Origin of the sequence: Microcoleus sp. B3-A4 (assembly GCF_036705385.1) — a bacterium.
Classification (GTDB): Bacteria; Cyanobacteriota; Cyanobacteriia; order Cyanobacteriales; family Microcoleaceae; genus Microcoleus.
Genome location: NZ_JAUBUI010000033.1, coordinates 1 through 57,529, shown reverse-complemented (window position 1 = coordinate 57,529; position 57,529 = coordinate 1). Strand labels below are relative to the sequence as shown.

General features: G+C 46.4%; 56 protein-coding genes, 1 tRNA gene and 1 pseudogene (1 of these 58 cut by a window edge). 32 read left to right on the top strand and 26 right to left on the bottom strand.

Going from position 1 to position 57,529, the window contains the following annotated elements; genetic code table 11:
- From QUB33_RS15265 to QUB33_RS15250, 4 genes are all read left to right on the top strand, one after another.
- Positions 1-137 carry the 3' portion of an AbrB/MazE/SpoVT family DNA-binding domain-containing protein gene (locus QUB33_RS15265; protein ID WP_333267447.1) on the top strand. Its footprint begins 106 nt before the window's first position, so the window shows 137 of its 243 coding nt (coding positions 107-243); its start codon lies beyond the left edge, outside the window; the stop codon is at positions 135-137.
- Positions 134-478 (top strand): endoribonuclease MazF, encoded by a 345-nt coding sequence (mazF, locus tag QUB33_RS15260; RefSeq protein WP_333351446.1) that lies wholly within the window; start codon positions 134-136, stop codon positions 476-478. Before QUB33_RS15265 ends, mazF begins: the two co-directional genes overlap by 4 nt.
- A gap of 4 nt (positions 479-482) precedes the next feature.
- Positions 483-770 (top strand): DUF433 domain-containing protein, encoded by a 288-nt coding sequence (locus tag QUB33_RS15255; RefSeq protein ID WP_333351445.1) that lies wholly within the window; start codon positions 483-485, stop codon positions 768-770.
- 77 nt (positions 771-847) lie between these two features.
- Positions 848-1,108: a DUF433 domain-containing protein gene (locus QUB33_RS15250; RefSeq protein WP_333351444.1), complete on the top strand. Its 261-nt coding sequence runs from the start codon at positions 848-850 to the stop codon at positions 1,106-1,108.
- A gap of 17 nt (positions 1,109-1,125) precedes the next feature.
- Here the strand turns inward: QUB33_RS15250 and QUB33_RS15245 are convergent, their stop codons facing one another.
- Positions 1,126-2,292, bottom strand: a complete 1,167-nt coding sequence (locus tag QUB33_RS15245) for an aminotransferase class V-fold PLP-dependent enzyme (protein ID WP_333351443.1) — start codon at positions 2,290-2,292, stop codon at positions 1,126-1,128.
- 95 nt (positions 2,293-2,387) lie between these two features.
- Between QUB33_RS15245 and QUB33_RS15240 the strand changes: the two genes are divergently transcribed.
- From QUB33_RS15240 to QUB33_RS15225, 4 genes are all read left to right on the top strand, one after another.
- Positions 2,388-4,184 carry a TM0106 family RecB-like putative nuclease gene (locus QUB33_RS15240; protein WP_333351442.1) on the top strand — a complete coding sequence of 599 codons (1,797 nt, stop codon included), beginning with the start codon at positions 2,388-2,390 and terminating at the stop codon, positions 4,182-4,184.
- Positions 4,185-4,319: 135 nt separating this feature from the next.
- A complete protein-coding gene (locus QUB33_RS15235; RefSeq protein WP_333351441.1) occupies positions 4,320-5,402 on the top strand; it encodes an esterase-like activity of phytase family protein in 1,083 nt (360 codons plus the stop codon).
- 56 nt (positions 5,403-5,458) lie between these two features.
- A tRNA-Asp gene (locus tag QUB33_RS15230) sits at positions 5,459-5,532 on the top strand.
- A 78-nt stretch (positions 5,533-5,610) separates the two neighbouring features.
- Entirely contained in the window at positions 5,611-6,273 is a 663-nt protein-coding gene (locus tag QUB33_RS15225) for a Uma2 family endonuclease (RefSeq protein ID WP_333351440.1), read from the top strand.
- Positions 6,274-6,331: 58 nt separating this feature from the next.
- Here QUB33_RS15225 and QUB33_RS15220 read toward each other — a convergent pair whose 3' ends face one another.
- On the bottom strand, positions 6,332-6,541 hold the full coding sequence (locus QUB33_RS15220; RefSeq protein WP_190735803.1) for a hypothetical protein: 210 nt from the start codon (positions 6,539-6,541) through the stop codon (positions 6,332-6,334).
- A gap of 97 nt (positions 6,542-6,638) precedes the next feature.
- Entirely contained in the window at positions 6,639-7,136 is a 498-nt protein-coding gene (locus QUB33_RS15215; RefSeq protein ID WP_333351439.1) for a DUF393 domain-containing protein, read from the bottom strand.
- Between the two features lie 385 nt (positions 7,137-7,521).
- Between QUB33_RS15215 and gltX the strand changes: the two are divergent.
- Positions 7,522-8,964: pseudogene (gene gltX, locus QUB33_RS15210) on the top strand (glutamate--tRNA ligase); the annotation flags it as partial.
- A 402-nt stretch (positions 8,965-9,366) separates the two neighbouring features.
- Positions 9,367-9,801 (top strand): CAAD domain-containing protein, encoded by a 435-nt coding sequence (locus tag QUB33_RS15205; RefSeq protein WP_333351454.1) that lies wholly within the window; start codon positions 9,367-9,369, stop codon positions 9,799-9,801.
- A gap of 149 nt (positions 9,802-9,950) precedes the next feature.
- On the opposite strand, the gene QUB33_RS15200 is transcribed toward QUB33_RS15205, so the two are convergent.
- From QUB33_RS15200 to QUB33_RS15190, 3 genes are all read right to left on the bottom strand, one after another.
- The gene (locus tag QUB33_RS15200) at positions 9,951-13,607 is read right to left on the bottom strand and encodes a CHAT domain-containing tetratricopeptide repeat protein (protein ID WP_333351438.1); all 3,657 of its coding nucleotides are present in this window, start codon (positions 13,605-13,607) and stop codon (positions 9,951-9,953) included.
- A gap of 40 nt (positions 13,608-13,647) precedes the next feature.
- Positions 13,648-14,838, bottom strand: coding sequence for a transposase (locus QUB33_RS15195; protein WP_333351437.1), 1,191 nt, complete (start codon positions 14,836-14,838; stop codon positions 13,648-13,650).
- Positions 14,839-15,411: 573 nt separating this feature from the next.
- Positions 15,412-16,683 (bottom strand): aspartate aminotransferase family protein, encoded by a 1,272-nt coding sequence (locus QUB33_RS15190; RefSeq protein WP_333351436.1) that lies wholly within the window; start codon positions 16,681-16,683, stop codon positions 15,412-15,414.
- A 128-nt stretch (positions 16,684-16,811) separates the two neighbouring features.
- Between QUB33_RS15190 and QUB33_RS15185 the strand changes: the two genes are divergently transcribed.
- Entirely contained in the window at positions 16,812-18,092 is a 1,281-nt protein-coding gene (locus tag QUB33_RS15185; protein WP_333351435.1) for a ribulose bisphosphate carboxylase small subunit, read from the top strand.
- A gap of 78 nt (positions 18,093-18,170) precedes the next feature.
- Here the strand turns inward: QUB33_RS15185 and QUB33_RS15180 are convergent, their stop codons facing one another.
- Both QUB33_RS15180 and QUB33_RS15175 read right to left on the bottom strand, forming a co-directional pair.
- Positions 18,171-20,522 carry an AAA family ATPase gene (locus QUB33_RS15180; protein ID WP_333351434.1) on the bottom strand — a complete coding sequence of 784 codons (2,352 nt, stop codon included), beginning with the start codon at positions 20,520-20,522 and terminating at the stop codon, positions 18,171-18,173.
- 123 nt (positions 20,523-20,645) lie between these two features.
- Positions 20,646-21,734: an ATP-binding protein gene (locus tag QUB33_RS15175; protein WP_333351433.1), complete on the bottom strand. Its 1,089-nt coding sequence runs from the start codon at positions 21,732-21,734 to the stop codon at positions 20,646-20,648.
- A gap of 148 nt (positions 21,735-21,882) precedes the next feature.
- Between QUB33_RS15175 and QUB33_RS15170 the strand changes: the two genes are divergently transcribed.
- Positions 21,883-22,197, top strand: a complete 315-nt coding sequence (locus tag QUB33_RS15170; RefSeq protein WP_333351432.1) for a TRADD-N-associated membrane domain-containing protein — start codon at positions 21,883-21,885, stop codon at positions 22,195-22,197.
- Between the two features lie 132 nt (positions 22,198-22,329).
- Here the strand turns inward: QUB33_RS15170 and rbsK are convergent, their stop codons facing one another.
- Positions 22,330-23,250 (bottom strand): ribokinase, encoded by a 921-nt coding sequence (rbsK, locus tag QUB33_RS15165; RefSeq protein ID WP_333351431.1) that lies wholly within the window; start codon positions 23,248-23,250, stop codon positions 22,330-22,332.
- A gap of 243 nt (positions 23,251-23,493) precedes the next feature.
- On the opposite strand from rbsK, the gene nblR reads away from it, so the two are divergent.
- From nblR to QUB33_RS15145, 4 genes are all read left to right on the top strand, one after another.
- Positions 23,494-24,189, top strand: a complete 696-nt coding sequence (gene nblR / locus QUB33_RS15160) for a response regulator transcription factor NblR (protein WP_333351430.1) — start codon at positions 23,494-23,496, stop codon at positions 24,187-24,189.
- A 117-nt stretch (positions 24,190-24,306) separates the two neighbouring features.
- Positions 24,307-24,822, top strand: a complete 516-nt coding sequence (locus tag QUB33_RS15155) for a DUF192 domain-containing protein (protein WP_333351429.1) — start codon at positions 24,307-24,309, stop codon at positions 24,820-24,822.
- 493 nt (positions 24,823-25,315) lie between these two features.
- Positions 25,316-25,528 carry a hypothetical protein gene (locus QUB33_RS15150; RefSeq protein WP_333351428.1) on the top strand — a complete coding sequence of 71 codons (213 nt, stop codon included), beginning with the start codon at positions 25,316-25,318 and terminating at the stop codon, positions 25,526-25,528.
- A 115-nt stretch (positions 25,529-25,643) separates the two neighbouring features.
- On the top strand, positions 25,644-25,859 hold the full coding sequence (locus tag QUB33_RS15145) for a DUF2949 domain-containing protein (RefSeq protein ID WP_190737853.1): 216 nt from the start codon (positions 25,644-25,646) through the stop codon (positions 25,857-25,859).
- A 59-nt stretch (positions 25,860-25,918) separates the two neighbouring features.
- Here the strand turns inward: QUB33_RS15145 and QUB33_RS15140 are convergent, their stop codons facing one another.
- From QUB33_RS15140 to trpC, 3 genes are all read right to left on the bottom strand, one after another.
- Positions 25,919-27,076, bottom strand: coding sequence for an alanine--glyoxylate aminotransferase family protein (locus QUB33_RS15140; RefSeq protein WP_333351427.1), 1,158 nt, complete (start codon positions 27,074-27,076; stop codon positions 25,919-25,921).
- A gap of 78 nt (positions 27,077-27,154) precedes the next feature.
- Positions 27,155-27,400, bottom strand: a complete 246-nt coding sequence (locus tag QUB33_RS15135) for a DUF5340 domain-containing protein (RefSeq protein ID WP_333055069.1) — start codon at positions 27,398-27,400, stop codon at positions 27,155-27,157.
- A 350-nt stretch (positions 27,401-27,750) separates the two neighbouring features.
- Positions 27,751-28,650, bottom strand: coding sequence for an indole-3-glycerol phosphate synthase TrpC (gene trpC, locus QUB33_RS15130; RefSeq protein WP_333351426.1), 900 nt, complete (start codon positions 28,648-28,650; stop codon positions 27,751-27,753).
- 106 nt (positions 28,651-28,756) lie between these two features.
- On the opposite strand from trpC, the gene QUB33_RS15125 reads away from it, so the two are divergent.
- Both QUB33_RS15125 and QUB33_RS15120 read left to right on the top strand, forming a co-directional pair.
- The gene (locus tag QUB33_RS15125; RefSeq protein ID WP_333231853.1) at positions 28,757-29,089 is read left to right on the top strand and encodes a DUF433 domain-containing protein; all 333 of its coding nucleotides are present in this window, start codon (positions 28,757-28,759) and stop codon (positions 29,087-29,089) included.
- Positions 29,086-29,445: a DUF5615 family PIN-like protein gene (locus QUB33_RS15120; RefSeq protein ID WP_333156722.1), complete on the top strand. Its 360-nt coding sequence runs from the start codon at positions 29,086-29,088 to the stop codon at positions 29,443-29,445. The genes QUB33_RS15125 and QUB33_RS15120 overlap by 4 nt, the downstream gene beginning before the upstream one ends.
- 33 nt (positions 29,446-29,478) lie before the next feature.
- Here QUB33_RS15120 and QUB33_RS15115 read toward each other — a convergent pair whose 3' ends face one another.
- Genes QUB33_RS15115 through QUB33_RS15105 form a run of 3 tightly spaced genes read right to left on the bottom strand, consistent with a single transcriptional unit; the run spans position 29,479 to position 31,413 of the window.
- Positions 29,479-29,670: a hypothetical protein gene (locus QUB33_RS15115; protein WP_333351425.1), complete on the bottom strand. Its 192-nt coding sequence runs from the start codon at positions 29,668-29,670 to the stop codon at positions 29,479-29,481.
- Positions 29,667-29,936 carry a type II toxin-antitoxin system Phd/YefM family antitoxin gene (locus QUB33_RS15110; RefSeq protein ID WP_333351424.1) on the bottom strand — a complete coding sequence of 90 codons (270 nt, stop codon included), beginning with the start codon at positions 29,934-29,936 and terminating at the stop codon, positions 29,667-29,669. The genes QUB33_RS15115 and QUB33_RS15110 overlap by 4 nt, the downstream gene beginning before the upstream one ends.
- A gap of 28 nt (positions 29,937-29,964) precedes the next feature.
- Positions 29,965-31,413, bottom strand: coding sequence for an NB-ARC domain-containing protein (locus tag QUB33_RS15105; RefSeq protein WP_333351423.1), 1,449 nt, complete (start codon positions 31,411-31,413; stop codon positions 29,965-29,967).
- Positions 31,414-31,628: 215 nt separating this feature from the next.
- Between QUB33_RS15105 and QUB33_RS15100 the strand changes: the two genes are divergently transcribed.
- The 3 genes from QUB33_RS15100 to QUB33_RS15090 all read left to right on the top strand — a co-directional run bounded on the left by QUB33_RS15100 (position 31,629) and on the right by QUB33_RS15090 (position 33,431).
- The gene (locus QUB33_RS15100) at positions 31,629-32,132 is read left to right on the top strand and encodes a hypothetical protein (RefSeq protein ID WP_333351422.1); all 504 of its coding nucleotides are present in this window, start codon (positions 31,629-31,631) and stop codon (positions 32,130-32,132) included.
- Positions 32,133-32,219: 87 nt separating this feature from the next.
- A complete protein-coding gene (locus tag QUB33_RS15095; RefSeq protein WP_333351421.1) occupies positions 32,220-32,699 on the top strand; it encodes a hypothetical protein in 480 nt (159 codons plus the stop codon).
- Between the two features lie 279 nt (positions 32,700-32,978).
- Positions 32,979-33,431, top strand: a complete 453-nt coding sequence (locus tag QUB33_RS15090; RefSeq protein ID WP_333351420.1) for a nucleotidyltransferase domain-containing protein — start codon at positions 32,979-32,981, stop codon at positions 33,429-33,431.
- A gap of 91 nt (positions 33,432-33,522) precedes the next feature.
- Here QUB33_RS15090 and lpdA read toward each other — a convergent pair whose 3' ends face one another.
- Positions 33,523-34,959, bottom strand: a complete 1,437-nt coding sequence (gene lpdA, locus QUB33_RS15085; protein WP_333288829.1) for a dihydrolipoyl dehydrogenase — start codon at positions 34,957-34,959, stop codon at positions 33,523-33,525.
- A gap of 445 nt (positions 34,960-35,404) precedes the next feature.
- Here lpdA and QUB33_RS15080 point away from each other — a divergent pair, with 445 nt between their 5' ends.
- Entirely contained in the window at positions 35,405-35,683 is a 279-nt protein-coding gene (locus QUB33_RS15080) for a hypothetical protein (protein ID WP_333351419.1), read from the top strand.
- A 250-nt stretch (positions 35,684-35,933) separates the two neighbouring features.
- On the opposite strand, the gene QUB33_RS15075 is transcribed toward QUB33_RS15080, so the two are convergent.
- From QUB33_RS15075 to QUB33_RS15055, 5 genes are all read right to left on the bottom strand, one after another.
- Positions 35,934-38,210: an AAA family ATPase gene (locus QUB33_RS15075; RefSeq protein WP_333351418.1), complete on the bottom strand. Its 2,277-nt coding sequence runs from the start codon at positions 38,208-38,210 to the stop codon at positions 35,934-35,936.
- A 191-nt stretch (positions 38,211-38,401) separates the two neighbouring features.
- Positions 38,402-39,979: a polysaccharide biosynthesis/export family protein gene (locus QUB33_RS15070; protein ID WP_333351417.1), complete on the bottom strand. Its 1,578-nt coding sequence runs from the start codon at positions 39,977-39,979 to the stop codon at positions 38,402-38,404.
- 131 nt (positions 39,980-40,110) lie between these two features.
- A complete protein-coding gene (locus QUB33_RS15065) occupies positions 40,111-40,830 on the bottom strand; it encodes a cyanoexosortase B system-associated protein (RefSeq protein ID WP_190662734.1) in 720 nt (239 codons plus the stop codon).
- Positions 40,830-41,705, bottom strand: coding sequence for a cyanoexosortase B (gene crtB, locus QUB33_RS15060; protein ID WP_333351416.1), 876 nt, complete (start codon positions 41,703-41,705; stop codon positions 40,830-40,832). Before crtB ends, QUB33_RS15065 begins: the two co-directional genes overlap by 1 nt.
- Before the next feature lie 149 nt (positions 41,706-41,854).
- Positions 41,855-42,994 (bottom strand): DegT/DnrJ/EryC1/StrS family aminotransferase, encoded by a 1,140-nt coding sequence (locus QUB33_RS15055; protein WP_333351415.1) that lies wholly within the window; start codon positions 42,992-42,994, stop codon positions 41,855-41,857.
- A 205-nt stretch (positions 42,995-43,199) separates the two neighbouring features.
- Here QUB33_RS15055 and QUB33_RS15050 point away from each other — a divergent pair, with 205 nt between their 5' ends.
- The 4 genes from QUB33_RS15050 (at position 43,200) to QUB33_RS15035 (ending at position 46,242) form a co-directional block, all read left to right on the top strand.
- A complete protein-coding gene (locus QUB33_RS15050) occupies positions 43,200-44,237 on the top strand; it encodes an NADP(H)-dependent aldo-keto reductase (protein WP_333351414.1) in 1,038 nt (345 codons plus the stop codon).
- A gap of 105 nt (positions 44,238-44,342) precedes the next feature.
- A complete protein-coding gene (locus tag QUB33_RS15045) occupies positions 44,343-44,759 on the top strand; it encodes a hypothetical protein (RefSeq protein WP_333351413.1) in 417 nt (138 codons plus the stop codon).
- Between the two features lie 19 nt (positions 44,760-44,778).
- Entirely contained in the window at positions 44,779-45,306 is a 528-nt protein-coding gene (locus QUB33_RS15040; protein ID WP_333351412.1) for a hypothetical protein, read from the top strand.
- A gap of 588 nt (positions 45,307-45,894) precedes the next feature.
- Complete coding sequence (locus QUB33_RS15035) at positions 45,895-46,242, top strand: hypothetical protein (RefSeq protein WP_333351411.1); 348 nt, start codon at positions 45,895-45,897, stop codon at positions 46,240-46,242.
- A 74-nt stretch (positions 46,243-46,316) separates the two neighbouring features.
- Here QUB33_RS15035 and QUB33_RS15030 read toward each other — a convergent pair whose 3' ends face one another.
- From QUB33_RS15030 to uvrB, 4 genes are read right to left on the bottom strand one after another with little or no spacing between them, the layout of a single operon-like run.
- Positions 46,317-46,715, bottom strand: coding sequence for a DUF2281 domain-containing protein (locus QUB33_RS15030; RefSeq protein ID WP_333351410.1), 399 nt, complete (start codon positions 46,713-46,715; stop codon positions 46,317-46,319).
- Positions 46,712-47,056, bottom strand: coding sequence for a DUF6883 domain-containing protein (locus QUB33_RS15025; protein WP_333351409.1), 345 nt, complete (start codon positions 47,054-47,056; stop codon positions 46,712-46,714). The genes QUB33_RS15030 and QUB33_RS15025 overlap by 4 nt, the downstream gene beginning before the upstream one ends.
- Complete coding sequence (locus tag QUB33_RS15020; protein WP_333351408.1) at positions 47,053-47,256, bottom strand: DUF433 domain-containing protein; 204 nt, start codon at positions 47,254-47,256, stop codon at positions 47,053-47,055. The genes QUB33_RS15025 and QUB33_RS15020 overlap by 4 nt, the downstream gene beginning before the upstream one ends.
- A gap of 16 nt (positions 47,257-47,272) precedes the next feature.
- On the bottom strand, positions 47,273-49,285 hold the full coding sequence (gene uvrB, locus QUB33_RS15015) for an excinuclease ABC subunit UvrB (RefSeq protein WP_333351407.1): 2,013 nt from the start codon (positions 49,283-49,285) through the stop codon (positions 47,273-47,275).
- 184 nt (positions 49,286-49,469) lie between these two features.
- Between uvrB and QUB33_RS15010 the strand changes: the two genes are divergently transcribed.
- Together QUB33_RS15010 and QUB33_RS15005 are read left to right on the top strand one after the other, a co-directional pair.
- Positions 49,470-49,952, top strand: coding sequence for a hypothetical protein (locus QUB33_RS15010; protein WP_333351406.1), 483 nt, complete (start codon positions 49,470-49,472; stop codon positions 49,950-49,952).
- A gap of 430 nt (positions 49,953-50,382) precedes the next feature.
- On the top strand, positions 50,383-51,075 hold the full coding sequence (locus QUB33_RS15005; protein WP_333351405.1) for a histidine phosphatase family protein: 693 nt from the start codon (positions 50,383-50,385) through the stop codon (positions 51,073-51,075).
- Between the two features lie 816 nt (positions 51,076-51,891).
- Here the strand turns inward: QUB33_RS15005 and urtA are convergent.
- Entirely contained in the window at positions 51,892-54,819 is a 2,928-nt protein-coding gene (gene urtA / locus QUB33_RS15000) for an urea ABC transporter substrate-binding protein (protein ID WP_333351404.1), read from the bottom strand.
- A 553-nt stretch (positions 54,820-55,372) separates the two neighbouring features.
- On the opposite strand from urtA, the gene QUB33_RS14995 reads away from it, so the two are divergent.
- The 4 genes from QUB33_RS14995 (at position 55,373) to QUB33_RS14980 (ending at position 57,293) form a co-directional block, all read left to right on the top strand.
- Positions 55,373-55,579 (top strand): hypothetical protein, encoded by a 207-nt coding sequence (locus QUB33_RS14995; protein WP_333351403.1) that lies wholly within the window; start codon positions 55,373-55,375, stop codon positions 55,577-55,579.
- A 381-nt stretch (positions 55,580-55,960) separates the two neighbouring features.
- On the top strand, positions 55,961-56,143 hold the full coding sequence (locus tag QUB33_RS14990) for a CsbD family protein (RefSeq protein ID WP_006632074.1): 183 nt from the start codon (positions 55,961-55,963) through the stop codon (positions 56,141-56,143).
- 77 nt (positions 56,144-56,220) lie between these two features.
- Positions 56,221-56,664 (top strand): hypothetical protein, encoded by a 444-nt coding sequence (locus QUB33_RS14985; RefSeq protein ID WP_333351402.1) that lies wholly within the window; start codon positions 56,221-56,223, stop codon positions 56,662-56,664.
- A 116-nt stretch (positions 56,665-56,780) separates the two neighbouring features.
- Positions 56,781-57,293 carry a hypothetical protein gene (locus QUB33_RS14980; protein ID WP_333351401.1) on the top strand — a complete coding sequence of 171 codons (513 nt, stop codon included), beginning with the start codon at positions 56,781-56,783 and terminating at the stop codon, positions 57,291-57,293.
- Positions 57,294-57,529 lie beyond the last annotated feature (236 nt).

Here is a 57,529-nt window from a genome sequence, read left to right as displayed (position 1 = left end):
TGATAGATGGCAAGCTGACAATCGAGCCTATCGTTCGTCGGCGGTATTCGCTTGAGGAGCTGATCGAGGCAATGACGCCAGAGAATGTTCATACTGAGATTGATACTGGAATTGCTGTGGGGAACGAAGTTTGGTGACACAATCAAATCCCTACATTCCGAGTCGAGGCGATATCGTTTATTTAGACTTTGACCCAACTAAGGGACACGAGCAAAAGGGACTTAGACCTGCTTTTGTGCTGTCGCCTCGTTCCTACAACGATAAAAGCTCCTTAGCTCTATTTATGCCGATTACAAAACAACAAAAAGGGTATCCTTTTGAAGTTATCCTACCCACTAGATTAAAAGTTCAGGGAGTAATTCTTGCAGATCAAATTAAGTGTTTAGACTGGAAAGCTCGCGGTATTCGATTGGTTGAGTCAGTATCTCAAGATGTAATTGAAGAGGTACAAGCTAAAATAGAGCCGTTGTTATTGTAAAAGCATGAAGTTCACGGGGCTGGATAAATCAGACGATCGCGCTTTTCCTGAAATCACCTATGCCCGCGGCGCTAGCGGTCAACTCATACCCGTTTTGCGCGGCACTCGGTTGCGGGTGCAAACAGTAGTAGTTGCAGCCCAGAAATGGGGTTTTTCGCCACACCAAATTGCCACTGAGTATGATTTAAGTGAAGCTCAAGTGAACGATGTTTTCGCTTTTTATGCGGCCCATTCTCAGGAAATAGATGCCTCTATTGCCGCTGAGCGAATTATCGAAGCTGCCAATGGGTAAACCGCTATTGCATCTGGATATCGATTATGACCATCAAAGAATAACTTCTCCAAACCATTGAAACACTGCCTGATGACTTGCTAGCACAAACGCTGCAATTCGTCCAAACCCTTCAACATCCCATTCACAAAACTCCAGGAATTTGTGGCGGTGCAGCGCGAATTCGCGATACCCGCATTCCCCTCTGGACGATAATCGCCTACCAACAACAGGGCGCAACTGAAGCCGAACTTCTTTATAATTATTCAGGACTCACCCTTCAAGATTTGGAACCGGTTGCGAACTATTACGAACACAACCGAGAAGAAATCGAGCTGTGGCTTGCTGAAAATGGATAACTGCCGATCCTAAAGTTTTACTCAAATGGAAACTTCCCTATGGCGATCGCCTCAACCAACTTATCAATCTCGGCCTCATTTGTAAAATAGTGAACACAAGCCCGCACACAATCAGGATTAAGAATAGTCCTTACCATAATTCCCTGTTTCTCCAACAAATCGACCAGCTTTTTGTGAGGCCTCCCATTAGTTAATCGAAACGAAACTAAACCTGCTTCTGGCGCAGATTTTCGCAAACATTCCACATCGGGAAGTTCCGACAAACGCTCCCAGAGATACTTACTCAAACGGCAAATTTCTGCATACCTTTCCTCGATCGTACCCCATTCATGTTGCAGGGCGATCGCACTCCGCAAACCCGCATACAAAGGATAAGCCGAAGTCGCAATTTCATAGCGCTGCGATCCAGACTTCCACCCAAGCACTTTAGCATTAGCATCCGTCACAATTCCCCGCCAACCGATAAACACCGGATGCAAATCTGCCAAAGCTTCCGCACTCACATAAAGCCCCCCCAAACCTTCCGGACCACACCACCATTTATGACCCGTAAAAGCATAAAAGTCAACCCCAGATTCAATCAAATTCAAAGGCAAAACCCCCACAGATTGAGCCGCATCCACTAACACTTTGACTCCTGTTTGATGACACACTTTCACAATCTCAGCCAGAGGCAAAACTTGGCCAGTATTCCACAAAATGTGACTGATAACCAACAAGCGAGTATTTGGCCGCAAACTATCAGCAATCACCGCCACCGGATCGCCCTCATTCAAAGTTGCCGCCAACGGACAAATCGAAACCTCAATGTTGAAACGGCGCTGAAGTTCCATTACACTAGCTACAATGCCGGGGTGTTCGCAGTCAGAAATCAGCAAATGGTCGCCTGCTTTCCAGTCAATGCCCCACAGCGCAATATTGCAGCCGACCGTGACATCTTCAGTCAGGGCGATGGTTTCAGGAGGTACCGTCAACTCAGATGCGATCGCACGTCGCGTCAGCATCGCCTCCTGAACCACCCAAGCCCCCACCTCCGCCGAAAACGGCCCCCCAAGCTGTACCCGTTTGTAAGCCTGATAAATCGCGTCTAAAGCAGGCTCAGGCAGCGGTCCTTGTCCGCCGTAGTTAAAATAAGCTTTATTAGCCAAAGCTGGGAATTGTTGCCGGTGATTGTCCTTTGTCATTTTTTTTGGGGAATTATTGATAGCGTTAATATTGAATAAGTAATGCTGTGAATTTTATACCTTTTGCCTGATACTCTATGCCTTGCGAATACTAAATGTTAATAACTGACAAACTACTACTTTCCTATCAGCGATGCCATCTCCGAGCATTTTTAGACACCTGCGGAGACTGGAAACAACTCGACCCCCCCAGCGACTTTTTGCTGAAACTGATGCGCGACAGCGCCGCATACCAGCAGCAAGCTTTGGAACACGAGACTTACCAACAACCATATTATCCTAGAGGGGATTGGGAAGCCGGCGCGGCCGCTACATTGAGTTTAATGCAGCAAGGGGTCGATCGCATTTACCGAGGAGTTCTGATCCAAGGCGAATTCGGCAAAACCAACGCCACAACAACTTCTGTGGTAGGAATTGACAGTCAATATTTCCCAGAATTTGGCGAAATCCCCGAAACTCCCGTTCATCTTTCATCCTCCAATCTGCACTCTTCAAACATTACCCTGATCAGCCGCCCCCATTTATTAATCAAACAGCCGGGACAATCAAAATTTGGCAATTGGAGTTATATTACTGCGGATATTTGGCTTAGCAAGCGACCAAAACAAGAGTATCAAATTATCGCAGCTTTTCACGCCCAAGTTTTAGCTTCCGTACAGGAAACAATGCCCGAGACTGCGTGGCTGATGCTGCGAAAAAAAGGGTGGTGGCAGGTGAATCTAGACCAGCGAACTCCTCAGATGTTCGAGATTTTAGACAACTGCATTCAAATGATAGAAGATGGGGATAAACCCGAGGTGTTCATTTCCCGGCAAAAGTGCAATCTTTGCGGTTGGTATACTATCTGTCACGCCGAAGCCGAATCTATTAAACATCTTTCCTTATTGCCGGGAGTTACTGCCAGCCGCTATGCTAGACTAAAAACTCTCGAAATTACTGATGTTAAAGCTCTCGCTAATGCTAGTTCCGAACTGCTAGCTGAGTATCCAGAATTCCCGGACAGAGTTGCTTTTGATGTGGTGCAGCAAGCTCAATCGCATTTGCTAAATCAACCGCTTTTGCGGGAAGAAGGAAGAAGGAAGAAGGAAGAAGGAAGAAGGGAAGAAGGAAGGCACGACACGGATACAGGGATTAACGATCGAGAAGAAGGTAGAAGTGAGAATTCAGAAGAACTTAACTCATCTGAAATCGTACCAGATATTGTCTACAATATCTTGAATGGCATCGCAGTTGAGGAAGTAAAAATTAGAGAAAATAAGCCTGCGACATCTTCTATACCTGCGCCAATTCTCCGCAAGAAACCAATTCCCTATTCCCAATCTGTCTTTTTGCCGACCGCCCCAATCGAACTCTACTTTGACATTGAAGCAGAACCCGAGTTAAACTTGGATTACCTCCACGGAGTCTTAGTTGTTGACAGGTACAACAATACGGAAAAATTCCACGGTTTTTTAGCAGAATCAGCAGCAGAGGAGGGTGCAATCTGGGAGCAATTTTTAGAATTAATGTGGGCTTACCCCATTGCTCCGATTTTCCACTTTTGCGACTACGAAGTCAAGACTTTTAAGCGACTGGCTAAACTTTACAATACTCCAGCTTATTTGTGGAAACCCGTGCTGAAACGGTTTGTAGATATTCACAAACAAGTGACGCAAAAGGCGATTATGCCGGTGGAAAGTTACGCACTCAAACCAATTGCCCGCTGGCTGGGTTTTGACTGGCGAGATGCTAAGGCTAATGGTGCTCAGTGCGTCTGCTGGTACGACGATTGGCTCAAAACCGGCGATCGATCGCTCTTAGAGGCGATCGTCCGGTACAATGAGGACGACTGTCGTGCTACTTATGTGGTTAAAGATTGGTTGACCAATTTTTTGCTGAATCATGAGCCGTGATTTTTAGATTTAACGAACCGCGAAGACGCGAAGGGGGCGCGAAGGAAGAAAGGGAAGAGGAAGATAGGTAGTAATGTATTTATTGGTAAAATGCGAAAGCTAGGAAAAGCAACTATATTTATTGTCTGTTTTTTGATGGCAGCAACTGTTGCTATTTGGGTAAACCAGTCAGCCAAATCTTTCGCCGTTACCAAAATAGATTTTATCGGCAGAGCAATATTTCCTACAGGTTCTCCGTTTCAGGGGACGGAAATTGGCGGACTATCGAGCATTACTTATGATGCCGAAAAACAAGTTTATTATGCCATTTCTGATGACCGCAGCAGCAAGGCTCCGGCGCGCTTCTATACTCTCAAAATTAACTTGCAATCTGGTAAACTGGAAAAACAGCAAATTACTTTTACTGGTGTCACTACTTTATTAGATGAAAACGGCAAAGGTTTTCCTGAATTAAGTTTAGATCCGGAAGGGATAGCTTTTACTGGCAATAGCGTTTTTGTTTCTTCTGAGGGAGATGTCGATCGCCAAATAAATCCTTTTATCAAAGAGTTCTCCCTTGATGGTAAACTCCTGAAAACGCTGGCAATTCCTGAACTATTTTTGCCCGACGACAAGGGCACTAAAGGCATCCGCAACAATCTCGCTTTTGAAAGTTTAACTTTAACGCCCGATCGCAAATACCTATTTACAGCTACCGAAAACGCCTTGGTTCAAGATGGCGCCGTAGCTTCCCTGGAAACCGGGAGTCCGTGCCGGATTTTGCGCTACGATGCGGTGAGCGGCAATCCTGAAGCATCGTTTCTCTACATCACCGAACCGCTACCGCCTGGCGCGAATCCTGTGGGAAAATTAACTAGCAACGGTTTAGTGGATTTGTTGGCGATCGACGATAACCGCTTGCTGAGTTTAGAGCGTGCTTTCTCCCTGGAAACCGGCATAACTATCAGAATTTTTGAGATTTCTCTGGAAAAGGGCGATCGTATTGAAGCACTCGAAAGCCTCAAAAGCCGTCTCAGCGAGGTTTCTCCCGCTCAAAAACGCCTGTTGCTGGATTTGGAAACTCTGAAAATTCCCCTAGACAACATTGAGGGGTTGACATTTGGCCCCGCCCTAGCGGATGCTAGCAGAGGTCTGATTTTGGTGAGCGACAACAACTTCAGTCCCCTGCAAGAGACTCAAATTTTGGGCTTCCAAATAAAAGTTCAAAAAACCTCTTGACAAAAGGTGAAGTGATAGGCATAATAGAAATTGTGCCTGAAAAAACGGCAAAACGAGGGACAGTAGTTCAATTGGTTAGAGCACCGCCCTGTCACGGCGGAAGTTGCGGGTTCGAGCCCCGTCTGTCCCGTTCTCTCGTAAATAGAAAGTTTAAAATACAAAGTTTAAGCTTTTGGTATTTTATTAATTGAGTAAGGAGGAGCGAAATATGACCGTTACGCTCATTAACCCCTCCCCAGAAAAAACTACACAGCGGGTGGTATTATCTAATATCAGTTGGCAGACTTACCAAACCTTATTAGCAGAAGCGGGAGACAAGAGATCCTCGCGTTTTTCGTATTCTCAAGAAGTATTAGAAATTATCATGCCATCCGATTTGCATGAAACTGTTAATTGTTTGTTGAAACAGTTTGTGACTACTTTAAGTGACGAATTAAAATTGAAACGCAAGGGATTTGGTTCGACGACTCTAAACCGTGAAGATTTAAAACAAGGTGCAGAACCAGATTCCTGTTTTTATATCCAAAATGTCGATCGCATTCGTGGCCGAAAAATTAACTTGTCAATCGACCCGCCACCTGATTTAATCATCGAAGTCGATCTCACCAGTCCATCTACTAATCGCTTTACTATCTACAAAAACTTAGGAGTTCCTGAAATTTGGAGATATGTGGGAGAGACTGTACAATTTTTTCAACTTCAGAACGGAGAATATGCAAGCTGTGAATACAGTGGCGCTTTTCCGATTGTTTCTTCAGGAATAATCAATCAATTTTTGCAGATGGCCGAGACGGAGGATGATACTACTATAATTGAGGCTTTGCGAGTATGGGTGAGGCACCAGTTGCGATCGCCCGAAAATGAGCAATAATACTAAACTTAATTTAACTAATTCCTTTCTCCCACGGACGATCGACTCCCAGCAGCGCTCAAAGGTGCGAGGAAATAAAGGGTCGGGCTATTTGATATGTCAAAACCAGGACGATGGGCACGAGGATGGGAATCGCCACTAGCAGTCCCCATTTGCCAAACCTAAGTTTTTGACCGTCCGATTTTAACAGGAAAATCACAGCGGCAATTCCCATAAGTATCCAGAGACCACCGAAGCCCATGAAGACTGTATAGCCTGCATCTTGCATTTTTTTTGACCTTTAATAGTAGTCCATCTTTAATGTTAGTTGCAGTCTGTTTCTGCTGACATCTTCTGATAGACCGATCGCAGTTATTAAATATGACTCATTTTGAGTTGGGTTGGCAGCGGCCCTGACTTTGGCACTCGATACGCTGAGTTCGATCGCTCATAATTGTTGCTAAATCCGGCCTTCCCGTCAGCTTCAGCCGCCAGTCTGCCCAAATTCCGTACAGCCAATTGGCGATCGCCCCGATCACTGGTAACTTAGTAACTGCATAAATCCATCCCATACCTAAAATCTCGTAGGTGCGGCGAAAAACCTCTACATTTTTAATTGCCGTACCGTCTGGTAATATCGCGTGAATCCGCCCCATCGCCGTTTCGTAGTCGATTCCGCCGTGGGCCTCCGGGTTGTAGCCATCATCCGCGATATCCACAAACGACACTAAATCTCGCCCCGCGTCCCGTTTTTTCAAGAAATTAACCTCTCGCACGCACAGAGGACATTCACCGTCGTACAGTAACTCAATCTGCCAAGCAGGCGCAGCAGACTCGGGTGAGGGCGCAACAGATTCGGAAAACTCGGTTTTAGCAGCAGACATAGGGAAATATATTTTAATTTCGTCGATCGCACACAAACATTTTATAAGCATTAATAGTTATCAGGTGCGCCTTGGGTACTCCTAAAGCAGTTATTTGTGCTGTGAAAAATAGTCCCAAAGGTGAATCCAGTCTTGGCCGCCCGCAAGCTATTATCATCAAGATGCCTTCTAGTGCGTTGCCGGAGACTCTCGCCCGATCGCTCGTTAGCTCTCGCGATCCCAAGGAAAGCCCTCGAAGAGGAGCGCCTATTATCAAGCAATTCGAGGCAAAGCACCTGCCAAGCACAACTGTTAATTCGGCAACAAAATATAATAAAATTTAAAGTCTTAAACATCAGCTATTCCCCCAACCAGCAAATCGCCCAATCTAAAAGCAAAAATCTACATGAATGTCAGAGTCCGTCTAGCCCCCAGTCCCACCGGAAACCTACACATCGGTACCGCCAGAACCGCCGTATTTAACTGGCTGTTTGCCCGCAACCAAGGCGGAAAATTCATCCTGCGGGTAGAAGACACAGACGTAGAACGTTCTAAAAGCGAATACACCGATAACATCCTCGAAGGACTCACCTGGCTGGGTATGGAGTGGGACGAAGGTCCGAGTTTTCAGTCACAGCGTCTGGAAATATACCGCCGAGCAGTCCAAACCCTTCTTGACAATGGACTCGCCTACCGCTGCTACACCACGTCGGAAGAACTCGACGAAATGCGGGAAGCACAAAAAGCCAACAAACAGGCCCCCCGCTACGACAACCGGCACCGCAACTTGACAAGCAAAGAGCGCGCAGCTTTTGAAGGCGAAGGGCGACAAGCTGTGATACGGTTTATCATCGACGACGATCGCACGATCGCGTGGAACGACATGGTACGCGACACCGTAACCTGGAAAGGTAGCGACCTCGGCGGCGATATGGTAATTGCCCGTGCATCCAGCGGCGGCGTCATCGGCCAACCCCTCTACAACCTTGCCGTAGTTGTCGATGACATCGACATGGGCATCACCCACGTCATCCGCGGCGAAGATCACATCGGCAATACTCCGAAACAAATATTGCTCTACGAAGCTTTGGGCGCGACAATCCCAGAATTTGCCCACACGCCGCTGATTTTAAACTCCCAAGGACAAAAGCTTTCTAAACGCGACGGCGTAACCTCGATTTCTGACTTCAAAGATATGGGCTACCTGCCCGAAGCTTTAGTTAATTACATGACTTTGCTCGGTTGGACTCCGCCGGATTCAACCCAGGAAATATTTACACTGTCGGAAGCAGCAGAATTATTTACATTCTATCGAGTCAACAAAGCCGGTGCAAAATTTGATTGGGATAAACTCAATTGGCTGAACAGTCAATATCTGCACAAAATGCCAGTGCCGCAATTGACAGATTTGCTGATACCTTATTGGTGGCAGAAAGGCGGTTATGAGTTTGACTTGGAGGCTGATCGCCCCTGGCTCGAACAAATAGCTGCTTTAATCGGCCCGAGTCTCGTTCGCTTAACCGATGCTGTGGATATGTGTAAGGTATTCTTCTCCACCACGGTGGAATACGAAGAAGAAGCACTCGCACAGTTGCAGCAAAAAGGGGCTGCAGAGGCTTTACAAGCTGTTGTAGAAGCGATGGAAAGTCATTCGTCCCTGACATCAGCCGAAGCTCAGAAAATCACTAAAAAGCTCAGTAAAGAGAAAAATCTTAACAAAGGGCTAATTATGCGATCGCTCAGAGCTGCTCTGACAGGTGCAATGCACGGCCCCGACCTGATAGAATCTTGGGTAATCCTTCACCAGCGAGGAACCGCTAAAACCCGTTTGCTTGATGCCATTAGCAACTTGAATGGGCCTGCTGTTGGTGTCGCGGACGAAACTCCTACCCCAGAACAACCACACGCAGAAACAGTCGCCGAAAGTTCTGCTACAGAACAGTCAGCAGTGGAGGTTTCAAAAGTCGAAACACCGACTCTTGAAACAGTCGAAACCCCGGTTGTTGAACCATCAGCAGCAGAGGTTTCAGAAGTGGAAAAAGTTGCGATCGAAACAGTCGAAACGCCGACTGTGGAACAAGCAGTGGAAGTTACAGCAGTCGAAATACCGACTTCAGAAACAGGCGAAGTGTCGGCTCTTGAACCAACCGACGGGGAGGTTGCAGCAGTCGAAATACCGGCTCTTGAAACAGTCGCAGCAGCAGTTGAAATACCTGCCGCCAACCAGCAAAAAACTATTGCGAGTGGAGAAATGACTTCATCAAACGAACCAGAAACAACCGTTATTATCACCGAAATTCCTGCCGGAAATGAAGCAGACAGTTCAAGCGGTACAACACAAGTCATAATTACCGACGAACCGCCAAGTCAGACCCAGCAGATCAAAGAACAAATTATCTCAATTTTGTCCGAGTTTCCCGCTTACATCGGCAGCTTTTACGAGCAGTACAAAAGTCCCCTGACTGTTATCGGTGTAATTGTAGCCTCGATTGTCTCTTTGAAAGTGCTTTTGGGGATAATAGATGAACTCAACGACATCCCCCTGCTAGCACCCACATTCGAGCTAATTGGTATCGGATACACCGGGTGGTTTGTCTACCGCTATTTGCTGCGATCGTCCAACCGGCAACAATTAGGTCAAGAAATTCAAGCCTTGAAAGAACAGATTTTCGGCAAAAAGTCCTAAACTTTTGCTGGTAATTTGTTGAATTTGTACCCGAAACTGACAATTTTAAATAAGTTGTCAATTTCGGGTTTTTAAATGACTAATGACTGTTGACTGTTGACTGTTGACTGTTGACTGTTGACTAAGGACTAATCACTAATAACAATTAACTAAACCCCAGTCGCAGTAAAAGCCGCCCAATAATAAGGATTGGTAAAAGGATAGGGTTTGCGGTTGCGAATTTGCTGCAAAGATGCCTCAGCAATCAGGCGAGAACTTTGAGAAAGCCGATCGAACATTTGCGAAATTTGAGGTTGAAAATCCGCCAGCAACACCTCCAATTCCTCGCTAGTCAAATCCCGCAGCCACCTTTGAGCGTCCCCCAGCGCGATCGCCACATCTCCCACCTGCAACCGAGAAAACCGTCCCAGATTTTCATAAAACTTGCTCGTCAGCAGCAGCGTAGAAACATCGTTCACCTTCCAAAGACTGCTGACCACACTAGAGGTGCCAGCATACAACAAACCCGCCGACAAACCCACAAAATCTCCTCCCGCACCGCTAACTCCGCCAGCGGCAATTTCGCAACCAGATAAAGTAACTAAAAAATATTGCCGAAAATCCAGATCGAAAATTTCCTCCAAACTCAGAGAATCATTCCTCAAAAACACGGCGGATTTCAGTGGCCAAGCCAAATTAAGCAAACTCAAACAAGCAAAGTGAGCGCATTTTTTCTGCTGCAACTGCCCTATTTGCTGGGGCAAATTCCCATTATTAGCAGAGATTTCTCGGGAAAAAGCCTCTTTAATTGCCGGCTTATGGCGCACCACTTCTGCACTGGCAAAATACTGGGAAATATTGCCGATTTCAATGTTGCTGTAGAACGTATCTCTGGTGAAAGTTGGAATTGCCAAAAGGTGCTGCAAACCGGGTCTGTACCGACCAATAGCCGCTCCGTGTACACTTTGTCTCAACAGCAATAGCTGACAGCTAGGAGCATAGCGAATTCCTCCGGCAAATCGATCGCTCAAACAAGCAGCAGGCGCTGCAACGTCGCTAAAAGACGAACTTTGAGAAAAATCCGAAAGGCTGTAGGTTTCTACCTCAAAACCGCTGCGATCGCTCCACCCAGACCTAAAAATTCCCCCACCGTCCTCAAACCCGTCACTCCCCGCCAAAGGCAAAGCGTGGAGTGGCAAAGCGTGCAAAAATCGGTGCGGCACAAAAATCAGCCGATCGCAATTATCGGGAATCAGCGCCACCACTCGATCGATTTCCAGTATCGCAGCCAAGCGTTTGAGGCGAGCCGGGAGATGATTGATCCAGCGACCTTTTTGTTCAGAATAAGCGCTGAGGTACTCCTGGGCCCAAGTTTCGGCAGCCAAAGCATTTTGCGGGGAACACAGGTGAGCGGCGGGATATTGTGCACTCTTTACCACCACAAAAGCAACCAGCAACTCCCCCAAACTCGCCCACACCACAGCAGCGCAATTGTCATCAGGCAACAATTGGCGAATTTGCTCGAAAGCGATCGGTTCAACTTTGTGAGCTAGGCTGAAGAAAGGATCGTTTGCCTGCACCTCCCGCGCAATCAACCTATCAAACTGCTTCCACAATCGATTTAAGTGCATGAAGTCCGAGTTCGGCAGCAGAGAACCGCTGTTCCAACCTTGGCTATCGCCCTCAGAAATCAAGGTCGTGTTCGGCTCAGGTTCTCCCTGTTCTTGGTGCTGCTGTTCCCCCGCTATTTCCAGTCGCAGCGACTCCAACTCGCTTCGCACCGCCGCGGGAATTTCGGCTTTCGGAGTCAAGTGGCATTTAACCAGCAGTTCTACCAAATTCCGATTTTTGTGGCGTTCGGCGTATTCCAGAGCCTTAGCGTAATATTCAGGCTGGGTGGCGCCGAGATCCAGGCAAACTTGCACCAGGCATTTATAGAGTCCAGCCCAAGTGCGGGTTAATTTGACTTTTGCGGTACTCGTCTGATCGCCCAAATCGGTCACATCAACCCCAACTTCGCAACGCAAGAATTCAACAGTATCGACCGCAGCAGTCAAAACCCCGTAGGCGCGAAGCAAGTCGCCTCGAACTCGGTAAGCTTGACCCAAATAAAATAAAATTTCAGCCCAGCGGTGGGGATAGGTTTCGCGGGTGTAGACTTGACAGGCGCTGTGATAGCAGCCGATCGCGCTTTCCATGTGGGACAAATTTTCCGCCTCGGTCAGTTGCGAATAAGCCCTGCCGAGATAAATTTGCAGCATTGCCCAGCGGTTGGGATAGGCCTGTCTGGTGTAGACTTCGCCCGCATTTTGATAGCAGGCGATCGCGCTTTTTAGGTTGCGGTTTTTTTCCCCTTTCACGTGTTCGCAGAAAGCGCGGCCGAGGTAAGCACACAGCATTGCCCAGCGTTCGGGAGTTTTTTGGCGGTTGCAAAACAGCAAAGCATTTTGATAGCAGACGATCGCCATTTCCATATTTTCGGCTTTTTCCCCTTTCACCCGCCGACTGTAGATCCTACCGAGGTAAGTTTGGATCGAAGCCCAGGCTTCGGGAAATTTGATGCGGGTGTAGACTTGTAAAGCATTTTGATAGCAGGCGAGCGCCATTTCCAAATTTTCCACCGGATCGCCTTTGATGCGATCGACAAACACCCGACCCAAATTCCTTTGAGTCGTCGCCCACTGCAGCGGAAAAGCTTCCCGAGTCCGCACCTGCAAAGCTCTCTGATAGCACGTAACCGCGTATTCGAGATTTTCAGCTCGGTTGCCCCGCAGCAACTCGCAGTAAGCATTTGCCAAATTATTTTGAGTTGTGGCCCAACGCCGGGGAAACACCTTGCGGTTGTAGACTTGCAAAGCATTTTGGTAGGAAGCGACTGCCAGTTCCAGATTTTGGGCTCGGTTGCCCCGCAGCCGGCGGCTGTAAGCACGGCCGAGATTGTTTTGAGTGCTCGCCCACTCTTCCCCAAAAGTTTCGCGTGTGCGAACTCGCAGCGCGTTTTGATAGCAGGCGATCGCCTGTTCTAGATTGTCTGCCGGCTCTCCTCTGAGACGCTCGCTGTAAGCGTTGCCCAGATTGTTTTGCAGCGTCGCCCACTGTTCCGGGTACTGTTCGGGCGTGCGTACTTGTAGGGCATTTTCAAAGCAAGCGATCGCCTGTTCGATATTTTGAGCCTTATCACCTTTGGGACGATCGCTGTAAGCGTTGCCCAGATTGTTTTGCATCACCGCCCATTCTTGGGGAAAGTCTTTGCGCGTAAACACCTTGGCAACTGTTTCGTAACCGGCAATTTCGATTTCCAAGTTGTGAGCTTTGCTGCCGAGGGGAAACCGCCCAATTTTGTTGCTCAGATTGCCGATTAACGCTGCAATGCGCCTAGTCTCGGATTCTTTGGCAGCAGGGAGTACCAAAGTGGCCCAGTGGCGCAGCAGTTGTGCGAAATTCTGGTCGAGTTTGTCTAAATTGTTTCTCAGCAGCGAGTACAGGTGCTGCGAATCAGCGCCGCGCGCCACTGCCTGCAATACTTCTGCTAAAAAAGCCAGATATGCTGCCCCGGTTGCGGGCAATTTATAATTCCCTTTTGCAGATTCTAAGGGTGCGATCGCCCTTTGGAAAAATTTTGCAGCTTTCAGCAAGCTTTCTCGCGTCAGTGCCACTTCTTCCAAATAAAGCGTTTGCACGAACCCAAAGTCGATCGACTTTGGGTTCGTCCTCAAAATCAAATCTATTCCTGAGTCCCCAGGATTTTCCAGCAGCGCTTGGAGCATATTAACATCAGTTTTGCGACGCTGTTCGTCCATCGTGCATTCCGCCAAACTATTAACCATAGGAGCGCTGATTCCGTGCAACCAAGTGAACTACCCACCCCTAAATCGTAGTACCGAATATAGTAGGGGCTTCTGTACTCATAGGCGAGTGCCTTAGCTTATACTTTCCTCCCAGCTTTGGTCTTACCTCGCATCCTACTAAAGCCGAAACGGCTGAACCTTCCGCCTTTAGTATTTTGATACCTTCTGCTTTCATCTTTATCGCTGCGTTCCCCTCCCGATCGCGATCGGTAGCACAGTGAGGACAAGTCCCTTCCCTCATATCTAATGGCATCTCGGCCATTTGATGGAAACAATTAGAACAGACCTTGGAACTGGAAAACCCTCTATCAATGTCAACTAAGTTCCCGCCTTTGCGAGCCAACTTGTAGGCTAAGAAGTTGGTAAAACTTCCCACAACCTCATCCGATCTTGCTTTGACCCAATTTTGATTGCGAATCATGTCCCAGAAATAAAAGTTTTCTACTATGACCGCGAGGCGATCGCTGACCAACTTATAACTAAGTTTATGTAGAAAATGTTGCCACACATTCCTAAACCGCTCGCATACCTTTCCCACAGCTTTCCTATATTTGTATTCAGAATTACTTCTTTTCTGCTGGTCTGTTAACTTTTGCTGCTGGTGCTTCCAGTTCTTCTCGTGCTTGGCAAAATGCTTGGCATTGTCATATTTAGATACTTTTAAATCGCCAGCAATTCTACCTTCTTTTTTTTTCTGGTTCTCAGCCTTCTTGATTTCAGTCAATATAGATGCAAGATATTTCCATGAACATTTTTTACTAATAATTGAAGTCTGACTTTTCCCCTCACTTAATCTATATCTCTTTATTTGTGTCTTGGTTATTATACTATAATCTAAAATTAGACCACACACAAAATTGACGTTTTTAGGATGCTGAAATAACATTTTTTTAGCTTGACATGGGAACTTATAAAACCCAGCCATTTCATCAAAAAAGTTTTTGTATGCAGTCGTTAAGTTGAGCGTACCAGCTTGCCCAATTTGGCTGTAATACTGACCTAACCCTACACTTCCACCGGATTTTTTAAGAGCAGGCAAAAGTATGTTGAGGCCGGAGCCGCCACGTTCTTTACCAGTTTTTTTATATACTTCAATTGATTGATTTAGCTCGTAATTAGACCACCAACGCGCACCCCCAAAAGTTGAAGCTACTTGTATTTGTTGATTTTGGGTAGGATACAAACGAACTTGGATAGCCTTGTGTAGCAATCAACATCACCTCCTTAATTCTTCTATTCTCTCACAATATACAGTTGACGAGCAAAGCATTACGAAAAAATTTTGTGACGAGGATTACATATTTTCTCTCTTGAAAGCGAGTACCAAAATTACTTGAGGATGCAATCGTCGTCACCCGTCCTTCCCACTATAACGGTACTCAGTTGAGTTGGAAGGGCGCGAAATAGTTAAACCACGATTCACAAGTCCCAACAGACACTCAGATAGCAAAAGTAGCACCTACGATCGCTAATAGTATAATTTTGCGCGCTGCTCTTTAGTAAAATCGCAGTTCAAAACACCGTCAGTCTTTCAGGGCGGGTTCACAGACAGTTCTAAATTTGACAAACCCGCCCTGACAGACTTGCAGCGGGGCGGGTTTACTTTTACCCCGATCGGACTTAGGCCAAAAAACCGGGCTTCTGGGAAACTATTGGGTTTGGTAACGAGGAATCTCGAAAGAAACCCGGTTTCTGAGGAAGAGTGTGTCCTCGACTAAGTGAGTTATCTAGGATCTTGCGCGAGTTTCAGCGCTACAGCTAACAAAAATCAACTCAGTAAATTTTACTTTACCGCTTGAGAGCGCAGCGCTGATTCCACTGCCAGCAGAGCTCGATCGACTTCAGCGGAGGTGACAATCAGCGGCGGGACAAATCTCAGCACTTTCGGCCCTGCAGGAACCAACAAAACTCCTGCGGCGATGGCAGATTTGACGATATCAGCGGATGTAAGTTCGATATCAGCTTGCAATTCCATCCCGACAATCAAACCCCAGCCGCGCACTTCGGCAATTAAATGCGGATATTCGGCCGCCAACTTGTTGAGCCCTGCTTTCAACTGTTCCCCGCGCTGCTGCACGTTTTCCAGAAGGTTTTCCCGTTCTAAAGTTTGGCACACACACAAAGCTACAGCGCAAGCAAAAGGATTGCCGCCGAATGTGCTGGCGTGACTTCCCGGTTCAAATACATCGCAGGAAGATTTGCACAGCATAGCGCCGATCGGGATACCGCCACCCAATCCTTTCGCAGACGTAAAGATATCCGGTTCAATGCCGAGGTTTTCGTAGCCCCAGTATTTGCCGCTGCGTCCCATCCCGACTTGCACTTCGTCGAGAATCAGCAAAATGCCTTTTTCGTCGCAAATTTCCCGAATGCGCTGGAAGTAGGCGATATCTCCGGGGCGAACTCCGCCTTCACCTTGCAGCGCTTCCAGCATAATTGCTGCTACTTGGCGTTCGTCTTTGTCGAGTTGCTCGATCGCACTTTCGATCGCACTAATATCGTTGTAGGGCACATAGTGAAATCCGGGCACCAAGGGGCTAAAACCCTTCTGGTATTTAGGCTGTCCCGTTGCCGTAATTGTCGCCAAAGTCCGGCCGTGGAAACTCGCAACGGCGGTAATGATTGTCGGATTCGAGATATTTAATTTTTCGTGGGCGTACTTGCGGGCGAGTTTAATTGCCGCTTCATTAGCTTCCGCGCCGGAGTTGCAAAAGAAGGCTCTATCCGCGCAAGAATGGTCTACAAGCCACTTTGCCAACTCGCCCTGTACGGGGATGTAATAAAGATTAGAAACGTGGTGTAGGGTCTGAATTTGCTGAGTTACCGCTGCAATCATTGCCGGGTGCGCGTGTCCCAGAGTGCAGGTAGCAATACCCGCCACAAAATCGAGATATTCGCGACCCTCGGTATCCCAAACGCGGCAGCCCAGGCCCCGTTCTAGGGCGATCGCAAAACGCCCGTAAGTTGTCATTACATAGCTGTCGAAGCTCTCAGAACTGAAGGGACTGGCTTCGGCTTGCACACTTGGTTCTTTTAGTAAGGTTTCTGGACTCACGAATCGCTCCTTAACACATAATATTCAGACCTCGATTGTACGGTAAAAATCCAGGTTAGCGGTGCAGGCTGTTAGTTTTGTCATAAAATCATAACAGTAACAACAATTAATCCCTCACAAATCTACTGATGAGTTATTACATTTCTCCTAACTTTCTCGATAAAGTTGCGGTGCACGTCACTAAGAACTTTTTAAATTTGCCCGGGGTAAGAGTTCCCCTAATTTTGGGAATTCATGGCCGCAAAGGAGAAGGCAAAACTTTTCAAACCGAGCTGGTTTTTCGGCGGATGGGCTTTGAACCGGTGATGATATCTGGTGGGGAATTAGAAAGCCCGGATGCAGGAGATCCGGCGCGTTTAATTCGCTTGCGCTACCGGGAAGCTGCGGAGCAAATTCGGGTGCGGGGTGAGATGTGCGCTATCTTTATTAACGATTTGGATGCTGGTGCTGGCCGGTTCGATACTACTACTCAATATACTGTCAATACTCAGATGGTCAATGCGACTCTGATGAATATTGCTGATAATCCAACTAACGTGCAGTTACCGGGAAGTTATGACAGTACGCCACTGCACCGAGTGCCGATTATTGTCACCGGAAATGATTTTTCTACGCTGTACGCGCCACTGATTCGCGACGGGCGGATGGAAAAGTTTTATTGGGAACCCAGCCGGGATGATAAAATTGGCATTGTTGGGGGAATTTTTGAGTCGGACAAATTGTCAAAAACCGATATTGTGGCGTTAGTTGATAATTTTGCAGATCAGGCGATCGACTTTTTTAGCGCTTTGCGATCGCGCATTTATGACGAACAAATCCGCGAATTCATTCACAAAGTAGGAATCGAGCGAGTTTCCAAGCGTTTGGTAAACACTTTGGAAGCAGCGCCAGATTTCCATAACCCGAATTTCAGCCTCGCTCATTTATTAGAAATGGGCAGTTTGATGGTGGGCCAACAAAAGCGGATTAAGGAAATGCGCTTAGTAGATGAATACAACCAATCGCGGCTGTTTAACGTTCAAGGAACGCCAAATGCCCCTGCTGCTGCTGCGCCCACGCAAAGTGAATTAAACGACCCGTCATCCAAATATTATAAGGCTTACGTTGAGCCAAGTTCTGAAGGTGGTAACGGTCATGCGGCGCGGCTGAGTTCCGAGGTATTGGAACAAGTAAAGCAGTTGTTAGCAAGAGGCTGCAAAATTGGCATGGAATATGCAGATAATCGCCGATTTAAGACTGGTTCCTGGCAAAGTTGCGCGACGATTAAAACTGAACAAGAAAAAGATGTGGTTGCATCTTTAGAAACTTGTTTGGCGGAACACGGCGGCGAATATGTGCGACTGATTGGTATCGATCCAAAAGTCAAGCGACGGGTAGTTGAAACAATTATTCAGCGACCGCAGGGTTAAAGCTAAAGTAGTTAAAGTTAGGAAGGACACAACTGTGTTGTGTCCCTACAGGCAATATCTTCTTACTCTCGCCCTAGACTACTGGACAGACAGAGATGATGCAAACCAGCGGCGAATTAATTCTACTTGGAAACGGTAGCCTTCACTAACTTCCTCAATCAATTCGCGTTGCAGAAGTAAATTGAGAGCATCGGATTTATCGGGAAAGTGTTGCAAAATAGTTAATCGGCTGACTATTGCCCCTTCTCCTTGTGCTGCCAAAAACTGCAAAATAGCTAATCCTGCTGCATCTGCTTGATTGCTTTGAATATCGGCAAAAAAGAAACTGCCAACACTTAAAGCCTCTGGTATTGCTGCTTCTACATCGGCTAAGGTTGCCAGTCGGCGGATAGATGGATCTTGCTCGTTTTTTAGTGCGATAATTTCAGCGCAGAGGAGTTGTATTAGGAAAGGGTGACAGCGGGTGAGTTGCAAGACTCGATCGACCGCATTGAGTTCGTAACGCAGGGTAAAATCTTTGACTGGTTGCTCAATTAGTTGGCGCGCTTCGGGTTGTTTCAGGTAGCTGATATGAACGACTTGGACATTGATTAAATAGCTAGCCCAACGCTGAAATTCTTCTATTGTATGGGAACCAGCTAGCAGCACTTTGAAGCGGGGACGATGTTGAATCAGGTGACGCAACATTCCCAGAACATCCTCCTCATCAAAGCGTCCTTTTGTGATGGCATTATCTAGGGCCTCGAATTCATCCAAGGCAAGCAGGGCAATATTTTGTTGTAGCGCTTCTTCTACTTCGTCCAGCCATTCATCAAAGCGGGTGAAAGGGTCATCTTGCAGTGTTTCGCGCTTAAGAGATGGGAGAGTGAAGGCACTTTGGCGCTGGGCTGAGTTTGCCATACTGCGGGCGATATTGTAGAGAAAACCAGCATAATCACTCGCTGATGAAACTGGCCCTTGCAAGTCTACAAACATGGGAATGATAGTGCTCGGTAGCAAGCGTCCCAGGTTGTTGAGGAGGGATGTTTTGCCCATGCGCCGCTGACCGTAGAGTAACAAAGGAGGGCGGCGGCGGTCGAGAAGTAATTGCTCGATGCGCGTACCAATGTCAGCACGTCCGGTGAAGATTTCCTGTTGTTCTGTCAGGGGTACGCCGATGATATAAGGGTTGTCGATTTCTTGTCGTAGTTCAACGGCTGTCGCCTGTTCTTGCACATAGTTGGTGACAGTTTCATACCAACTATTTGCAATAGGGCGAAAACGTACTGCATATTTGTCACCACTGCGGGTCAATTCTCGAATTAAACCATTTAATCTTTCTGCTACAGCACTGAGGGTTAAACGCTGGTTGTAAGCACTATTTTGGTTGAGGGCTGCTGCTACATCCTCGCTGACGCTACTAAAGCTACTTAGGAGGGAACTAACTGGACTATTCAGTTCTCCAAGGGCTAAATTGCGGTAGGCGTTAGCGATAGCAGCTACATCTTGACAACGTTCTAATTCCCGTGCATCCAGTTCAATTTGTACAGCTTGTGCTGCCCAACGCTGACGGCTTGTGTTTAAATAGTTGAGTGCAGCTTTGCCCTCTTCTGGGTTACGCTCCATTACTAAGAGAACGTGCTTGTCTAAGCCTTGGAGGGGAAAGCCCTGCCGCTCATCCCAAAAAGCAGAATGGCAACGTAAGAAACTGGGTTTAGTAGCTGTGCGTCGTTTGTCTAGTTGGTAAAGCAGAATATTCCATCCCGTCACGAAGGGATACAGTAACACGGGCAGCCATAAATTTATCGTCATTCCCAAGCACCACGCCAAGCACCACGTCAAGCCCCACGCCATGCTCCACGCCATGCTCCACGGCACGGGCAACGCCCCGCCCAACGCCACGCCCCACCCCTCGCCCGACGCCACGCGCAACGCCACGGCCAACGCCACGGCCAACGCCATGCTCAACGCCGTGTCCCACGCCACGCCCGACGACGCCACGCCCCACCCCACGCCCCACGCCACCCCCCACCCCACGCCCAACCCCACCCCCCATCCCACGCCCCACCCCACGCCCCACACGACGCCCCACGCCACGCCCCACGCCACGCCCGACACCACGCCCCACGCCACGCCCCACGCCGCCATTGCTGGTGGAAAACCCAATCCGCACAACACCAAAGTAAGGGTTAAACCAGCCAAAACAGGCAAGATCAGATTTCCTTGGATTAGCAATCGCCACAACGCCAGGTTCCGCCAGCGCTGTTTTCTAATCAAAATAAGTAAAGAAGAATAAAAATCTAAGTCCGGGTCAATGCGCGTTAAATGGTTGCGGAAAGCCGAGGGACGAAAGAATAACCAAGGCAGTAGTTGCAGGCTACCTAAAATTAGGTTGGGATGCTGTTCTGGTGAATTGGTGTAGGCATTGCGCGGCAGATTGGGCGAGATCATCCGATTTTAAATTTTAGATTTTAGATTTTAGATTTTAGATTGAGCCCACAGATAAATGCCAGGGCTTGCGATAAAATTGCTTTACGTACTTAATTTTGAGTAGTTTCCTAAATATAACGAGCGCTAGACAAGTTTCTCAAATAAATGAGTGAAGGGCTGCATCTGTTGTAACCCTTCTTCACGCCAATCATCCCCCATTTCCCCATCTTCCAGACTAAATAATCGTTCTCGACACAGGATTTGCAGCAGCAGAGGCCAGCATTTACTTTGAGTCAAAATCCACTCGACATCCTCAGCCGGAAAAGGCATGGGCGAACAGGCTATCAACTCGCGCGCTTCAGCTTCAGTCAAAGCACCCAGAGTTGTGGTATATCCAAAGATATTGAAAAAAGGTGAACTATGTCCCGTGCTAGTCGCTAAGTCGATAGGCGATTCTGGAGTTGCCAAGACAAAGCCTAAATTCCCATTGGTTTGGTTAGTCGCCAAAGAGCGCAAACTCTCCCAAAACCCATCATCTAATTCGGGACAGCGCTGTAAACCTACACCAATTTCATCTAATAGGATGACTGTAGGCTGACGTAAATTACTGCTAACCACATCCATAAATCTTTCTAAGTCGCAAGGGCTGGGAACTGACATTTTGAGGGATTCTAAAATGTAGCGCAGCAGCCCTTCCCGATTTTGCCGTCGTGAATCTTGAAAATCTACGAAAATCCAGCGATAGTTTTCTGGATGGGGCAACCAGTCAGATTTTTGACCGGGACGCAACTGTTCTGTTGGGGTGGTAGTAATATTTTTCAAGTAGTACAGCAAAGAAGTCTTGCCACTGCGCCTCTTGCCGATAATCGCAGCATTTTGCAGGGGACGGCGTTTCAGTAAGTCGAATAGGCGTTTTAGTTCTTTCTGTCGCCCGAAAAAGTAGCGCGGATGGGTGATGGGAGTTCCAGTGATGAAAGCTGAGGTTTCCTCGAAGATAGGCTTAGGGATAGTTTCGTCTATATGTACGATATTTCTCCATTCATACCCCAATCTCTCGCTAATTTCCAGAAAATATGAGTAATCAACAGGTTGTCCCGTCAGAAATTTCTTGACTGTGGATTGCCCAATGCCCAATTCTTCAGCCAAAGCCTTCTGACTCGGAAAGCCGTTGCGTCCTAAGGCCGATTTGACTTGTGCGATACACCCTGGAGCAACTTTGAGCGATCGCCCCATGATGCCTCTCCAGTAAATTACTCATCCGAATTATAGATTTAATCTCAACTACAAGTCAACCAACAAGTCAACTCGCTCAACCTTCTCGCTCGACTCTGAACTCAACCTTGCTTGATTTTTAATAGGATTGTAGAGTTCAATTTATAAAATGTCGGACAATAAATTACATCCCAAGCAAGCACCCTCCTCCGATGATTCTGCCAAGCTCGATCGCAAGATTATTCAAGACAGTTGGCGTCAACAAGTGCGTTTGAGTTCTCACGCAACTCTTGGATTAATCATTGCCAGCACTTTTTTCAATATTTTAGGCATCGGATTGTTGTTTTTTGGCAAAGTTCCAGAAGGAACAATTACCGCCACTAGCGGCTTAACAACAAATATTGTTAGCTTGCTGGTCATGTTTGCGAAAGAAAATAACGATCGACTCGATCGCCTAGCCAAAGAATTCAAAGACGACGATTAACTAAAAATAGTTAAAGTAGGGTGCGCCTTCCGCACCTTACAAATTACCAATTCAACTAATGCGCGCTTTACAAGTCAAAGTAGGGTGCGCCTTCTGCACCTGACAAATTCAACTAACGCGCACCTGACAAATTCAAATTAAATTCTGCAAAAATTTATCAAAAGTTGCCCGATCGCACATAGCACCTTGAGCACCCACTTTAGTTGTGCACAGAGCGCCCGCTGCTGCGCCCCACCGCACCGCCTCTGACAAGGACAGACCGACATCTAATGCGGAGGCCAACCCGCCGTTAAAAGCATCGCCAGCAGCCACAGTGTCGATCGCCTCCACAGCAAAAGCCGGTACAAAAAACGTTTCATCCGCCGTAACAGCAACAGCCCCGCGATCGCCCAATTTGACAATAACATTCTTGACGCCACGCTCCTGCAAGCGTTTGGCAGCTACAATCGCTGTTTCCGTGTCATTCACCCGAAAACCGACTAACTGGCTGGCTTCCACTTCATTCGGCGTGATAATGTCAATTAGCGGATAAAGTTCGATCGGCAAATCCGCCCTAGCCGGTGCTGGATCGAGAATAACTCGCACCCCCGCTTGACAAGCAGCTTTCGCAGCTTTTTGGACAACTTCCAGGGGAATTTCTAACTGTAACAGCAAAGATGTAGCGGATGTTAACAGTTTTTTGAGACGTTCTATATCTGCTTCACCGACATTGTTATTTGCGCCCGGAATCACAATAATATTATTTTGACCTGTCTCGTCTACCGCGATAATTGCCACTCCTGAATGAGTGTTTTGGTCTATTAATACATTGTCTGTACTTAAACCATAAGATTGTAAATTTGTCAATAATTCTTCAGCAAATTTATCGTTGCCGACGCGGCCGATGATGTTGGTAGAAGTGCCGAGACGGGCGGCGGCGACGGCTTGATTTGCTCCTTTGCCGCCGCCGGCTGTGAAAAAATTGCTACCGATGATAGTTTCCCCTGGCTGTGGCAACCGGGGAGTTTTTGCTGCTAGGTCGATGTTGATACTGCCGAATACGATGATCGTCATAAATTATTCAATTTGGTAATTGGTAAGCTGTAGCGCATTTAATTTGTAAGCTACTTTTTACTTAAACTCTTGTGGGGCGGGCAGGATAGCCCGGGGCGATCAAGTTTCAATTTAAATGCCAAATAGCTTAATTGGTAATTGGTAATTCTCCCATTCTCCCACTTTCCCCCTCTCCCTCTCTCCCACTCTCCCTCTCTTCCTTAAGACGTGCTAGAACAGTTATGGTCTTCACAGGTCAATTCAATGGCAGCAATTACTCTCGATCGCAATCCCTGTGTCCTGCTAGTTGAAACAGACGAAGTTCTCGCCGGACACTTGAGTCTCGACTTAAAATCCTCCGGTTACGAACCGGTAGTGGCTTCTAATACCGCCACCGGCCAACATTTAGCCCATGAATTGCAGCCAGCTTTGATTGTCATTGACCGGATACTTGGGCCTGAGTCGGGGCTGTCACTATGTTCTCACCTCAGAAGTATTGGAAATCGGGTGCCAGTGCTGTTATTGGTCGGTCGTGATACAGTTGACGATCGCGTAGCTTGTCTGGAAGCCGGGGCGGATGATTATTTTCTCAAACCTTACCGCACTGAGGAGTTTTTGCAGTTGGTGCGCTTGTATTTGCAGCCGGATAACACCAGCAACGAACAATTGAGGTTTGGCGATTTAGTTTTGGATTTAGCCTCTAGGCGGGCCTTACGCAATGGACGGGCGATCGACCTGACGATGAAAGAATATGAGCTGCTAAAGTATTTGATGGAACATCCCCGCGAGGTTTTGACTCGGGAACAAATTCTGGAAAATGTTTGGGGTTACGACTTTTTGGGTGAGTCGAATGTAATTGAGGTTTACATCCGCTATCTCCGCCTCAAGATTGAAGATGAGGGGGAAAAGCGCTTGATTCAGACGGTGCGCGGTGTTGGCTATGTGATGCGGGAAGCTTGAAGAAGTCATCAGTCATTAGTCAGTTGTCAGTTGTCAGTTGACAGTTGTCAGTTGTCATCACTCAACGCAGTCAACAGTCAACAGTCAACAGTCAACAGTCAACAATCTAAAATCATTATGAGTTATTTAGCTAATTTCCTGAGTATTGGGGTAATTATATTTTTGCTGGGATGTTCGCCGACTTTACCTGTTGCCAATGCTGGTGCTACTGGTATTTTGGCGGCTGAGTCTCCTACGGCGACAACATCGGGTCAAGTGCTGCCTGTTTCTGCTAGAGCTCGCATAGGCGATCGCCCAATCGAACTCGAAGTGGCGAAAACAGTGGAACAGCAGGCTATGGGTTTAATGTACAGAACTTCTTTGCCGGATGACAGAGGAATGCTGTTTGAGTTTAAATCGGCGCGGCGGGTCAATTTTTGGATGCAAAATTGCAAGATTTCTCTGGATATGATTTTTCTGCGAGATGGGGTGGTTGAGGCGATCGAAGTTTCTGCACCTCCTTGTACTGCCGATCCTTGTCCTACCTACGGGCCCGATACTGCTGTCGATCGAGTTATTGAACTCCGGGGCGGGCGAGCTGCTGAACTCGGTGTCAAAAAGGGCGATCGTATTGAAATCGAGTTTTTCCAGTAAAACTTCGGACTGTTTCAGTAAAATCTGCACACAGACACAATCCCCCGCTTTCCATCGCCCAGAGAGCCCCCTACCTTCGGAATACCGGAGAAAATTTAGAAACTTTACAAAAATTGATTAAATCTATTAGAATATTAATGTAACATTCAGTACAAACACCGAAAGATTTGCTACGATGTCGATCTCAGCCAGTCAGGACTTGAGCTTGTTTCCGGAAGCTGTAGATTGTTGGTCGCAGGTATGAGACGAGTCAGCGACTCGTTACCAATCCTGAGAGACGATACTCAGCCTCAAGGTATAGCAACACGAAAAGAAATTCTCTGGAAGTTCTGGCGAGCGAGGTAAATCTACTAAACCTATCTAAAGTAATATGCTACGAGCCAAGTTAATTGGCGGTAATTGGCAAACTTAACTTCTGGTAGCAGTTTCGGGTTCGATCGAAATATCTAACTAATTTTGCCGAAGTAGATTTGCGGATTCTGCATTTCGGCAGATGAAGTTAAACTCTGAACTTGGTTTAGTAGTGTTAGGTAGCAGAATTTATTCTGATTCGCGCTGCAAAGATGCCGAGGTATTCAGTTTAGGTTCGATCGCGATCGCAAGTCGATCGGGCCGACATCAGCAAAATTGCAAAACCTTTCACTTTTTGGGAAAGGTTAGCTTGTGCGCTCGCAATCAGCATTACGTTTGGCAGTTCAACCGCTAATACTGTTTTAACAGCTATCGACGGTTACAAGACAAATTTAAAACTGGCTTATTACTCATCAAAAACATCAGGTTCACATCAGAAAATGGTGTCCTATACTTAGAGGTGAAATCACATGGCACCCGCTACATACACTCGATTAATTCGATTTTTACAAGAAGATTTGGCAATTTCTCCCGCGTCAATTGCTGTCGCCGAACGTGTCGGCGGTGACAAACAGCGGCAGCCTGATAAAGACCCGAATTCCTTGCCGATGGTTCTGTGGCAATACGGTTTAGTCACTCTCGACCAGTTGGATAAAATTTTTGATTGGTTATCCCAAGCATATTAAAAGGATTTTAGATTTTAGATATAAATAATCAAAAATCCAAAATCCTTTAATAACTGGGATTAAGATTCAGCCAAAAGTTTCGCAGCAGCGGCAACGCCGGCACCAGGAGTGTAGCCTTCATGACCCAATTCTCGCAACACGACTTCTAAAGAGGAAATTGCTGCTAGAATATCGCGATCGGAGACAAAGCCCAAATGGCCGATTCGGAAGATTTTACCTTTCAAATGGTCTTGTCCGTCGGCGAGAGCAATGTCAAATCTCTTTCTCATCAAAGTCCGCACTTTTTGAGCATCTACGGATGCTGGCGGCATAACCGAAGTAATCGCAGGGCTGGCGGCATCGTCAGCAGCAAACAACGGCAAACCTAAAGCTTTGACAGCAGCGCGAGTAGTTTTCATTAAGCGTTGGTGTCGCGCGAAAACATTTTCCAACCCTTCTGTTTTCATCATCTGCAGCGATGCTTGCAGGGCAAAAAACATATTGACAGGGGGAGTAAAAGGAGTGGTATTTTTGGCAGCGTCTTTGCTATATTTACCCAAATCCAAATAATAGCGCGGCAGTTTCGCAGTTTTGTAAGCTTCCCAAGCTTTGGGACTGACGGCCACAAAACCCAAACCTGGAGGAATCATGTAAGCTTTCTGAGAACCCGAAGCAATGACATCGATTCCCCAAGCGTCCATCGGAATATTGACAGCGCCTAAGCTAGTGACAGCATCGACCATAATTAAAGCTTCACCGTGGGCTTTAACGTGGCGGTTGATGGTTTCGAGGTCGTTGAGGACGCCGGTAGAGGTTTCCGAGTGGGTGATGATGACAGCTTTGATTTGCTTCTGTGTATCTGCTTCGAGTTTTTCGCGGAAGTGTTCGGGGTCTAAAGGTTGGCCCCATTCGGCTTTAATAATTTCGGCGTTTAAACCGTAAGCTTCGGCGACTTCGGCCCAACGTTCACCAAATTTGCCGTTAGTACCGACTAAAACTCGATCGCCCGCACTCAGGAAATTAATTATCCCAGCTTCCATTGCCCCGGTACCAGAAACCGTTAAACTCAGCACGTCATTTTTAGTTTGGTGCAGCCATTTGAGGTTTTCGGTACATTCTGCAAAAATCCCGTCAAATTCCTTGCTGCGGTGGCCCATCGGGTGTTTTGCCATCGCTAACAATGCCGCTTCAGGCACCGGTGTCGGGCCGGGAATCATCAGCATTAATTTGTTGTCCATGATATTGTCCTAACTTTTCCTGTGGGAGTTCTATAGAATAAATCAAATACGATGCGTCACGTCGGTACTCTAATTTTTTTAACTTTTAACTCCCTTGTGGTTAATTTCATTTAGAGCCCAGCGATGTTCTACCGCTAAGTTCGATCGCTCGCAGCTTTGTTCTAATTGCTTTTGAATGGCAAGGGCTTTACGCAGTGTAATAATAAGTTGGTGCACTTGTTGCTGCTGCGGCGATTGTGGACTGACAGCAAACATCGTTTTGCGTTCTAACAATTGAAGTAGCAATTCATAATGAATGTACGAAGGAAGGGGGATTGGCTCCATGAAAGCTAATATACCTCAGCGAACCGACACCCCATTGCAATTGAATGAGGCATCACAGGTGAACATTAGATGCCCGATTTTTTATTTGTTTTCTAACCGTACAAAAACCCCTGCTTTGCCGATCAAATATTCGGGGCTGGGTGCGTTGGACACGCTAAATCTTGCGATCGACCCGCTTACAGAATAGATTTAATTGCTTTCTGGCAAAATATTTCTATGCAATATAGCTTTGAGTGCTATTTCTTTTTTACAGTAGCGCTTGAGTCGATGCAGGGTAGAAATTCTCATTATTTACCTACTTAATCATTTTTTATCAGAATTAAGGGTGGTTTGTCAAGCGGTCTCGCCTTTCACAGGCTGGGAGGGCGATCGGCAAGGGTGGCTAAAGCGGCGCCTGGATCGGGCTGCTTGACCAGAGATTCGCCGATGAGAACGGCTTGGGCTCCGGCGGTGGCAACTTGAGTTAGGTCTGCGGCAGTGTGGATTCCTGACTCGCTGACGATGAGGATGCCTTTTGCTTGGATTTCGGTTGGTCGATCGGCTAATAGTTGACCGGTAGTTTCTAGGCTGACGGAAAAGTCTTCAAGGTTGCGGTTGTTGATGCCGATCAGGTTAACGCCTTCTAGGGTTAATACTCGATCGAGTTCTTCGAGAGTGTGAACTTCTATTAAAGCTGTCATGCCCAAAGTCTTGACAATTTTTACAAAGTATTGTAAGTCTTTGTCAGATAGAATAGCTGCGATTAACAATACAGCATCGGCGCCGTGAATCCGGGCGAGATAAATTTGGTAGGGATAGATAATAAACTCTTTGCAAAGTAAGGGTAAATCGACAGCGGCACGGATTTTAGCGAGGTTGTCGAAACTGCCTTGAAAGAACTTTTCATCGGTAAGTACGGAGATGCAACTGGCGCCGTTTTGTTCGTAAGCTAGGGCGATCGCCACTGGGTCGAAATCTTCGCGAATTACACCTTTGCTGGGGGAAGCTTTTTTAACTTCGGCGATGATAGCGGGTGTGGTTTTGCCGTTTTTAAGGGCGGCGAGGAAGTCGCGGATGGGCGGTGCAAACGGGAGTTTTTTGTGAAGCTCGGCTAATGGGGTGCGATCGCGCTTTTGGGCAACTTCAGCTTCTTTTTCCCAGACGATTTCTTCGAGGATGTGCTGGGGTTCGGCGTCGGGTACGGCGATTTGGTAGCTGAGGTAGAGTACGGAGACTGAGGTGCTGGGGGGACGACGGCGGATTTGAAGCATGATAGGGGGATAAAGGGCGATCGCAACAAGTTTTTATTATATAAGGTCGAGCGCCCTTTTCCATTTATGATAAAATGCGATTAACTAAGTATTCGGAGATAAACCGATGCAACTAGAAGAATATTTTGAATTTCTCGACCCCGATGACATCCGCATCAAAGGACATCGGATCGGCATCGACGACGTAATTAAATATTACTTGGATGGATATTCGCCAGACCAAATTCTGGAAGAATTACCAAGTTTGAATTTAGAGAAAATTTACGCGACGCTAACTTATTATCTGCAAAATCGGAGGCAGATGGATGCTTATATGTTGCGGCTGGCGAAGTGGCGGGAAGAACGCTATCAGGAATGGTTGGCTAATCCATCTCCTCTAGCATTGCGTTTGAGAGCAATCAAAGCACAGCGAGAACAGGAGTTACTTAACCTGAAGTGAAAATTCGTTTTTTACTCGATGAAAATTTGCCTCCTAAGCTCAAAAGTGCTGTTTTAAACCTCGATCCGGAGATAGATATTTTACGGGTGGGTGATTCAAATGCACCGCCATTAGGCACCTTAGATCCAGAGATTCTCATTTATTTGGAATCATCGAAACGACTATTAGTGACGGATAATCGCAAAAGTATTCCCGGACATTTGGAGGAACATTGGGCCGCAGGGGGACAAAGTTGGGGATTAGTTTGGGTGCGTCCAAGTGGAAGTATCGGCAGATGGGCAGAAACAATTCATTTTATTTGGGAAACTACTGAAGCTGAAGAATGGCTCGATAAGTTAGATTGGATTCCATATTAGAGAATGATGTGGAAAAAGTACGCGCGTGCGTAGCTATCCCGTAGGAATCGCACTTTTGGGCAGCCAAAATCCATTCGCTAACCCGCAAGTCCGCCGGGGGTTGAAAACCCCCGTCTCATAGCAAAAGTCCTCTAAAAGAGGACTGAAAAGCCAATTCAATAAACAAAGGTCGATCGCGCATTCCCAAATTTTACCAAAAGGTCGATCGCACTTTTCTAAGTTCAAGATAATTCACTGACAGTCTGAGGTTTGGCTGTTCTGGCTTTTGCCTGTTTCAGGGCACTTAACAAGCGATCGGCGTTTTTGGGCGATCGCAGCAGGTGCAATGTCTCCAATAAGCTTGCCAACTCGTCAGCGGCAATTAAGGCTACGTTTTCGCCGTCTTTGCGGGTGATGATGATGGCATCGCGATCGCTTATGACTTGTTCGCACAGTTCATCAAGATTGGCCAAAGCTTCAGTATAGGTTACTTGGGTTTGTGTGAGTGACATGGTTTTTGGCTTCCCAATACTAAGGATATTATAAGGGCGATCGGGCTTCTTTTTCTATGTTTGGGCGGGAATAGTTAGTTTTAACATACTCTTTTAGTACCGGGGCAAGGGTAAAAAATGTGCGATCGCCTTCCTGGATTTTTTCAACTAATGAACGCCGTCCCAAGGATTGCATCACTTTCAAAAATTGCGAGCGAGATAAGTGCAGATTCTCTGGCACTTTTGAGATGGAAACTGGCGCGGTTTCACTCGCTAGCCATGACATTACCTGTTTTTCTGACTCGGATAAGCGATTAAATGGCTGATGCAGTAAAGATTCTAAATCACCTAAAAATAGTGTATCATCCGACAAAAATTCCGATAGGCTGCCGTTAAATAAATCTTGAATCATGGTCGCAACTATTTTTAACCACAAGGGATTGCCTCTGTATTGTTCAATTAGTTCTGACAATTTTGCATCTTCAGTTAAACCTTTTTCTCTAAGAATTTCCCCCGCTTCAGCACCTAAACCATTCAGTTGCAATGAGCGAATTGGCTGATTTTTTCCTTCTAATGCGGCGATTTCTCTGGGTTTTTCCCAACAGAGTAACACCAAACAACTGTTGTGAGATAATTCTCCTACTTGTCGAAATAGCGTGCCGTAATCTTCGTATCCAAGTTGGTAATTGCCAGCGAGTTGCCCGCTGCTGTTTATCATTTGTACGTCATCGAGTATCAGCAGACAGCGGTATTTTTGCAAGTAGTTCAGTAGTGGCAAACCCCCCGTAGTTTCCCCATTATCTAGGACAACCACGCCGTCGGCATTTGGGGCGCCGCCCCTACAGAAGGCTTGAATTATATTTGTTTGAAGTATTGACAGGGGTGGAGATGTGGCGAGACTTCGCCAGATGATAAAATCAAATTCATGTTTGATTTGTTCTACTAGATTTACTGCGAGTGCGGTTTTGCCAATGCCGATTAGGCCGTGTATGGAGACTAGGCGGGTGTTTTCTTGTAAAATCCACTGTTTGAGGGTGGCGAGTTCGGATGTGCGATCGTAGAAAATGCCAGACTTAGGCATTTCAGCTAAGAATTGACGCAATTTTAGTTCAGTGTTGCCTTTGTTTAGAGGTTCTTCATCGGTTGGTGAATTGGGGAATTTTGGGGAGTGTGAATTATTTTCACAGAAATTGACGTTACCAATGTGTACAAAATCTTTATTGAAGTTCCAGAGATTTGATAATTTTACTTGTTCCAATCTGACTCTAAAATTTGCTTTATTGACTTCTTCGCCTAATACTTCTGATAATAGCTTCCATAATGCAGAGGCAATATCTTTAATGTGACCTTCACTACAGTGAGATTCATCTGCTATTTTTGAGTATTTCTGACCTTGTAAAGTTCCCCGCAGTATGACCTCTTGCAGAGTGTCTAAGTGTTTTCCCGTATTGATAAAAACTAGGTCGTCGGCAAGTTTTAAGACTTCTTGAACGTCCATAGGTCGGGTTGATGCTGGGGTTTTGCCTATTATATCCTACTCGATCCGACTTTTTCCGACCCGATTGAGTTTGTCCAGCTTTTTCTGGCGTGGGTAAATGGCAAATGATATAAAAGTGCTTACTTTATCCGACTTTTTCCGACTGGACAAGACTGAGATTTTATAGTCACAATCATATTTAAGAGGCACTATTATAGCTTTCCCATAGGAAAAAAATGACTGCACAAGCATTATCCCTCCCCCAAGCAAACTTAAAAATGGCTCTCTGGCAAGTAGATGCCGATTCAATGAGTAGTAGCGAGTTGTATGTCTGGTTAAATGATTGTGGCTTGCCCCACGAAGTCATTATCAGATTGCACGAGTTGGCTAGCTACACGAAAAAAGCTGGTAACAAAGTTTTGGCTGTAGGGAAAATTGTTTTGATCAAAATTATCGAGTTTGTCAAGGCACATCCTAATTTAGCTACGGGCATTGCTCTAGGAGCTGCTGTGGGGCTATTGGCAAGTTCAGTACCAATTATAGGCCCAGTGTTAGCGCCATTGGCAGCAGTGCTAGGTATAACTGTTGGTGCGATCGCTGGACATAGACTAGATCAAGGCTACCGTCAAGTAGATGGCATAGTTGGAGTAACACAAGACTTTATTCAAATCGCCCAATTGTTTTTTCAACTACTGATTGATGTTTTCAATGCAGTTTTTCGCAACGTTATCACTGCTTAAATAATAAAATTTGAAAAAATCATAAGGCTTAATATGTCAGGAAAGAAAACTCTAACTAAGGAGCAAATCCTTAAAGCGATCGAGGAATTGGAAAAAAATCCTCATGATAAGCTAGGAATTTTAGCTGATATTGGGATTGGTGTGGTAGGTGCTGGTGCTGCTGCGGGTGCTGTTGCGGCTTTCGGCGGTACATCCATATTTTTTGGGCTAATAGCGGTTGCACCCCCAGTAGGATTGGTTGTTGGCGGTGCAGCATTAGGTGCAGCAGCTCTCGTTGGAGCAAAGAGGATCTTCTTTGATGGCACTTCCAACGAAGGGAAAAAAGCAGAAATTCTCAAACAGTTAAATGAACTGCTAAGAGAGGTTGAAGCAAAAGAAAGAGCATCTAAGCTTGAAGACAGTGACAAGACAAAATTTATCGTTTCCTTGAAAGAACCAGTTAGGCTTAATCTAATTAGCCCTAAAGAGGCTCAGGATTTAATGAGGGCTGTCGAAACTGGTCAAATACCTATCAAGGAAGCTATTAATATGGTCAAGGCTATAGTTGAAGCAGCTCAACTCCAATAGTCTTTTAAATTCATGACCTGAAAATGCTAGGCACAGGCTATGTTGCTCTGGTATTTCTGAGAATTGACTTAGTTGCTGAAAGAGCGATCGCCCTTATATTATTGAGGTGCGATCGCTCTTTTTTTGAGTATCACTAATTCTGTTTCTCTAACACCATAGGGAAATTTACCGCTTTGACCACCATTGATGAGACAAGCTATCGTGAGTAGGAGAAAATCGGAGTCGGATATTTGGTATAACGAAACAATCCCGATCGCCCTCCAATCATTTACTACAAATATGATCGTTAACGATAAGCTTAAAAACATACTGACGCAATTACGATCGCACTTCGAGCAACTCTACGGCGATCGCCTCACCCAAATGGTACTCTACGGTTCCCAAGCCCGAGGCGATGCACATCCCGACTCAGATATAGATGTGTTAGTAGTTCTGAAAGCGCCAGTTCAAGCGGGCGAAGAAATTGATAGAACTCTTCAGATTGTAGCAGATTTGTCGCTCTCAAATGATGAAGTGATTAGCTGTTTGTTTATGGACGAACAGCGATTTATACATTACAGCGGGCATTTATTGAGGAATATTCGCAAAGAGGGAATGTCATTTCTCAAGAAGCCTTTGACGGGCGGGCAGGATGCCCACCCGTCAAAAAAACTTACTCTTTGTGGAACAGGCATCTTGCCTGTTCTGGAGAATCCTAAAAGATGCAATTGCGAGCACTTTCATCTTCTTTAAGTTGCTCTACCACCGCCCTAAAACAGAATACTGAAATCCCCGACTTCTTCAAGAAGTCGGGGATCTAAAACAATAAAACCGCCCCTAGAAATTAATGGCTACCCGCTCCAGCCGCCCGTTTGAAAGCCTCATCCAACACTTCCGAAAGCGTCGGGTGAGTGTGCACTCGGAATGCTAAATTGTTAACAGAATCGCGCTGGGCGATCGCATTTGCTGCCTCCTGAATTAAATCCGAAGCGTGCAAACCGAAAATGTGAACTCCCAACAACTCCCCAGTATCTTTCCGGTAAATCACCTTAGCCGTACCGTCGGTTTCCCCTTCAGCAATAGCCTTAGAATTTCCCTTAAAATAAGTCTTGACAGAAGCTACCTCAAACCCTTCTGTTTTTCCTAACTCTTTGGCCGCAGGTTCAGTCATCCCCACATAGCTAATTTCCGGGTGAGTAAACGCCGCTGCCGGGATACTCAAATAGTCAACTTCGCGGGCACGGCCGCAAATATTTTCTACCGCAGCAATTCCCTGAGCAGACGCAGAATGCGCTAACATCATTTTGCCGTTAACATCGCCGATCGCCCACAAATTTTGCACCGGTTCTCCCGCCGCTAAAACCTGCATCTTATCGTTAACTGGGATATAACCGCGCATCGTTTCCACGCCAACTGTTTCTAACCCCAAATTCTTACTGACAGGAACTCGCCCAGTTGCTACCAAACAAGCATCTACTTCCAAAACTTCGACAATTTCCTTAGTCTTGAAATCAGCTAATTCAATAATCACCGGCGAACCAGGAGTAATCTTCTTAGCCAAAACACCCACTTTTGTTTCAATATCGCGGGGTGCAATTAACACCCGTTCTGCTAACTTAGCAATATCTGGATCGAAAGTCGGCATCAACTGATCTAGAGCTTCAATCATCGTAATTTCACAGCCCAGTGCGGTGTAAATATCGGAAAACTCCAAACCGATGTAACCGCTACCAATAATTGCGATCCACTTCGGCAGCGATTCCAACCTGACAGCATCGTCGCTGGTAAATACAGTTTTGCCGTCAATTTCTATCCCGGGGGGGACGAAGGGAACCGAACCGGGAGCGAGAATAATATCCTTGGCGGTAATAGTTTTCTCGCCTTTATCGGTTTCGACGGTAATTTTTTGAGCACTGGCAATTTTGCCCCAACCTTGGATGACATCGACATTCAAACGTTTGAGGCTGTTGGTCAAGTCGCCGCGAAGTTTGCTAACAATAGTGTTAGCGTGATTGGCGATCGCCCCGCGATCGAAATCCACATTCCCCAACTGAATTCCCAAAGTCTTCAGGTGGTGGGCATTCCGCAACTCTCGCACTCGCCCCGAAGCCGCCAATAGCGCCTTCGAGGGAATGCAGCCGCGGTTGACGCAAGTCCCCCCCATGTCCCCTGCTTCGATAATTGCCACTTTCAGCCCGCAGCTAACCGCGTGTATGGCCGCGCCGTGTCCGCCCACGCCAGCGCCGATAATTGCTAAATCGTAATCAAATCCCTGAGTCACCTTAAAATCTCCTAATGCCTTTGAAATCTTAGGACTCAAGCAAAAAACACCGTCTCTCCGTCCTTTCGAGGTGGCGCGTTGCCATCGCAACCCTTGAACAGCGGTAATAGTTGCATAAGTCCTGTCTCCTTATTCTCGACTAGACTAGGGTTAATTAGACAACGAAAGAGCCGTAACTGAGATTTTTTCAGGGTCAATGATTTTGAGCTGGGTCTGCACCAAGTCTCAAATCACTCAGTAGGCGGGTGTAAAGTTAAATATAGTTTGAAGGCTGACAATGCCCGCTGCAGGTTTTATATGGGGCAGCAAGTTCAGCCACAGGCATTCCCATCGCCCGGTTAAATTCTGTCCTCCTGCTTGTTTTAGTCGGTTTTCATCTCAAATATCTGCACGCGCCGGGGCGGACAGACTTTGTTGCCAAATTTTAGACCCTATGGAGTGGCTTATGACGGATGACGACAACCAGAAAGATTTACGCCGGGCCTCGGCTCAATCATTTTTTGAGTCCCTTGATGAATTGTTCGATTCTATAGAATCGAACAGCACTCAAGCGGCACAACCTAAATCTCCACCGCCTCCGGCTAAGTCTTCGAGTCAGTCTTCGAGTTTGCCGAAGAAGACTAGACCTGCGAAAATTAATTTGTCGGATTTTGAAGATGCGATCGCCGATTTGGAACAGTTTATCCAGAGCAAACACCAGAAACGCCCGGAATCCAATCAATAGTGCGATCGCATATTGTCAAGTAATGACTGTTGACTGTTGACTGTTAACTGTTGACAAGCGAAAAATTTTAGACCGAAGTTCCAGCTCCCAGATTCATCTGTGGAGTCAATTTTTAAATCTCAAATCTCAAATCTCAAATCTCAAATCGACTGGCTGCTAACGGTGCTTTAAGCTTAAGGTGCTTATGTCGCCGCCTACAATATATTCATATTTCATTGAGGATGGCTTTACAAGAATCAAGCCAAATAAATTATCTCAATTTACTATTAATAGCCTTGTTTTTAGGCTTTGACTGCTGCGGTAATTGCCTCGATCGCACTTCGATCGCCCGATCGCCGATCGCACTCAAAGGCAACTCCAATTCATCAAGATCATTGCGGAACTTGACCGGAATATCAGCACCGTTAATAATCGCTCCCAACAGCCGCGGCCCGGATTTATTCGACTCGTCCTCCTCAGATTCCAGCAACTGATCGGCAGCCTCAGACAACATACTAGACAAAGTGTAACCAGGCCGCGCCACCAAAATCATACCGTCCGTGTACGGTTCCAGCGTCAGCGCGTCGTTGCACTCGCTCAAAGCCGGAGAATCCACAACCACAAAATCAAAGCGGTTGCGAACATCCTCAAACAATCTCCGCATTTCACTCGATTCGAGTACGGCCGAGGCCTGTCGCAAAAAGCCGGGACTCGGCACAACGTATAGATTTTCTACCTCGGGAACCAAAAGGACACACTCACTAATATTGCCGTAATAGTGCAAAGGTTCCACCGTCGCCAAAGGATCGGCAGCAATTTTCAAAGATTCAACGTTAGAAGCCGATCGCAAATCTGCTTCAATTAGCAAAGTCCGTTTACCCGATCGAGCCGATGCAATTGCCAAATTGTAAGCACTAAAACTTTTCCCCTCCAAAGGCGCCGCCGAAGTCAGCAACACCACCTTCACCGGTTTGTTCCCGATCCGGCGCAAATTAGTACGCAACCGCTCGTAAAATTCCAAATAGGGAGAATTGGCCTCCAGGGCCAGAGGCATTTCATCGCCGTAGGAATCAAACACCGTCACTTCAGGCAAAACTGCCAGTATCGGCACCTCTTTTTCCACCAAAGCCGCCCGCACTTCTTCCCAACTGTAAAACTTGCCGTTGAGCATCCCCAACAAAAATATCAACCCCCCGCCCAGCAGCAGTCCCACAAATCCGCCCACCGCCAGCATCACGGGCAAACCTCTCTTGTTTGACTCAACGTCATCAGTTTTCGGAAATTGGGCGATTGTCAAACTCCCCGTTGTCTCAGCTACCGCCGCCTCAGCATCTACCAAAGCCGACTGCATCTTGTCGTAGAGAGCTTGTTTGAACGCCACTTGTTGGGCCAACCGCGCTTGTTCTAACTGCTTGTTGGGGATTGTCGCGTGTTCCCGACGCAATTCTTTTTCAGTTTTCTCGATTCCTTGAAGTTGCTGTTGCACCGTATCCCGCTGCGTTTGCAAAGCAATCAAAGTTTGAGCTAACTGCTGTCTGGCCGGATCTAAAGAAGAGTCTACCCGAATTCGATCGGCACTTCTGAGCGGAGCCGCCACCCCGTTACCGCCGAGTACCTCAGATTGTCGCTGCTGCAACTGCTGCTCAAAAGCAAGTTTTTGTTTGAGCAATTCTACAATTTTCGGGTGTTCCTCCTGCAAGTCGCTGCGGAGAATTTTGAGCTGAGATTCGATCGAAAACAATTGCACTCGCAGTTGGGCAATAATTGGATCGGCAGAGAGTGCTTGAGCGACGTAAGCTTGCTCCACATTCAATCCCAAGCGAGCCTGCAAACTGTTAATTTGAGCTTCAATTCCTCCCAACTGCACGCGGAGTTGCCGCTGCTGCTGTTGGATGCTGGTAATCGCTTGCGGCAAAGCACCGCTCTGAGCTGCTAAAATTGAAGTTCCTTCTCGTTTTGCGTAGGCTTCAAGTTTTGCTTCCGCCTCTCTGAGTTCCTGAGTTACTTTGGGCAAACGCTTGTTAATTTGGGCGATCGTCTCACGCAGTCTAGAAGTATTAAGAGTTTCGCTGCGAGCCACCATTTCGAGCATCAGCCTCTCTACTATTTTTACTGCTTTTTGGCGATCGGCATTTTTGTACTCTACTTGAATCAAAGCGCTGGGGTCATTATTCTTAGTGGGCATCTTTACTTGCACATTTTTTACCAGCTTTTTAGCCAAAGCTTGTAATTCTTTTTGCTCTTCTTTTGGGCTTAATTTTTTTGCGGGTTTGATGAGTTGTTTTGCGGCTGCTTCAACCACCGTTGTATCCAGCAGCATATCTTTAGTTATTTCTTGTCCTTCCTGTTGAATTTTAGTAGTAGTCGATGAAAAAATCACGCTCGGTCTGCGGTAGGCCAGCGTACCTGTAGCAACGTAAACTGGCGCCGCCTTTGGCTGCAGGGCCACTACTCCCGACACCCCCACAGTCACCGCGAGAGTAGCCAGTCCCACCCACTTGTATTGGTCGAAAGCAATTAAATAACGTTTGACAACTGATAAAGTCATGACGATTTTAGATGTTAGATTTTAGATTTTAGATTTTAGATTTTAGATTGCTAATTGTTAAGGATAACTAATGATTGCTGACAAATGATACCCATTTCCCAAGAAGCTGCAACTGTAGGTAAGTGCTAAACGCATATCGCATAAGTCATTCCCCATCGAAAATCGAAAATTGAAATTTTAAAATGGTATGACTACCTATCATTACGTGACGGGCCGAACAAATCTGTTACCCCATTTCTCAACTGTTCAAAGAACAGAATAAATCCCAAAGTATCCCGGAATGGTCGAGTAAAAGTATTGATTACATAACCAATGCGCTCTACCAAATTCCTACCAATCACAATCACATCATTATCTTCGAGCATCGGGTTCTGAGAAACATTGCCCTCCAAAGCAGCTTTAGCATCTATCGAACGGTTGATTGCTCTACCTTGCTTTTCGTCGAACCGAATCAGGGCTATTTTCCGCAAGTCAGCAAGATTAACAGGCAAGTTGTTGAGAGCATCCAAAAACCTGCTGCCATTTTCTACGTAGAACGAGGTCAAACCACCACTAGCGTAACTCAAAACTCGAACGTAGATCCTCGGCTTAATCAGGGTAGACCGCGCCACCAGAGCTTTGTCGTAGTTTAGGTTTTTGGTACTAGCGTCCAATTCCGGGATGACAATCACATCTCCCGATGCCAAAGGAAAATCGAACAAATCGTTAGCGTTTGCTAGAGGAGTGTAGAGGTCGATTGGTTCCTCCACCGAGGAGCCGTCCATCAGCGTCCGCCGCACTCGCACCTCCCGCAAATCGGCTTTTCCCGTCACTCCCCCTGCAATCACCAAAGCAGCCGAAATTCGACCCGAACCCGCCGGAAGCGTGTAAAAACCCGGTTTGCTGACTTCTCCGGTGACAGTGATTTGGACGGGGACAGCGGCAGCAGCGAGGCTGTACCTGGATGCTAAATCTTGATCGGATTTGCGATCGGGCGTAACCTGTTTATACGGTACGACGATCGCATCTCCATCTTCCAAACGCAAATCCGGCGGAGCAATACCAGTTTGCAACGGTGTCAAAATATCAACAACTTGCTCCGCGACAGCGCCTCCCGGCAGAGTCCGCCGCACCCGCACCGCCCGCAGTTCCGCCGTAGGATTAGTCCCAGCAGCAGCCGCCAGAGCCGCAGGAAGCTGGGGGGTTTGCAGCGGATAAAAACCGGGTCTGGCCACTTCTCCCGTCACCGTCACCACTACCGGGCGCTGAACCAGCAAAGCAGCCGAGACTTGAGGATTTTTGATAAATTGGCCAAAGCGCTCCCGGAGGCGCTGCTGTGATTCTTCGACGGTAAGACCGCGCACATTTACTGTTCCGATTAGCGGTAGTACAATTACCCCTTCAGGGCTGATTGGACCTGTAAAACCTAGCTCTGGGAAGCGCTGAACTTGAACAGAAATCTGGTCTCCCGGGCCCAGGCGGTAGGGTCGATTCCGAAAAGCTGGGTTAATATCCCGGTTGAAATTGGCAGGCGGCGGTGGCGGGACCCGCAATGGCGGTGGGGCCACAAGCCGCTCGTCTCTTGGAACAACAGATTGAGCTAAAGCCGTTTCCGAAAAATTTTTGCTATTAAAACCCCAGAATACAGCAGCAAAAGATAGAGTCCAAGCAGTTGAATACAGGCCGGCAAAGGAAAAAGCGAGGCGATTTTTAATTGTAGATTTTTCCCGCATTTTGAGAGGATTTAAAAAAGTAATATTGTGAATAATAGCCTGACTTGTAAGTTTCATCTAAATATAATAGCGACGAGAAAAAACAATAAGATATTTTAGGGGCGAGTTGAATGCGGATATTTACTAGGAAGCAGTTGATTTTGGCAAAACCTCCCCACGCTCTAGGCCATTTATTTGCACCTACCTGCTTACTCAAAGCGAAAAGTTTCTGTAATTAATTTAGCCTGAACACTTTCGGCAAGAGATTCCAGCAATGGTTGAGCTATCTTAATGTCGCCCTGCGGTTGAATGGGAAGGATGATACTGACAGCAACCCAAGAGGCGCGGCGGTTCGACAGTCTAGCAATGCTGTCTTCCCAAAACCAACGGCTGGTTGCTGGAGAACCACCGTTAGGCCAAGCGTACCACTGCATGACAGCAAAAGTTTGTTGGGGATTCCAGCTTCGGAAAAACCGGGCCTCGACGGTAGAGGGCGGCTTGTCGGGTATGGGCGCTAATTTAACTGTAAACCTCAAAGTGCGATGAGAATCTGTTTGCCACCGGTGAAATCCATCGATATCTAACCATTCTACCTGGGGCTGGTTTTTGGGGCCATTTTGAGGCAACAGCAATAAAATGGCAACTGTTCGATCATTTTTAATTTCTTCAGCTAACCATCTGTGACCGCCAATTTGGACGTTATTCTGGACCCGCATCACCTGCCACCCGGGAAGTGTCATCCCGTTTTGGCGCAAACTTTTCAATTGCTTGAGGTTTGCAACAGTTGGCGGGTTTGTCCAAGGCCACCTTCCTGTCGCGTAGCCGGGAATTGCTACTACCCCAACCAGTATCAGCAAAAACACCAGTATCATAATTTTAGATAATTGATACCGCCGCAGTAATTTCCGTGCTGAAATCATCTGTTTCATTAATTGCTAGACTGGCTTGGAAAATACTTTTCCACCCAGTTGAGGAGAAGTACCAATAAGCCTAGTATACAAGCAGAATACAAGTCTCCGCCCCATCCGGCGTGCAACCAAGTAAAAAGCCCCTCTCTTTCGGTTCCGTGAAAGTAAGTGAGCAAAGTGTTGCGGAAAATGTTGGAAGTGATGCTAATGATGGATGTACTAACTAAAAACAAAATGCTTCTTTTGCTATCGCTCCAAACTCCCGTCCAATCCAGCAGAATTAAGCTGACGTAAAGACTGGTAAACAGCATTTTTAAGCCTGCACAGTGTGGAGCAACTTCTACAATGCGCTCGTTTACGTACAGATAAATTTCTTCCACTCTCACGTTGATACCAATCTTAATTAATATCCAGCCTGATGCTTCAGCAATGAATTGCTGTAAGGGCAAGGCGTAGGGTTCTATGAGGTAAGGAATGTGGTTCGGCGAGGTCAGAAATACGAATAAAAGCGGCATCGCCTGCAATTTCAAGCCGGGAATTCCTTTTAAAGATAAGCAAATGCTGGCCAGCATTACGGGCAGGGATAAATTTACTAAATCGCTCAAGCGACTCAGATAAAAAAGCGTGGCTAGTACCAGCAAAAAGCCTCCCAAAGGATGCGGAGAGTTGGGCAAGCTGCGCCAGCACTTTCGGTTCATCCAAGCAGTATAAGCTGCGTAGGGCAAACCAATTAGTCCGTGGCTGAAATATTCGTGTTCGAGGCTGATGCTTTTGTTGAGCCAGCCGTCGTACCAGTGTAATAGCAGGGGGGCGTACAGCAGCACTAGGAGCACCGTGATACCTTCCGCCAGGAGGTATCGCTTGAAAACAATGCGAATTCTGCGCTGGATGTGCATGGTTTGAGAAGTTTTAAGATTGCCGCGCTGGATTCGCAACGCTTTCGGGTTTTAAACTGTGAGTTAAAGATTTATTAATTACCCACCAAAACGCTTTGAGAACCGCACCTTACTGCTTGAAACACCTGCCGCATAAATTTTATGAACAATTAGCAATTCAATGATAGTACGATCGCCCGAACAACTTGCTCGATATGAGTATTGCTCAATCCGGGATACATTGGCAATGATAAAATTTGTTGGCACAGGGTTTCTGCGCGGGGGAAGTCGCCCCGATTGCCTAAGTTTTGGTAGGCGGGTTGCAGGTGGCAAGGTAGGGGATAGTGTATGCCTGTTTGAATGCCGTGTTGGCCGAGTTTTTCCTGAAGGGTGTTGCGGTCGATCGAGCTTTCCTCAGTAATTTTGATAACATAGAGGTGATAAATGTGACCGCTGCTGCTGTGGTTGGCGATGGGTACAATGCCTTTGTGTTTCAGGGGTTCTAGTAGAGTATCGTAGTGTTGGGCGGCGTCGGTGCGATCGCGATTCCATTTTTCTAAATAAGGCAATTTAACATTGAGCACAGCAGCTTGCAAATTGTCGAGGCGGCTGTTGGTACCGATTTCTGTGTGCAAATATTTGCTGGGTGCTCCGTAATTGCGGAGAGTTCGCATTTTTTCTGCGAGTTGTGCATCGTTAGTAATTAACATCCCGCCGTCGCCAAAAGAACCGAGGTTTTTGCTGGGATAAAAACTGAAGGCTGCTGCTTTACCAATGGAACCCGCGCGGTATCCTTCTCTGTGGGCTAAGTGCGCTTGGGCGGCATCTTCAAATATTATTAAATCGTGGCGCTTCGCAAAATCTAAAAGCTGCCGGGGCGATACCATTTGACCGTAGAGGTGTACGGGGATAATTGCTTTAGTTTTCGAGGTAACTGCTGTTTCGGCTGCTGTGAGGTCAATCAGGGCGGTTTCCGGGTCACAATCTACAAGAATAGGTATAGCTTTGGCTTGGAGGACGGCGATCGCGGTGGCGATAAAAGTGTTAGCGGGTATGATAATTTCGTCGCCCGGATTAATGCCGCAAGCTTGGAGTCCCAGAGCGATCGCATCTGTTCCGCAAGCCACTCCTACGCCGTATTTTACTCCAGAAGCTGCTGCAAATGCTGTTTCAAATTCGGCGAGTGCTTTGCCTAAAATAAAGTCTCCTTCCTGGATGATTTTTCTAATTGCTTCTGCTATTTGGGATTGGATGGGTTGGTGTTGCAGGGAGAGATTTACAAACGGAACTTTGGGCTGGCGGTTACTCATAAACTATCAGGACGTAATTATTTATATTAACATTTAAGGGCAAATAGTTTTTAAAATATTTTAACCGCCGAGGGCGCAGAGTAGCATAGAGAAAATGAATTTTTTTTACAGAAGAGCTGCGTTTCACGTCGTTTTTTTTGAGTGAGTAACTAAATGAAACTTTTTCTGTAATATAGAATCAGATAATTTCCCAGCAAGCGAAATCATGGAATACAAAAAACTCGGCGACAGCGACTTATCAGTATCTGAAATCTGTTTGGGTACCATGACTTACGGCCAGCAGAACACCGTTGCAGAAGCGGCCCAACAGCTTGATTTTGCGATCGATAGAGGAATCAACTTTATTGATACGGCCGAAATGTATCCCGTCCCTGGAAAGGCGGAAACTCAGGGAAAAACAGAGGAATATATCGGCGAGTGGTTGGCGAAGCAGCAGCGGGATAAAGTCATTATAGCTACTAAAGTGGCGGGTAGAAGCACTCGATTAAAGTGGATTCGGGAAGGGAAAAATCAGATCGATCGCCCAAATGTCGAAAAAGCCCTGAATGACAGCCTGAAGCGCTTGCAAACTGACTACATTGACCTGTATCAGATCCACTGGCCAGACCGCTACGTGCCACTATTTGGCGCGCCGGATTACGACATCGCCCAAGAACACGAAACAGTGCCAATTTTGGAACAGTTAGAGGTATTTGCTGACTTGATTAAAGCTGGCAAAATCAGCTATTTAGGTTTGAGTAACGAGACGCCTTGGGGAGTTTGCGAGTTTTGCACGTTGGCGGAAAAACACGGTTTGCCGAAAGTTGTTTCGATTCAGAATGCTTTCAGTTTGAGCAATCGGACATTTCACCTAAATTTAGCAGAAACTTGCCGTTTTCAGAATGTGGGATTGATGGCTTACAGTCCTTTGGGATTTGGGCTGTTAACGGGGAAATACTTGAATGGAATTCCCGAAAATTCTAGGTTGGCTTTATTTGCGGGATTTGGTCAGCGTTACGATAAAACTAATCTGAATGATGCGGTGAAAGCCTATGTTGAGATTGCGGGGAAACATGGGATAAGTCCGGCGCAGATGGCTTTGGCGTATGTGCGATCACGCTGGTTTGTAACTAGCACTATTATCGGTGCAACAAGTCTCGAACAGTTGGAGGAAAATATTGGTAGTTTGGAGGTGAATTTGGATCGGGAGATTATAGCGGAAATCGATGCGGTGCACGCTAAGTATCCGAATCCGACACCGTAAGTTTATTAGTAGGTTGGGTTGAGGTAACGAACCCTACGTTTCACTTCGCCCAACTTACTCCTTTTTTATATTATGTAGGTTGTACCCAGTAAAAAAAATACCGAAGTGGCAGAAATTATAGAACAGGATATAATAAACTCAAGCGTAGAAGTTGGCAGCGGTTGTGAATGGACAGGTAGAGGAACAGAACCCCAATGGAACAATCCTAAATCAACGAAAGCTTACGACCATATTGCTCGTCATCACGGTCCCCAACTTAAACCCCATGAACTTATGGGAAGAGCGACAAGTTCCAACAAGGATCAAGGACAGTGGTTAAATCCTCAAAATTGGGTAAATGCCGAGCAATTGATACCCAAATATTCCGGTAAATATATCATTGATTTTCAACGTGCTATCGGTAGAGTTTACCATCCTGATGGAACGATAACTGAGAATGTTACTTACGCGAAAATAAAAAGAAATCCTGATGGCACACTGAAGTACGGTTATCCTGTAGTAAAGACTTCAAATTTTTCATAATTAAATAGGAGGAGCGAGGATGAATAACAGTCAAAAATTTAATTTTCAGTTAGGAGAACGTTTTTTAGAAAATTACGCAGATCCTCCAGAAGATCCATTGGGAGAACTTACTCATTTTGAAATGGCTATCCGGCGTTTTTGTTTTGAGTACGATCATAAAGTATCCATAGAAATAGGTGATGAGAGAATACAGGTATTTTTAGATCCTGATATCTGTATGATTTTGGACGATAATCTGCCAGAACAAATTAGGAAACTGTCAGAAGGTAAGCCAATAGAAATAGATTTTGCTGAAAGTTGTACGCTAACTATCAAGTTAGTACCCACAGACGATCGCATTAGCTGTACTTTGAGAAAGTTTGGGACTTCCTGCTGGGAAAAGCATTTTGAATTCGATCGCACTCACGTATTAGATGTGCTGAGAGGTTTTCTTCAGGAAGTGATGCAGCTAGCTGTAGATAAGGGTTACATCACGCTGGAAGAGAAGGAGGAGTTTATTAGTCCGGCTTTTGCTAGCAGTACGGATGCTGCGGTATTGAGCAAGTAGTTGGTTTTGGTGGTGTTTTGGGCGATCGACCTTTTTTTTATATTTCTGAAACCCTTGCCCTATCTGCCCGCAATCAATTCACTCACGTTTCAATTCTTAATAGAGATTTAGGTTAATTGTGGCATCCATTTTACCCATAGCCCGGTATACCGCGCTATTCAAGCCTATTAGATTAAAGCGGCATCGGATGTCGGCAAATTGAGGTTGAGTTGGCATCCACTTTACCCATAGCCCGGTAGACTGCACTATTCAAGCCTATTAGATTAAAGCGGCATCGGATGTGGGCAATCGGATGTTTAAATCTCCGTAATAAAGAAAACAAACGGTCTTATTACTCGCTTGACAATTCAACGAACGAGTGGTAAATTCTTAAAATACAAGATCAAACAAAACTTCCTCACATTGCCTAGTGTAAGAAAGACAAAGCTTTAATGTCTTGTAGTTTTTGCAATAGCCAATCATATCTGATACGGAAAAGGCCCGCCTGAAGTAACGATTCAGACAGAGGCCTTGCTTTAGCTAGCGAACTCACAGTGGTTTGACATCTCAACTTCAGACCACCACAAGTCAACGTAACTTTTGAAATATATGTCCCATAATTATACTCCACAATGCGAGTCGTTGTACACCAACCTTCAGCGGACTAAGAAAACCCTCTCTGTTTTGGCGGAGTCACACCGCGCTTTGGCGAAGTCGAACCGCGCTTTGGCGGAGTGGAACCGCAGTCTGCTTGAGGAAAACGAAGAAAAGGATGAAACTATCAAAGCTAAGGATAAAACTATCCAATCCTTTGAGGAAAAAGTCCTTGAACAGCAACAAGAAATAGATGACTTGAGGCGCGAACGTGATTGGCAGCCAAATGACTGGGATAACGATGGTTCATCAAATGCAGATTGTGACGATCGCCAATATGCAGCATATCGACTAGGAATCTGATAGAAAGCCCGATCGCCCTTTTCATCCCTAAAAATAGGAAAATGGTAAAAGGCGATCGCATTTCACCTAAATGCTTAATACGATCGCACTTTTTGCTGTTTTTCCTGCAAAAACTCCGCAAAATCGCATACTTCAGCCACTAACTCGTCAGGTAAATTATTTAAAACCGACAGTAAATGCTCTCGAATCCCCATCATTGCGTCGGCCGATTTTACTAATTGCAACTGATGCGGATAAACTGTTTCAACACCAATCGTTTCCATAAATGCTCCTGGTTCATCCTGAGTTGCAGGCACAAAATCCCCGCCAACTTCTGCTTTCACCCATCCCCCAAATAATTCTACTAAATAAGCTTCACCCTTCTTGAAAACCTCAACAATTGTCCCGGCTGTTTGTGGCGGTGCTATCTGGCCATCAGCGAGGGCGACTGCTTCGGTTAAAGTCACTGCATCCAATAACTGAAATTTGCTCATTGCTGTCTCCCAAAGCGTTGAGGAAATGCGGTAACAAATCTAGCAATATCTTCACCAAATAAAACAATCCAGCCTGTACGTATTTGCCAAGATACCCCCGATCGCCCTGTAACTAAAATAATAGCTTGGTAGCGTTCTCCATAGTCATTCTGTCCGACTGGGTGTAACAATTCTAGCGAGATTTGGGCTATAATTGCCTCTCGAATCGCCTCCGGTGACTCAAACCCCATCACCTCCCGCCAGAATTTCTGCTTATCTCCGCCTACTCCTGCTTCCATGGCACTGCTGAAGAGATATTGCGCCTTAGCAATGGGAAACTCTAAACGAGTGGGTGCATTCATAGCATTGAGGTTGAGAGTTGATACTGGAGACTAGCTTTAATATCCTCTGCTTCCAAATAGGGATAAGCTGCCAAGATTTCCTTTACACTCATCCCATTTGCCACTAAACTCACTACCAAAGAAACAGTAATTCGCATTCCTCGAATGCAAGATCTTCCTCCCATAATTTTTGGATCGAAGGTAATGCGATCGAACATCATATCCTCCCACTCTTCCTTAATGTCCCAATAGCTTATCCCGCAAATGCTTAATCCGATCGCGCAATTTACCCGCCTCCTCAAACTCCAACTTCTTAGCCGCCGCCTTCATCTGCGCTTCCAAGCGCCCGATTAACTGAGGAATCTCATCCAAAGATAACTCGTTTACCTGTTCGTAAACCTCCTCCAACTGCTGAGAATTCAGCTTGCGCGACACATCCAAAAATGCCAAAATCGCATTACTCGATCGCTTTTTGGCGATCGGCTGCGGCGTAATCCCGTGCATCTTATTGTAGGCTACCTGAATCCCCCGGCGTCGATCCGTTTCGTCGATCGCCTTAACCATACTATCCGTCAAATTATCCGCGTACAAAATAGCCTGTCCCTGAACGTGCCGCGCCGCCCTTCCAATCGTTTGAATCAACGAACGTCCCGATCGCAAAAACCCCTCTTTATCCGCATCCAAAATTACCACCAGCGAAACTTCCGGCAAATCCAAACCTTCCCGCAGCAAGTTAACACCAATCAATACATCAAACTTACCATCCTGCAAATCTTGGATAATTTCGATGCGTTGAATCGACTGGATTTCCGAGTGCAAATACCGCACTCTAATTCCCCTTTCCTGCAAATATTCGGTTAAATCTTCCGCCATCCGCTTGGTTAAAGTCGTCACCAAAACTCGCTCGTCCCGAGTTACTCTCTCTTTGATTTCCCCCAACAAATCATCAATTTGCCCTTCCGTCGGGCGCACGAAAATTGTCGGATCTATGACTCCGGTAGGGCGAATTACTTGCTCTGCAACTCGGCCTTCAGATATCTCCATTTCCCAATCCCCAGGCGTAGCAGAAACAAATATGCACTGATTCTCTTTTGCCCAGAATTCCTCTGCTTTTAAAGGGCGGTTATCGGCCGCGCTGGGCAAGCGGAAACCGTGTTCAATCAATACTTTTTTGCGCGCTTGGTCGCCGTTGTACATCCCCCGAATTTGCGGCACGGTGACGTGAGATTCATCTATCACCAACATCCAATCTTTCGGGAAATAATCAATCAAACATTCTGGCGGTTCCCCCGCATTTCTCCCTGCTAAATGCCGCGAATAATTTTCGACTCCGTTGCAGTAACCTACCTCGCGCAGCATTTCCAAATCGTAGCGCGTGCGCTGTTCCAACCGCTGAGCTTCTAAGAGTTTACCCTGTTTTTCAAATTCTGCCAGTCGGTCTTCTAATTCGAGTTCTATTCCTTGGCAAGCAGCCTCTAATTTATCTTCTGCCGTGACAAAGTGGCGCGCTGGATAGATATTTAAAGCGGTTGAACTTTGCAGGATTTTACCTGTTACGGGGTCAACGTAGCGAATGGCATCGATTTCGTCGCCGAAGAATTCGACGCGAATAATTCTATCTTCGTAAGCGGGGCCAATTTCCAAAACATCGCCTTTGACGCGAAATTTGCCTCTGCCTAAATCTATGTCGTTGCGGCTGTATTGGACGTTGACTAAATCTCGCAAAACTTGCCGCTGGTTGACTTCCATTCCTACTCGCAAAGGAATAGCAGCTTTCAGGTATTCTGCGGGCATTCCCAAACCGTAGATGCAGCTAATTGAAGCAACTACAATCACGTCGCGGCGTTCAAAGAGCGATCGCGTGGCGGAGTGCCGCAGCATATCTATCTCGTCGTTAATTGCTGCCGTTTTCTCAATGAAAGTATCGGTGACGGCGATGTATGCTTCAGGTTGGTAGTAGTCGTAATAACTGACAAAGTATTCGACTGCATTGTTCGGGAAAAAATTTCGCAGTTCGTTGCACAGTTGAGCTGCCAGGGTTTTGTTGTGTGCTAGGACTAAAGTGGGCCTGCCGACTTTTTCAATCACCGAGGCAATGGAGAAGGTTTTGCCCGTACCTGTGGCACCGAGTAAGGTTTGAAATCGATCCCCAGCTTCGATGCCTTTGACGAGTTGGGCGATCGCTAGCGGTTGGTCGCCTGTGGGCTGGAAGGGCGCTTGCAATTGAAAAGATGCTGCCGCAGTTACCATAGGAAAATGTAGCTATTACCCATAAATCTTAACAAAAATGCAGAGATTCTGCAATTTCGTTAAAAAAATAGTTAGACTTTGTAATATTATTTTAATCATCGGCCGAAATAGAAAGCAGAAAGCCAAGAAAAGCAGTTGTCCGCACCCAGCAATCAACACCCAAAAATAAGCGAGGAAAAGAATTATGGATACGAGGAGCACAGGTACAGGCAAAGGCAAAGCACTCGCCCGCCGCGGTAAAGGAGGTTCCAAAAGCCAACCGACAGAACCCACGGATACCAAAGCAACAGGAATTCAACTTTATCGGCCTCAACTCATGCATGACAACCGCCCCGTCGGTCCAGACGATTTTACCATCAGCGAGACCGTCTCGATATCGGGGAACCGCCCGATCGGCATTAGCACGCTGCACCTCAGCGAAACCTACGGCACTGTAGGCAATCGCCCGGTCGAATCCAGCGACTTTGAAGTGGTTGCTACACTCGGCAATCGCCCGATCGGCTCCAGCGCCATGCAAGTCAGCGAAATGTTCAGTATGTCCGGTGCCCGCCCTATAGCAATCAGCACTCTTCACATTGATGAAGTTTACTCGACAATGGGAGGAAATCGGCCAATTGCCTCAAACGAAATTGACGATAGCTCAACATTAATGGGCTTCTTAGATTAATTAGTCATTGGTCATTAGTTATTAGTTTTTCGCTGTTAACTAATGACTAATTAAACTTTTTTAGACCAGTTATTGACGAAGGCGATCGAGCAATTGAATCGTCTCCACTGATTTATTTAACTCAGCCAATTTTAACAATCGGCGCTGCTGATTTGTGGTATGAACGACTCAATCTCCAAAAAATGAAACAAGCGCTTCAGGGAGCATTTTAAGGAAAGCAGCCCAGCTAGAAATTGGAGTTAGGAGCTAGGGGGGAAAGAGTAAGAACTAAGAAGGAAGAAGGAAGGAGACACAAGAAGTGTTTTTACAAATATGAGATGCTCCCGCGCTTCAGAACATCTTCGGAATTTCCCACTTATCTATTTTCATCCCGTGATTCATCAACACCCTAGAAGTGATTTTTACCCTAAATAAGAGGGAATATCAAACCGTGTCTATTTGGATTATTCGTCATGGTGAAAGTCAATCTAATGCAGGGTTAGCAACTATTGAACCGCCTGAAAACGCCTTAAGTGAATTGGGCGACCGACAATCAAGATGTATTCCAACCGCCGTTAAACAAACTCCAGACTTGATTGTGACTTCACCTTATCTGAGAGCACAACTCACGGCTCAACCATTGATTGAAAAATTTCCACATACACCCGTTGAGGTTTGGCAAGTTCAGGAATTTACCTATCTGGGTCTACAGCTCGACCAACCAACCACAACCCAGGCTCGCAAACCTTTGAGCAAAGCTTACTGGGACCGCTGCGACCCTGAATATGTCGATGGAACCAACGCCGAATCGTTGGTTCAACTGATGGAACGAGTCCGAACTGCCCTCAACCAGTTGCAACAACAATCCGGTTTTGTAGTTGTCTTTTCACATGGATTTTTTATCAAAGCAATGCTGTGGCAGATTTTGGCTAAGCCAAGGGTAATTGATGCCGTTGCGATGACTCGGCTTTTGGGATTTTCGCGAGGATTTCCAGTACCGAATGCGTCTATTTTGCAGATGGAATTTGATTCAGGTGGAATAGTTCATTGGAGTTCCTTCATCACCAATCATCTGCCACCGGAGCTAGAATCGGTAGCACCCGATGCAACTGTGGCTCCCGATGCAGGGGATCAACCCTCGTAACCTACCTTCACTGGAACAATGCCCCAACCAACGCCAGAGTGGCGTTGCTGATTTATGGTATGAACGACTCAATCTGCCAAAAATGAAACAAGCCTGTCATATCAATTCCGGTTGCACCGGAATTATTGTTGACTGTTGACTGTTGACTGTTGACGGGCGGGTCGAAAAACTGAATGGTTGAGTGTTAACTGTTGACTCGATTTTATTATTCCGATGCAACCGGAAACGATATCAGAACATCTTCCGAATTACCAAGTTATCTATTTTCCTACCGTGATTCCGCAACGCCTAACAATCCTTTCGCCATTGTTAAATAGCTCAACAGGGTCAGGAAAAGCACGAGCGAAAAAGCGCTGTAAATCTCTATTCCTAATGTGGTCACAGGCTAGCCAAAGAATATGAGCTAGCTGCCAAAGCGAACTACTCAATCCACAAAATCTCACTTTTTAGTTACAACAACAGTATCTGAGCCGTTGGCAGGAGCTCGATTAAATATTAAAATATTTTGGGTAACTGGTAACAGTTATAGCAGAAGACCTTCGGCAGAAAACTCTCCCAGCAATAATTTCAACAATTAATAACATTCTCAGCGTCTTCAGGGTTGCTATAACTGTTAATATTTCACAACATTTAACAGTTGATCTTTCACATTTCAGAGTTCAATGGCTAATGACTACTGATATCGTTTCCGGTGGCATCGGTATTGTTTAAATGTCTAAACAGTCAGTGGTTCCGAAAGCATAATTTTAGTCAACAGCCACCAGTTAACAGTCAACAATATTTTGCTCGTGCAACCAGAATTGATATGACTCATAACTACTTCCCCAAACTCTGATATTTACTCAATAAAGCAGCAAAGCGCTTGTAATCCACAGGCTTCCTCACATACTCCGCCACTCCCAATTCCCAACCCTGATTTTGGTCGTCCAAAAAAGTTATCATAATCACTGGAATATCAACCAAATCTCGATCGGCTTTCAACGCCGACAGCACCGCCCAGCCGTCCATACTTGGCATCATCACGTCCAGAATAATCGCGTCCGGCAGCAACTCCTTAGCCAACAGAAGCCCCCCTTGACCGCTAGCCGACGATCGCACCCGAAATCCCTGTTTCGACAAGCAGCGGGTCATCAAATCCCGCGCGTCTGGATCGTCGTCAATCACCAGCACAGTAGCAGCATCCGGCAGATCCAGCGGTTGCGATGGCACTGCTTTTTGCTTCGCTTCTGTCGCTTCTGCACTCGTGTCTAAATCCTGGGAAGGCTCGGCCTCAATTTCTGGGATTTCTCGATCGTCCTGCGCTTCTTTCGGGCTTGTAATCGCAATCGGCAACCGGATCGTAAAACTAGAACCGCAATTAAATTCGCTCTCAACGGTAATGTCTCCGCCCATCATCTGGCAAAATTTCCGGCTAATTGTCAGCCCCAAACCCGTGCCGCCGTATTTGCGGGTAGTAGAATCGTCCGCTTGAGTGAAAGCTCCGAACAACCTCGACACCTGATCGTCAGTCATGCCGATGCCGGTATCGGTTACTTGAAAGACGATGGAAGGCTGTTGACACCGAGAAGGATCTGCCGAGAGTTCTTCGGAATTGCCGATCGGCAAAACCTCCCCTTCTTCTTTCCAAACATTAATCGTAATTTTGCCTCGATCGGTAAACTTAGCAGCATTGGTCACCAAATTCAACAGCGCTTGCCGCAGCTTTGACACATCAGAGTATATCGTGCCAATATTGCGATCGCAATTGACAATCAAAGTATTGCCATTTTTCCCTAGCTGGGGTTGAACCGTAGTGACAACCTGCTCGAGCAAATTCAACACATCAAAAGTCTCCAAGAAAAGAGTCATCTTTCCTGCTTCAATTTTAGAAATATCCAGGATGTCGCTAATAATGGTGAGCAATTGCTTGCCGGCCATATTAATGCTTGCCAAATCCATCACAAACTCTTCTTCGCCGAGTTCCAGAGCCTCTTCTTGCAGCAGCTCGCTGTAGCCGATAATCGCATTCAAGGGCGTCCGCAACTCGTGAGTCATATTTGCCAAAAAAGTGCTTTTCGCCCGGTTGGCAGCTTCCGCGGCATTCTTAGCGACTTCCAATTCCTTCGATCGTTCCTCTAGCTGCCGCTGCCGCACTTCCAAACCGTTAAGCAAACTGTTAATTTGCTGAGCCATGGTATTGAGAGTAGAAGATAGCACCCCGATCGCGTCATTAGAAACAACAGGCGAGCGAGCCGTCAAATCACCGCTCGCCATCTGTTCGGCAGTTTCCCGCAGCAAGCCGAGATTCCGAATAATTGCCGACACCGACACAAAACCCACTGTCCCCGCGATCAAACTCAAAACCAAAGCCCCCATCAGCCAGTGCTGAGTTCGACTCGCCACAAAGAGAGTTTGCTGCACCAGCACCGCCTTTGCTGCCTCAGAAACCCCCGCCGCCGGATCTGAGGCAGCCTCTATTGCCAGCAAATAGTTCTTCATATCCACAGAACCCATCCACCCGACTCCCACCGCCATCCAAGTTATCAGTACCAAGATGACAAACAGCCCGCTCAAAGACGCCCGTGTTCCCAGAGAAATCCCCCTCGTAGCAAGTGCCGCCGCCCAAGGATAGCTCTTGAGAAAAGGATCTGGCTGCACAGGTGCGCCGGAATTCCAAATCTCCTCAATTTGACCGTCTGCCCTCACCTTGCCAATCCTCACTGTTTTCCAGATATGCTGAGTTTGGGCATCTATTTTTACCTTGCCCGAGGGCGCTGCAAACTCAATATTTTTAGCAGCCGCCCTGACTTTAACCGCATCTGTCGAACCAGCTTTTTCTACTGCTTGCTTCCACAGGTAAACGCCCAAATAAGCCGCTTCGATCGGGTCATCGGTGACTCGATTTTCCCCGTATCGGGCTTTATAAGCCTTGACAAATTTACGATTTTCCGGTGTATCCACCGTTTGAAAATAGTTCCAAACCACCAAATGTCCAGCAATATTGGACGGCCCGATCGCCCGCACTTCTTCTTCTGCTACGCTGACCGACATCACGGGCAAATCCTCGGGTTTTACGCCAGCTTCCTGCAGATGAAGGAAAAAAGCCACATTGCTGTCCCCGTTGAGAGTGTTGAGAATAGCATCCGGTTTCACTGCTAAGATATGTGCGATCGCCTCGCCCACTTCTCTCGATCCCAGCGGCAGATACACTTCCCCCGCCAACTCTCCCCCCTGTGCCGCCAGTTGAGCTTTCACAATCCGATTTGCCATCCGGGGAAACAGATAGTCCGAACCCAACAGGAAAATTTTCCGCTTCCCCTGTGCCAGCAAGTAATTCACCCCAGGCACAATCTGTTGGTTCGGGGCAGCACCAGTGTAGAAAATATTCGGACACTGTTCTAGCCCTTCATACTGCACCGGATAGAACAGCAACCCTTGGTCCTGCTCGAAAGCAGGCAGTACAGCTTTGCGGCTCGCCGAAGTCCAACAGCCAAATACCACCACCACCTGCGCTTCTAGGAGCAATTGCTTAGCTTTTTGAGCAAAAGTTTGCAAATCGCTGGCTCCATCTTCTATAACCGCTTCCAAGGGGCGTCCGAGCACCCCTCCCGCCGCATTAATTTCCTCAACAGCCAACAGCGTCGCATCTTTAACAGAAATTTCGCTGATGGACATCGTGCCCGTCAGCGAATGCAACACGCCTATTTTGATCGGCTCACGAGTCGGGCCGGCTGCTTCGAGAGGGTTACTGCTCCTTGCTCCCATAGGGTTTTAGATACTTTTTACTAATAACAGAAATTTTAGTTCGCTCCGGCAGGAAGTTAGCCTTGAGGCTAAGTCTTCTTTAGCCGATTATTTAACCCGAGCGCCACACAACTTGCCAATTGCGGCACCCTGTTGATTTTCAAGGTCAAACTGCTCTACATCTGACTTAAGTCTGCACTAAATCTGTCCCCTATTTCTCTCTTCATCTTTTACAGATCTCGAAACAGCCTCATCAAACAAACGACAAAAGGTACTTATGGCGATCGCGTCGCAGAAAAATTCTCCCCCCTCCTCCTCTTTCCCCAACTCATTCACTGCCCGCGCCTTGCGACTCACCAAGCAATCTCACGCACTATTCCCCTTCCCCTATCTCCTTTGGGGCTAATGGAAGTTTCCGTAATTTATCTTAACTATAAAACTCAAAACTCTTCACCATCCCCTATCTCCCTTCAGACAGAGGGAAATCTTCGCGATTTCCCTTATGATAAGTATAAGGTTAACTTTTAAGTACCCTTGTTAAAAATAATTTTTGCAAACAATAGGGGAAAAAGTAATGAATACTGAAGAAAACGCGACCCACACTGGTAGCGAAAATCAAGTCACGCTACCAAAATCCCGGGAAATCTTGCTCGGCGAGGAAACAGAAAAAGCCCTCGGTCAGCAAAAACAAGAAGATGCTCAAACTATGCGCGCTGTCGAACAGTTGAAAGAAGAACTTCAGCAAAGAATAGATGAAGAGTGTCATCACAAGGTAGATTAAAACTAATAAGTTTTTTTTCGGGTGTGGGTAAGATGCGGTCTTGCCCACACCCGCCTTTTTAAGGCAGAATTAAATAAAATTTATAATTTATAAATTATTTTGGGTTAAAAAAATAGTCTTGGACGCACAGGCGACCCTCCAGCAGTTTTTTTTTACAAAAATACTTGATTGCAGCCAGCAGAAACGGTAAAAAAAGCCGATCCGATAAGTATCAAAGTGGCAGCCCGTCTAAAATTAAAAAATTATTTTTCCATCTTCCATCTTCCATCTTCATTTTTTCTTCATTGTTTCTTCCTAGAGGTAGAGTGCAACGCCGCTCCTAGTTACCTATGATGAGTTTATTAAATAGAAAATGTCTGAGACACAGATAGGGAGAAACCAATGAGCACTGAAGATAGAGCAAAGGCAACTGGCAACAACATCGCAGGCGCTGCTCAAGAAGCCCTAGGCAATGTTACTGGCGACCCGAAAGATAAAGCCGAAGGCAAAGCCAAGCAGGCCAAAGCTGAAGCTGGTCACGCCATCGAAGATGTAAAAGATGAGCTCAAAAAGAAACTAGACTAAGCCTAATACTAATTGAGAGGGTCGAGCAACCTGACCCTTTCAAGTATTCCCAATCTTTTCTGAACGGAGGAAAAAAGGTGAGTTTATTGCAGCAGAGTCGCAAAATAATTGCGGGCGTACTTTTGGTATTAATGCTGGCAGTAACTACTGCCTGCGCGCCCAGCGTTTCAGCCCAAAAACCGACTGATGTACCTGTAGCAATTGGTGGCAGTAAGGGTTATTACGCGCAGCTAGAACAGGGCAATACCGTCGCAGGTCAAGATTTTGGTAAATGGGTAACATTGACGGCTCAGGGCCTGGTTCAAGATGCTTACGTGCGCGATAATAACAAATTGGGAGTTGTAATTACCCCGCAAGTCCGCCCTACAGAAGTGAAAGATTTAGCCAAATCTTTAGCACAAGGTTTTCACCGCAATTTCCCAAATCAGGATGTAAGTGTTTTGGTTTACGCTCCTGACAAAAAACTGATTTTGACGGCTAAGTACGACCAGCAATCAAATCAAATTGAATACAAGTCTTGACCAGGTTAGAAAGCTTAAATTAAAGCCGCGCCACGGTTTAATATTCCGCAGTTTTTTGAAGGCGAAACAATCTCAAGTAAAGACAGAAATGTTGTGTAGATTGGAAGAGAGTTACCATGAGTAGCAGCGAGAATTACAAGAGTCAAATCATGAAGGATTTGGCCCAGGGAAATCGAGAAATGATGCCGGAGACAACCGGTGAAGAGTACGAAAATTTTGACGATTTTGCTCAGAGAACTTCACCGGCTCAGCGCAAACAATTATTCGGGCGTTCCCTGAATCACGACTCCCTCCCGCCGGCTCAGTTGGAACCGGAATTGCAAAAGGCGATCGCCCAAATTAAGCCAAACGAACGCGACGATGTAGCGCGGGAATTCTTCAAGCATTTGGGGAAGAGAGGATTGGACGATCGCCAATTGGAAAAGCAGCTAGGACTTTCTACCCACCACGCCAGCCGCATGAATGCTGACGATGTTACCAAGCTGGCCTCGTTTACCTATCACAATCACCCGGATATTTTCCAAGAAGTGCTGGCCGAACAGCCGAGTTTGATGAAGTTTTTGGGCAATCCAGTTGTGGCGGGTATTTTGGGAATAGTTGCGGCTAAATGGCTCAACAACCGCAAATAGTCTCGGATTCAGACCAGTTTAAAAGCTGATAATACGTGCAGTAGATAAAAGGACGATCGCTCAGGCGATCGCCCTTTTATCTTTTATATCTAGTCCTGTAAAATACCCGTGAGCGCGTTTGTAGTTAACACTTTAGTCCTCAGAATCTGCTCAGGACTAAAGTCCAATGGCACTGAAAAAGTCTCAATCACGCCCTCCGTTTAGATTTCAAGACAGAGCGAGGTTCCTGCATTCGA

Coding starts and splice junctions, on each gene's coding strand:
- QUB33_RS15185 (WP_333351435.1), top strand. CDS start 16,812: ATGAGTTATTACATTTCTCCTAACTTTCTCGATAAAGTTGCGGTGCAC.
- QUB33_RS15155 (WP_333351429.1), top strand. CDS start 24,307: ATGAGTTATTTAGCTAATTTCCTGAGTATTGGGGTAATTATATTTTTG.
- QUB33_RS15105 (WP_333351423.1), bottom strand. CDS start 31,413: ATGGACGTTCAAGAAGTCTTAAAACTTGCCGACGACCTAGTTTTTATC.
- QUB33_RS15140 (WP_333351427.1), bottom strand. CDS start 27,076: ATGGACAACAAATTAATGCTGATGATTCCCGGCCCGACACCGGTGCCT.
- QUB33_RS15025 (WP_333351409.1), bottom strand. CDS start 47,056: ATGAATGCACCCACTCGTTTAGAGTTTCCCATTGCTAAGGCGCAATAT.
- QUB33_RS15125 (WP_333231853.1), top strand. CDS start 28,757: ATGCAACTAGAAGAATATTTTGAATTTCTCGACCCCGATGACATCCGC.
- QUB33_RS15200 (WP_333351438.1), bottom strand. CDS start 13,607: ATGGTTAATAGTTTGGCGGAATGCACGATGGACGAACAGCGTCGCAAA.
- QUB33_RS15090 (WP_333351420.1), top strand. CDS start 32,979: ATGATCGTTAACGATAAGCTTAAAAACATACTGACGCAATTACGATCG.
- QUB33_RS15100 (WP_333351422.1), top strand. CDS start 31,629: ATGACTGCACAAGCATTATCCCTCCCCCAAGCAAACTTAAAAATGGCT.
- QUB33_RS15020 (WP_333351408.1), bottom strand. CDS start 47,256: ATGATGTTCGATCGCATTACCTTCGATCCAAAAATTATGGGAGGAAGA.
- QUB33_RS15235 (WP_333351441.1), top strand. CDS start 4,320: ATGGCAGCAACTGTTGCTATTTGGGTAAACCAGTCAGCCAAATCTTTC.
- QUB33_RS15175 (WP_333351433.1), bottom strand. CDS start 21,734: ATGGGGCGATCGCTCAAAGTTGCTCCAGGGTGTATCGCACAAGTCAAA.
- QUB33_RS15110 (WP_333351424.1), bottom strand. CDS start 29,936: ATGTCACTCACACAAACCCAAGTAACCTATACTGAAGCTTTGGCCAAT.
- QUB33_RS15065 (WP_190662734.1), bottom strand. CDS start 40,830: ATGAAACAGATGATTTCAGCACGGAAATTACTGCGGCGGTATCAATTA.
- QUB33_RS15135 (WP_333055069.1), bottom strand. CDS start 27,400: ATGGAGCCAATCCCCCTTCCTTCGTACATTCATTATGAATTGCTACTT.
- QUB33_RS15055 (WP_333351415.1), bottom strand. CDS start 42,994: ATGAGTAACCGCCAGCCCAAAGTTCCGTTTGTAAATCTCTCCCTGCAA.
- QUB33_RS15030 (WP_333351410.1), bottom strand. CDS start 46,715: ATGAGCAAATTTCAGTTATTGGATGCAGTGACTTTAACCGAAGCAGTC.
- QUB33_RS15220 (WP_190735803.1), bottom strand. CDS start 6,541: ATGCAAGATGCAGGCTATACAGTCTTCATGGGCTTCGGTGGTCTCTGG.
- QUB33_RS15040 (WP_333351412.1), top strand. CDS start 44,779: ATGAATAACAGTCAAAAATTTAATTTTCAGTTAGGAGAACGTTTTTTA.
- QUB33_RS15170 (WP_333351432.1), top strand. CDS start 21,883: ATGTCGGACAATAAATTACATCCCAAGCAAGCACCCTCCTCCGATGAT.
- QUB33_RS15225 (WP_333351440.1), top strand. CDS start 5,611: ATGACCGTTACGCTCATTAACCCCTCCCCAGAAAAAACTACACAGCGG.
- QUB33_RS15050 (WP_333351414.1), top strand. CDS start 43,200: ATGGAATACAAAAAACTCGGCGACAGCGACTTATCAGTATCTGAAATC.
- crtB (WP_333351416.1), bottom strand. CDS start 41,705: ATGCACATCCAGCGCAGAATTCGCATTGTTTTCAAGCGATACCTCCTG.
- QUB33_RS14980 (WP_333351401.1), top strand. CDS start 56,781: ATGAGTAGCAGCGAGAATTACAAGAGTCAAATCATGAAGGATTTGGCC.
- QUB33_RS15180 (WP_333351434.1), bottom strand. CDS start 20,522: ATGATCTCGCCCAATCTGCCGCGCAATGCCTACACCAATTCACCAGAA.
- nblR (WP_333351430.1), top strand. CDS start 23,494: ATGGCAGCAATTACTCTCGATCGCAATCCCTGTGTCCTGCTAGTTGAA.
- QUB33_RS15080 (WP_333351419.1), top strand. CDS start 35,405: ATGACGGATGACGACAACCAGAAAGATTTACGCCGGGCCTCGGCTCAA.
- QUB33_RS14995 (WP_333351403.1), top strand. CDS start 55,373: ATGAATACTGAAGAAAACGCGACCCACACTGGTAGCGAAAATCAAGTC.
- QUB33_RS15240 (WP_333351442.1), top strand. CDS start 2,388: ATGTTAATAACTGACAAACTACTACTTTCCTATCAGCGATGCCATCTC.
- QUB33_RS15010 (WP_333351406.1), top strand. CDS start 49,470: ATGGATACGAGGAGCACAGGTACAGGCAAAGGCAAAGCACTCGCCCGC.
- QUB33_RS14990 (WP_006632074.1), top strand. CDS start 55,961: ATGAGCACTGAAGATAGAGCAAAGGCAACTGGCAACAACATCGCAGGC.
- QUB33_RS15070 (WP_333351417.1), bottom strand. CDS start 39,979: ATGAAACTTACAAGTCAGGCTATTATTCACAATATTACTTTTTTAAAT.
- QUB33_RS15150 (WP_333351428.1), top strand. CDS start 25,316: ATGAAGTTAAACTCTGAACTTGGTTTAGTAGTGTTAGGTAGCAGAATT.
- trpC (WP_333351426.1), bottom strand. CDS start 28,650: ATGCTTCAAATCCGCCGTCGTCCCCCCAGCACCTCAGTCTCCGTACTC.
- QUB33_RS15075 (WP_333351418.1), bottom strand. CDS start 38,210: ATGACTTTATCAGTTGTCAAACGTTATTTAATTGCTTTCGACCAATAC.
- QUB33_RS15035 (WP_333351411.1), top strand. CDS start 45,895: ATGTCCCATAATTATACTCCACAATGCGAGTCGTTGTACACCAACCTT.
- rbsK (WP_333351431.1), bottom strand. CDS start 23,250: ATGACGATCATCGTATTCGGCAGTATCAACATCGACCTAGCAGCAAAA.
- QUB33_RS15145 (WP_190737853.1), top strand. CDS start 25,644: ATGGCACCCGCTACATACACTCGATTAATTCGATTTTTACAAGAAGAT.
- urtA (WP_333351404.1), bottom strand. CDS start 54,819: ATGGGAGCAAGGAGCAGTAACCCTCTCGAAGCAGCCGGCCCGACTCGT.
- QUB33_RS15245 (WP_333351443.1), bottom strand. CDS start 2,292: ATGACAAAGGACAATCACCGGCAACAATTCCCAGCTTTGGCTAATAAA.
- QUB33_RS15205 (WP_333351454.1), top strand. CDS start 9,367: ATGACTTCATCAAACGAACCAGAAACAACCGTTATTATCACCGAAATT.
- uvrB (WP_333351407.1), bottom strand. CDS start 49,285: ATGGTAACTGCGGCAGCATCTTTTCAATTGCAAGCGCCCTTCCAGCCC.
- QUB33_RS15255 (WP_333351445.1), top strand. CDS start 483: ATGAAGTTCACGGGGCTGGATAAATCAGACGATCGCGCTTTTCCTGAA.
- QUB33_RS15215 (WP_333351439.1), bottom strand. CDS start 7,136: ATGTCTGCTGCTAAAACCGAGTTTTCCGAATCTGTTGCGCCCTCACCC.